This window comes from Fusicatenibacter faecihominis, assembly GCF_020686945.1.
GTDB classification, from domain to species: Bacteria; Bacillota; Clostridia; order Lachnospirales; family Lachnospiraceae; genus Limivivens; species Limivivens faecihominis.
Genome location: NZ_JAJEPR010000015.1, coordinates 1 through 57,671, shown reverse-complemented (window position 1 = coordinate 57,671; position 57,671 = coordinate 1). Strand labels below are relative to the sequence as shown.

The 57,671-nt window shown below is 50.8% G+C and carries 50 protein-coding genes and 1 pseudogene (1 of these 51 running past the window's edge); 8 read left to right on the top strand and 43 right to left on the bottom strand.

All coding sequences use genetic code 11. From position 1 onward, the window contains the following. The 3 genes in view from LKD71_RS10145 to LKD71_RS10135 are tightly spaced (at most 12 nt apart) and all read right to left on the bottom strand, a layout consistent with a single transcriptional unit that may run on beyond the window. Positions 1 to 103: the beginning of a DNA topoisomerase III gene (locus tag LKD71_RS10145; RefSeq protein ID WP_227615310.1), read on the bottom strand. It extends 2,105 nt beyond the left edge of the window; the window shows 103 of its 2,208 coding nt (coding positions 1-103); its start codon is at positions 101 to 103; the stop codon falls past the left edge of the window. A 3-nt stretch (positions 104 to 106) separates the two neighbouring features. Beyond that, the gene (locus tag LKD71_RS10140; protein ID WP_227615309.1) at positions 107 to 1,291 is read right to left on the bottom strand and encodes an HD-GYP domain-containing protein; all 1,185 of its coding nucleotides are present in this window, start codon (positions 1,289 to 1,291) and stop codon (positions 107 to 109) included. Between the two features lie 12 nt (positions 1,292 to 1,303). Beyond that, complete coding sequence (locus LKD71_RS10135; RefSeq protein WP_227615308.1) at positions 1,304 to 1,690, bottom strand: metal-sensing transcriptional repressor; 387 nt, start codon at positions 1,688 to 1,690, stop codon at positions 1,304 to 1,306. Positions 1,691 to 1,931: 241 nt separating this feature from the next. Between LKD71_RS10135 and LKD71_RS10130 the strand changes: the two genes are divergently transcribed. Beyond that, positions 1,932 to 2,300, top strand: coding sequence for a metal-dependent transcriptional regulator (locus LKD71_RS10130; protein ID WP_178045963.1), 369 nt, complete (start codon positions 1,932 to 1,934; stop codon positions 2,298 to 2,300). A gap of 50 nt (positions 2,301 to 2,350) precedes the next feature. Here the strand turns inward: LKD71_RS10130 and LKD71_RS10125 are convergent, their stop codons facing one another. From LKD71_RS10125 to LKD71_RS10090, 8 genes are all read right to left on the bottom strand, one after another. Then, entirely contained in the window at positions 2,351 to 4,237 is a 1,887-nt protein-coding gene (locus tag LKD71_RS10125; RefSeq protein WP_227615307.1) for a DUF5696 domain-containing protein, read from the bottom strand. 13 nt (positions 4,238 to 4,250) lie between these two features. Continuing rightward, the gene (locus tag LKD71_RS10120; RefSeq protein WP_227615306.1) at positions 4,251 to 5,126 is read right to left on the bottom strand and encodes a homocysteine S-methyltransferase family protein; all 876 of its coding nucleotides are present in this window, start codon (positions 5,124 to 5,126) and stop codon (positions 4,251 to 4,253) included. Positions 5,127 to 5,300: 174 nt separating this feature from the next. Then, on the bottom strand, positions 5,301 to 7,391 hold the full coding sequence (locus LKD71_RS10115; protein ID WP_227615326.1) for an efflux RND transporter permease subunit: 2,091 nt from the start codon (positions 7,389 to 7,391) through the stop codon (positions 5,301 to 5,303). Between the two features lie 136 nt (positions 7,392 to 7,527). Next, the gene (locus LKD71_RS10110) at positions 7,528 to 8,511 is read right to left on the bottom strand and encodes an AraC family transcriptional regulator (RefSeq protein WP_227615305.1); all 984 of its coding nucleotides are present in this window, start codon (positions 8,509 to 8,511) and stop codon (positions 7,528 to 7,530) included. Positions 8,512 to 8,651: 140 nt separating this feature from the next. Next, entirely contained in the window at positions 8,652 to 9,908 is a 1,257-nt protein-coding gene (locus tag LKD71_RS10105; RefSeq protein WP_227615304.1) for an L-rhamnose isomerase, read from the bottom strand. A 121-nt stretch (positions 9,909 to 10,029) separates the two neighbouring features. Next, positions 10,030 to 11,016, bottom strand: a complete 987-nt coding sequence (locus LKD71_RS10100; RefSeq protein WP_227615303.1) for a diaminopimelate dehydrogenase — start codon at positions 11,014 to 11,016, stop codon at positions 10,030 to 10,032. Between the two features lie 161 nt (positions 11,017 to 11,177). Next, positions 11,178 to 11,846 (bottom strand): J domain-containing protein, encoded by a 669-nt coding sequence (locus tag LKD71_RS10095; protein ID WP_178045608.1) that lies wholly within the window; start codon positions 11,844 to 11,846, stop codon positions 11,178 to 11,180. Then, on the bottom strand, positions 11,843 to 12,718 hold the full coding sequence (locus tag LKD71_RS10090) for a DUF5685 family protein (RefSeq protein ID WP_227615302.1): 876 nt from the start codon (positions 12,716 to 12,718) through the stop codon (positions 11,843 to 11,845). Before LKD71_RS10090 ends, LKD71_RS10095 begins: the two co-directional genes overlap by 4 nt. Before the next feature lie 340 nt (positions 12,719 to 13,058). On the opposite strand from LKD71_RS10090, the gene LKD71_RS10085 reads away from it, so the two are divergent. From LKD71_RS10085 to aspS, 3 genes are all read left to right on the top strand, one after another. Further along, on the top strand, positions 13,059 to 14,084 hold the full coding sequence (locus LKD71_RS10085) for a M42 family metallopeptidase (protein ID WP_227615301.1): 1,026 nt from the start codon (positions 13,059 to 13,061) through the stop codon (positions 14,082 to 14,084). 71 nt (positions 14,085 to 14,155) lie between these two features. Further along, on the top strand, positions 14,156 to 15,076 hold the full coding sequence (locus LKD71_RS10080) for a mechanosensitive ion channel family protein (RefSeq protein WP_117763924.1): 921 nt from the start codon (positions 14,156 to 14,158) through the stop codon (positions 15,074 to 15,076). A gap of 193 nt (positions 15,077 to 15,269) precedes the next feature. Then, entirely contained in the window at positions 15,270 to 17,042 is a 1,773-nt protein-coding gene (aspS, locus tag LKD71_RS10075) for an aspartate--tRNA ligase (protein WP_227615300.1), read from the top strand. Positions 17,043 to 17,088: 46 nt separating this feature from the next. On the opposite strand, the gene LKD71_RS10070 is transcribed toward aspS, so the two are convergent. The 13 genes from LKD71_RS10070 to LKD71_RS10010 form a co-directional block, all read right to left on the bottom strand. Beyond that, complete coding sequence (locus LKD71_RS10070) at positions 17,089 to 18,594, bottom strand: M56 family metallopeptidase (RefSeq protein ID WP_227615299.1); 1,506 nt, start codon at positions 18,592 to 18,594, stop codon at positions 17,089 to 17,091. Positions 18,595 to 18,596: 2 nt separating this feature from the next. Continuing rightward, the gene (locus tag LKD71_RS10065; RefSeq protein ID WP_178044750.1) at positions 18,597 to 18,989 is read right to left on the bottom strand and encodes a BlaI/MecI/CopY family transcriptional regulator; all 393 of its coding nucleotides are present in this window, start codon (positions 18,987 to 18,989) and stop codon (positions 18,597 to 18,599) included. Between the two features lie 148 nt (positions 18,990 to 19,137). Beyond that, entirely contained in the window at positions 19,138 to 19,989 is an 852-nt protein-coding gene (locus tag LKD71_RS10060) for a hypothetical protein (RefSeq protein ID WP_227615298.1), read from the bottom strand. 157 nt (positions 19,990 to 20,146) lie between these two features. Then, positions 20,147 to 21,382 carry a 3-isopropylmalate dehydratase large subunit gene (locus tag LKD71_RS10055; RefSeq protein WP_178046635.1) on the bottom strand — a complete coding sequence of 412 codons (1,236 nt, stop codon included), beginning with the start codon at positions 21,380 to 21,382 and terminating at the stop codon, positions 20,147 to 20,149. 18 nt (positions 21,383 to 21,400) lie between these two features. Further along, positions 21,401 to 21,895 (bottom strand): LeuD/DmdB family oxidoreductase small subunit, encoded by a 495-nt coding sequence (locus tag LKD71_RS10050; protein WP_227615297.1) that lies wholly within the window; start codon positions 21,893 to 21,895, stop codon positions 21,401 to 21,403. Positions 21,896 to 21,912: 17 nt separating this feature from the next. Then, complete coding sequence (locus LKD71_RS10045) at positions 21,913 to 23,163, bottom strand: 3-isopropylmalate dehydratase large subunit (protein WP_227615296.1); 1,251 nt, start codon at positions 23,161 to 23,163, stop codon at positions 21,913 to 21,915. Beyond that, positions 23,163 to 23,648, bottom strand: a complete 486-nt coding sequence (locus tag LKD71_RS10040) for a LeuD/DmdB family oxidoreductase small subunit (RefSeq protein WP_227615295.1) — start codon at positions 23,646 to 23,648, stop codon at positions 23,163 to 23,165. Before LKD71_RS10040 ends, LKD71_RS10045 begins: the two co-directional genes overlap by 1 nt. A 118-nt stretch (positions 23,649 to 23,766) precedes the next feature. After that, on the bottom strand, positions 23,767 to 24,705 hold the full coding sequence (gene tsf / locus LKD71_RS10035) for a translation elongation factor Ts (protein WP_117763941.1): 939 nt from the start codon (positions 24,703 to 24,705) through the stop codon (positions 23,767 to 23,769). A gap of 27 nt (positions 24,706 to 24,732) precedes the next feature. Beyond that, positions 24,733 to 25,476: a 30S ribosomal protein S2 gene (gene rpsB, locus LKD71_RS10030; RefSeq protein ID WP_178046639.1), complete on the bottom strand. Its 744-nt coding sequence runs from the start codon at positions 25,474 to 25,476 to the stop codon at positions 24,733 to 24,735. 204 nt (positions 25,477 to 25,680) lie between these two features. Next, positions 25,681 to 26,946: an ABC transporter permease gene (locus LKD71_RS10025; protein WP_227615294.1), complete on the bottom strand. Its 1,266-nt coding sequence runs from the start codon at positions 26,944 to 26,946 to the stop codon at positions 25,681 to 25,683. A 51-nt stretch (positions 26,947 to 26,997) separates the two neighbouring features. Further along, positions 26,998 to 30,030 carry an efflux RND transporter periplasmic adaptor subunit gene (locus tag LKD71_RS10020; protein ID WP_227615293.1) on the bottom strand — a complete coding sequence of 1,011 codons (3,033 nt, stop codon included), beginning with the start codon at positions 30,028 to 30,030 and terminating at the stop codon, positions 26,998 to 27,000. Next, positions 30,027 to 30,716, bottom strand: coding sequence for an ABC transporter ATP-binding protein (locus tag LKD71_RS10015; protein WP_305038938.1), 690 nt, complete (start codon positions 30,714 to 30,716; stop codon positions 30,027 to 30,029). Before LKD71_RS10015 ends, LKD71_RS10020 begins: the two co-directional genes overlap by 4 nt. Before the next feature lie 3 nt (positions 30,717 to 30,719). Continuing rightward, the gene (locus tag LKD71_RS10010; protein WP_227615292.1) at positions 30,720 to 32,258 is read right to left on the bottom strand and encodes an efflux RND transporter periplasmic adaptor subunit; all 1,539 of its coding nucleotides are present in this window, start codon (positions 32,256 to 32,258) and stop codon (positions 30,720 to 30,722) included. 233 nt (positions 32,259 to 32,491) lie between these two features. On the opposite strand from LKD71_RS10010, the gene LKD71_RS10005 reads away from it, so the two are divergent. Together LKD71_RS10005 and LKD71_RS10000 are read left to right on the top strand one after the other, a co-directional pair. Beyond that, the gene (locus LKD71_RS10005) at positions 32,492 to 32,767 is read left to right on the top strand and encodes a DUF1294 domain-containing protein (protein WP_178045512.1); all 276 of its coding nucleotides are present in this window, start codon (positions 32,492 to 32,494) and stop codon (positions 32,765 to 32,767) included. Between the two features lie 21 nt (positions 32,768 to 32,788). Then, entirely contained in the window at positions 32,789 to 33,853 is a 1,065-nt protein-coding gene (locus LKD71_RS10000) for a hypothetical protein (RefSeq protein WP_227615291.1), read from the top strand. Between the two features lie 147 nt (positions 33,854 to 34,000). On the opposite strand, the gene hisS is transcribed toward LKD71_RS10000, so the two are convergent. The 19 genes from hisS to tdh all read right to left on the bottom strand — a co-directional run bounded on the left by hisS (position 34,001) and on the right by tdh (position 55,206). Further along, positions 34,001 to 35,254, bottom strand: coding sequence for a histidine--tRNA ligase (gene hisS, locus LKD71_RS09995; protein ID WP_178045510.1), 1,254 nt, complete (start codon positions 35,252 to 35,254; stop codon positions 34,001 to 34,003). Then, the gene (locus tag LKD71_RS09990; protein ID WP_227615290.1) at positions 35,254 to 35,862 is read right to left on the bottom strand and encodes an HD-GYP domain-containing protein; all 609 of its coding nucleotides are present in this window, start codon (positions 35,860 to 35,862) and stop codon (positions 35,254 to 35,256) included. The genes hisS and LKD71_RS09990 overlap by 1 nt, the downstream gene beginning before the upstream one ends. A 365-nt stretch (positions 35,863 to 36,227) precedes the next feature. Beyond that, positions 36,228 to 38,318 carry a polyribonucleotide nucleotidyltransferase gene (locus LKD71_RS09985; RefSeq protein WP_227615289.1) on the bottom strand — a complete coding sequence of 697 codons (2,091 nt, stop codon included), beginning with the start codon at positions 38,316 to 38,318 and terminating at the stop codon, positions 36,228 to 36,230. A 159-nt stretch (positions 38,319 to 38,477) separates the two neighbouring features. After that, positions 38,478 to 38,744: a 30S ribosomal protein S15 gene (gene rpsO, locus LKD71_RS09980; protein ID WP_178045507.1), complete on the bottom strand. Its 267-nt coding sequence runs from the start codon at positions 38,742 to 38,744 to the stop codon at positions 38,478 to 38,480. A 154-nt stretch (positions 38,745 to 38,898) separates the two neighbouring features. Continuing rightward, positions 38,899 to 39,348, bottom strand: a complete 450-nt coding sequence (locus LKD71_RS09975) for a DUF3592 domain-containing protein (RefSeq protein ID WP_178045506.1) — start codon at positions 39,346 to 39,348, stop codon at positions 38,899 to 38,901. Beyond that, positions 39,345 to 40,238, bottom strand: coding sequence for a bifunctional riboflavin kinase/FAD synthetase (locus tag LKD71_RS09970; RefSeq protein ID WP_227615288.1), 894 nt, complete (start codon positions 40,236 to 40,238; stop codon positions 39,345 to 39,347). Before LKD71_RS09970 ends, LKD71_RS09975 begins: the two co-directional genes overlap by 4 nt. Beyond that, entirely contained in the window at positions 40,195 to 41,160 is a 966-nt protein-coding gene (gene truB / locus LKD71_RS09965; RefSeq protein ID WP_227615287.1) for a tRNA pseudouridine(55) synthase TruB, read from the bottom strand. Before truB ends, LKD71_RS09970 begins: the two co-directional genes overlap by 44 nt. Beyond that, the gene (locus LKD71_RS09960; protein ID WP_227615286.1) at positions 41,157 to 42,119 is read right to left on the bottom strand and encodes a DHH family phosphoesterase; all 963 of its coding nucleotides are present in this window, start codon (positions 42,117 to 42,119) and stop codon (positions 41,157 to 41,159) included. The genes truB and LKD71_RS09960 overlap by 4 nt, the downstream gene beginning before the upstream one ends. Further along, complete coding sequence (gene rbfA / locus LKD71_RS09955) at positions 42,112 to 42,480, bottom strand: 30S ribosome-binding factor RbfA (protein ID WP_178045502.1); 369 nt, start codon at positions 42,478 to 42,480, stop codon at positions 42,112 to 42,114. Before rbfA ends, LKD71_RS09960 begins: the two co-directional genes overlap by 8 nt. 1 nt (position 42,481) lies before the next feature. Further along, a complete protein-coding gene (infB, locus tag LKD71_RS09950; protein WP_255632976.1) occupies positions 42,482 to 45,232 on the bottom strand; it encodes a translation initiation factor IF-2 in 2,751 nt (916 codons plus the stop codon). A gap of 75 nt (positions 45,233 to 45,307) precedes the next feature. Beyond that, positions 45,308 to 45,622: a L7Ae/L30e/S12e/Gadd45 family ribosomal protein gene (locus LKD71_RS09945; protein ID WP_227615285.1), complete on the bottom strand. Its 315-nt coding sequence runs from the start codon at positions 45,620 to 45,622 to the stop codon at positions 45,308 to 45,310. After that, positions 45,609 to 45,887 (bottom strand): RNase P modulator RnpM, encoded by a 279-nt coding sequence (gene rnpM / locus LKD71_RS09940; RefSeq protein ID WP_227615284.1) that lies wholly within the window; start codon positions 45,885 to 45,887, stop codon positions 45,609 to 45,611. The genes LKD71_RS09945 and rnpM overlap by 14 nt, the downstream gene beginning before the upstream one ends. A 24-nt stretch (positions 45,888 to 45,911) precedes the next feature. After that, the gene (gene nusA / locus LKD71_RS09935; protein ID WP_178046572.1) at positions 45,912 to 47,096 is read right to left on the bottom strand and encodes a transcription termination factor NusA; all 1,185 of its coding nucleotides are present in this window, start codon (positions 47,094 to 47,096) and stop codon (positions 45,912 to 45,914) included. Positions 47,097 to 47,116: 20 nt separating this feature from the next. Then, positions 47,117 to 47,581 (bottom strand): ribosome maturation factor RimP, encoded by a 465-nt coding sequence (locus LKD71_RS09930; protein ID WP_178046573.1) that lies wholly within the window; start codon positions 47,579 to 47,581, stop codon positions 47,117 to 47,119. A 153-nt stretch (positions 47,582 to 47,734) separates the two neighbouring features. Next, the gene (locus LKD71_RS09925) at positions 47,735 to 49,975 is read right to left on the bottom strand and encodes a DNA gyrase/topoisomerase IV subunit A (RefSeq protein WP_227615283.1); all 2,241 of its coding nucleotides are present in this window, start codon (positions 49,973 to 49,975) and stop codon (positions 47,735 to 47,737) included. A gap of 12 nt (positions 49,976 to 49,987) precedes the next feature. Then, a complete protein-coding gene (locus LKD71_RS09920; protein WP_227615282.1) occupies positions 49,988 to 51,910 on the bottom strand; it encodes a DNA gyrase/topoisomerase IV subunit B in 1,923 nt (640 codons plus the stop codon). A gap of 162 nt (positions 51,911 to 52,072) precedes the next feature. Continuing rightward, positions 52,073 to 52,837 carry an Ig-like domain-containing protein gene (locus LKD71_RS09915; protein ID WP_227615281.1) on the bottom strand — a complete coding sequence of 255 codons (765 nt, stop codon included), beginning with the start codon at positions 52,835 to 52,837 and terminating at the stop codon, positions 52,073 to 52,075. An 87-nt stretch (positions 52,838 to 52,924) separates the two neighbouring features. Further along, positions 52,925 to 54,118, bottom strand: coding sequence for a glycine C-acetyltransferase (locus LKD71_RS09910; RefSeq protein ID WP_227615280.1), 1,194 nt, complete (start codon positions 54,116 to 54,118; stop codon positions 52,925 to 52,927). A 26-nt stretch (positions 54,119 to 54,144) separates the two neighbouring features. Then, positions 54,145 to 55,206 (bottom strand): L-threonine 3-dehydrogenase, encoded by a 1,062-nt coding sequence (gene tdh / locus LKD71_RS09905; RefSeq protein WP_178046514.1) that lies wholly within the window; start codon positions 55,204 to 55,206, stop codon positions 54,145 to 54,147. Between the two features lie 737 nt (positions 55,207 to 55,943). Here tdh and LKD71_RS09900 point away from each other — a divergent pair. Together LKD71_RS09900 and LKD71_RS09895 are read left to right on the top strand one after the other, a co-directional pair. Then, on the top strand, positions 55,944 to 56,153 hold the full coding sequence (locus tag LKD71_RS09900; RefSeq protein ID WP_178046513.1) for a hypothetical protein: 210 nt from the start codon (positions 55,944 to 55,946) through the stop codon (positions 56,151 to 56,153). Between the two features lie 174 nt (positions 56,154 to 56,327). Next, positions 56,328 to 57,432: pseudogene (locus LKD71_RS09895) on the top strand (IS1380 family transposase). Positions 57,433 to 57,671: the final 239 nt, after the last annotated feature.

Here is a 57,671-nt window from a genome sequence, read left to right as displayed (position 1 = left end):
AGTCCCGTCCTTCCATTCCACCGTCCAGTTTCTTTTCACAGTGAAGGACCCGGGCAATATCCCGGGCCACAGAAGGTTTCTCTGCGATTACCAATGCTTTCATAAGTTACCTCCGAAATAATTTTTCCAGATCATCCACGATCATGGGATCAATCTCTCCCGCCTGCGCCATCTCTTTCATGATCTGAACGGCGCTCTCGTGGGATTTTTCCGCCTTATAGGCTCTCGGCTCCCGAAGAGCCTGATAGATATCCACACAGGCTACCATCCGCGCCGGATAGAAAAGTTGCTCTCCCGAAAGGTGGAAGGGATAGCCTTTTCCGTTGAGCTTCTCATGATGCGCGGAAGCCCACATCGTAATTTCCTGAAGACCGGAAATCCGGTTCAGTATGTAATAGGTATAAAGGACATGGTTCCTCATCTCCTTCACTTCCTGCTCAGAAAGAGTTCCGGGTTTATTTAAAACCTCAAGCGGAATCACCAGTTTTCCCAGATCATGAAGCGCTCCGGCAAGGCACAGCTTCTCCCGGATCACTTCCGGATACTGGTAATATTCCGCCAGAAGCTGAATCCTCCGGGTGATCTCTCTGGAATGGACGCAGGAAGGACCGCAGCGCTCGTCCACGATCCGCGCCATGAGTAAGGAGAATCTCCCCACTTCTTCCTCCGTCCACTCCCTGTGATCGTCCGGAAGGATTTTTCTCAAATATTCCTTGATAAAAAGATCCCCTGCTTCCAGCCTCGGCTCCGCCCGGAAAAAGAGCTCCACGGCTCCGGGATCCAGCACTCTGCCTTTCAGTTCCTGCAGTTTTCTTTCTATCTCTTCTTTTCTTAGCGTTTTCTCATCCCAGCCAGCCTCCAGCCGGCTGACCCGCTCTGCCAGATGAAGCCAGCCTGCTTCCCGCGGATATTCCCCGGCTTTTCTTCCGAAAGCGCCGCTGCCGTCCCCTCTTTCCCTGTGAAAAAGGACCAGATGGGGCTTCGGATTTCGAATCGGAAGCTGCATAAAATTCTCTTCTCCCGCCAGAAGCCGGAACTTCAGTTCTTCCTTCGTCCCCTCTTTTTCCCGGCAGAGACCGCCCTGGGAGCGCGTAATTCCGCTGTCATGAAAAAGCCCTGCCAGAGCCAGCTGGTAAAGCTTCTCTTTTTTCAGACCCGCACACTCGCCCATCCGCACCGCAAAATAGGCGGTCTTTTTCGCATGGACTTTCGGCAGCGGATGCCATTCACTCTCCACATGGTCCAGAGCCTCCGAAAGACCGTACAAAAGTTCAAAAAGACTGAGCTTCATATAAGCCGCCTCCTATTTTACAAAGGAATCGATGGCCTTATTCAGCTGCCGCAGGCTTTCTTCATCCCCATTTTCAATGGCTTCCACGATACAGTGGGCAATGTGTTCCTTCAAGACTAGTTTACCCGTATTATTCACCGCGGATTTCACCGCCGCGAGCTGGATCAGCACCTCACTGCAGTCCCGGTCGTTCTCCACCATGGTCTTGATGGACTGGAGATGCCCGATGGCCCGGGAAAGCCGGTTCAGGACCGCCTTTTTCTCCGCGTCCGAATGAACGTGATGATGGCCGCCGGGGCCATGGCAATGACCGTGCCCGTGATCGTGGTCATGGTCTCCTTCTTCATGACTGTGAGCCAGGCCCAGGGCATGAAGTTTTTCGTGTTCTGTATTATTCATTTCTTTATCCTCTTACGCATTTTTAGAATAGTATAAATCACCCTGCTTCTTTTGGCAAGGCAGAGTGCGTTTTTCTTTTTCCTGATAAGTTTTCTCATCTGCTGCGAACCTTCTCCTCACTGAACAAAATTTCTCACTTTTTCATTTGTTTTTTATGGCATTTCATGGTATTCTAATAAAAAGAAGTAAGGGGGGACTGTTTCCTGCTCTATGCTTCCTTTGAATAGGAGAGTGTGAAAGATTGAAAATTCAAGAATCTGCTGAAAACTATCTGGAGTCCGTTCTGATCCTGCAAAAACAGAAAGGCCATGTGCGTTCCATCGACATCGTCAACTACCTGGATTTCTCAAAGCCCAGCGTCAGCGTAGCTATGAAAAATCTTCGGGAAAATGGTTACATTCATATGGATGACGGTTATATCACCCTGACAGAAAAGGGAATGGAGATCGCTCAGACCATGTATGAACGTCATACCGTCCTTTCCCAGTGGCTCATCAGCCTGGGCGTAGATGAAAAAATCGCCGTGGAAGATGCCTGCCGCATGGAACACACTATGAGCACGGAAAGTTTTACCGCTATCAAGAACTTTATCACCCAGAACCAAGCCTGAAAAAAGACAACCCGGATCCGCACGAAGATCCGGGTTGTCTTTTTTTCTTTTTATTTCGCTTCGATCTCGTAGGTGCCTTTGCAAAGATCCACGGTTACTTTCGTGCCGTCTGCAAAGGTCGTTCTCTGCACCTTGTAATCGCCGTTTACAAATTCGTGGCTCACCATCTCTTCTTTTGCCACCTTCTCATGAAGACCGCTGACAATCTTGCAGCGTTTCACAGTCTCCTCGGGAGTCAGATGTATATAGCCGTCAAAAGCGCCGTCGATGTTCGGGTAAGCGCCGTCTCTCACAAGATAGGGAGCGCCGCCGTTCAAGAGGGCATAGAGCATGTAATCGTCCGTATCGTTCAGCTTCTCCATCATCCAGGGCTCGATCACACAGTCATGATAAACCAGGTTAAAGAGTGGCAGGCTCACGCCGATCTGCTCGGTGCCCGGTGTCTGGAGCATAAAGGAATAGGGCGCATAATGGCAGAATACCAGGCTCTTCATGGCCCAGTCGGAGGCCTCCTCGGAGCTCGGGAGAATGTTTCTGGAAATCAGTAAATCAAAGCATTTCTTCCGGTTCTCATAGCACTCTTTCCGGCTCATCCGGTGTCTCGGGTTGTCGCACTCGTCTCCTTCGTTGCAGGTAAAGACATCGAGGTAAGCGCCATCCAGATGAATGCCGTGATTTTTAATCTCGGTGAAGTTTCTTCTCACATAGTAAGGAGCCTGGGTCGCGCAGAGGTAGGACTGGGGACCGCCGGCCCAGCGGGCATGCTCCGGAATGGAACCGTCGGTGAGACGGACAGCGTAATCCTCGTCAAAGGAAGGTGCGTCCTTATAGTAATCCCGGTACTGGTCATGGATGCCGAAAAGGTAGCCCAGACGCTGCATGGTATCGGAGAGAGATTTCATCTTCTCCCAGCCGCCGGCTTCCTCGCAGGCCGGCAGATAATCCGGATGCTTGTTGTCATAGCCCGGCTCTGCCCAGCCGTCCAGATGGAAATAGAGTTTCTCCACTCCGAACTCGTGGAACTCCTCCATCTCCTTTTCCCGTACGGCAAAAGGTGTGAGGGAGTTGTTTTTCTCCGGGGCTGCGGGATCGAAAAACTCGGATTTCGGGTTCACGCTGGTCTTGATGCCCTTATGGACGAAGGAAGCGCCCACGAGACGATCCACGGAAGGAATCCGGGCAGCCTTCTCCTTTAAGGTAGCAGCCAGATCGTTCTCAAACATGTAGTTCCGGTAGATCTTGCACATGGTATTATAGTCGCAGTCCTTCCGGAAGCTGTATCTCATGATCCGGCGGTAATCCATCTTTCCAAGGCTGGGCTCCCAGCTCACAGAAACATGGGTGTAGGGACCTCCTGCCGGATGCTCCAGCTCAGTGAAACCATTCCAAGGCGTGAGGGCGATGGCGATGTAGCCTTTTCCCTCCCGAATCTGGGAAAACCAGGACATGTAACCGCCTGCAGTGCAGAACTGTCCCTTGAAATGCAGCGGGCGGCTCGGAACTTCCCAGGTATTGGGAATCAGATAGCCCTGGCGTTCGTTGACCAGCGTATACCAGTCCTCTCTCTTCTCCTCGAAAGCCATGGGGCCCGGCCAGAAAAGCTTTGTGATCTCGCCGCTCTCTTTGATCGGCACCCACTCGAAGAAAACATCTCCGGTACATTCCTCGATCCAGGCGTAGGTCTCAAAGGCCAGCTCTTTTTTCTCGCCTGCAATGGTAAAACCGGAATAGCTGCTCCGGATGCCCTTGCCAATGCCGTTCTTTACCGCCTCATGACGGATCGAAGCCGCATCGGAAAAGAACACTTTTTCCTCTCCTGCGAGAAAACAGGGCCGGTAGTCTTTTTCCCAGCTCCAGCTCTCTCCCTCCGCCTCTACATTAAAACATAAGGTGGCCTCGTCCAGGGACAGGACTCCTTTTGTGCTTTCGATTTTCATTTTCAATCTCCTTTTATCTTCCCAGTATTTTATGTACGGCCCGGATGTATTCCGGAGTCGTGCCGCAGCAGCCGCCCACAATGCCGGCTCCCGCCTTGATCAGATCACCGATACAGCGGGCAAAACGCTCCGCGTCCATGTCATAGACAGCCTCTCCGGTTTCCGTGATAAAGGGCATGCCTGCGTTGGGTTTTGCCACAACAGGCACCTCTGCCACCTGCTTCATGGAAGCGATGACAGCCGTCAGCTGATCCGGTCCCACCGAACAGTTCACACCCACAGCGGAAGCTCCCATACCCTGAAGGGTCTCCACAGCCTCCACAGCGTTTCCATTATAATAGGCGCTGCCGTCAGCTTCCACGGAGAGCGTGCAGATGATCGGAAGATCGCAGACAGCCTGGATCGCATCCAGAGCCACGCTGGTCTCGTCCACACCCAGCATGGTCTCCACGGTGAAAAGATCCACGCCTGCTTCCACCAGGGCTTTGGCCTGCTCGCTGTAGATCTCATAGAGTTCTTCAAAAGTCATCTCGCCTCTCGGCTCCATCATTTTTCCGGTGGTGGTCATATCTCCCGCCACATAGGCTTTTCCACCCACAGCCGCTTTGCTTAAGGCCACGAGACGGCCGTTGAGCTCATAGACATCTTTTTCCCTGCCGAAATTCTTCATGCTGTAAGGGTTGCAGCAAAAGGTCGGCGCATACACGATCTGGCTTCCCGCCTCCACATAGGCGCGCTGGAGCTCCTGGAGAGGTTCCGGGTGATCCAGGATCCAGAGCTCCGTACTGGTTCCTTTGGGCATCCCCGCTTTGGTCATATTGGAACCTGTCGCTCCATCCAGAAGTACCACTCCCTTATCTGTCAGGGCTTTAAATTCATCTCTTGTCATGTCTTTCGTTCCTTTCTGTCTGTTCTTTTTCAGCGAAGACCATTTCCACTTCCGCCTGTGAGATTTGGGAACCGCCTTAACGTGCCTATTATAAACCCTTTATGGAAAAAAAAGCAATGTTTAAGGTCAAAAAAATACCGCGAAGCTTTTCTCCGCGGTACTTTTTCTCAGTTTTTAGTTGGCTGCTTTCTTTTTCTTGCCCAGGAAACCGATGGAGGTTTTGACAATCAGCTTGTCGAAGAGCATGAACATGGCCGGCAGGACAAAGATTACGACGATCATACTGATGAGGGCTCCTCTGGAAAGCAGGGTACAGATGGAACCGATCATATCTACCTGTGAATAAACGGAGATACCGAAAGTGCAGGCGAAGAAGCTGCAGCCGCTGGTCACGATGGACAGCATGCTGGTCTTATGCGCGATGGCAACGGCTTCTTTCTTATCTTTTCCTCTCTGACGCTCTTTCTGATAACGGCTGGTCATCAGAATTGCGTAGTCTACGGTTGCTCCCAGCTGAATGGTACCGACAACGATACTGGCCACGAAGGGAAGGCTGATACCCTGATAGAAGGGAATGGCCATATTCACAACGATGGCGAACTCGATAACGGCTACCAGGATCACCGGCAGGGAGATGGATTTGAAGATGATCAGGATGATAACAAAGATCGCTGCGATGGAAGCGATGTTTACATTCTGAAGGTCGATATCCGTTACATCCTGCAGGTCTTTCATCAGCGGAGCCTCACCGATAACCATTCCGTTGCTGTCATATTTCTTTACAATGTCACTGATCTGGGCGATCTGGGCATTTACCTCGTCCGTCGCTGACTCGTACTTGGAACTTACGAAGGCCAGCTCGTACTGATCGCCCTGGAGCATGCTCTTTAAGTTATCCGGGATCATGGAATCCGGAACGGAAGCGCCCAGAAGGGTGTTAATACCGATGGTCCATTTCACACCGTCTACATTCTTCACTTCATCAAGCATCTTGGCTTTTTCTGTACCATCCATGTTTTTATCCATCATGATGATGTGCATGACGCTCATATCGAAGTCCTCGCTCAGCTTCTCATTGGCGATGTTGGAATCCAGATCCGCCGGAAGAGACTTCGCGATGTTGTAGTAAATACCGGTATGATTGTTTCCATAGATAGCCGGCAGCAGCATAACACAGAAAATTGCCAGCCAGATCTTGTAATGCTTTGTGATAAAGGCAGATACCTTATCCACCTTCTCTGTCTTAAAGAGAGATTTGTGTCTGGTCTTCTCGATCGGCTTGTCAAAGATCAGGATCATGGCCGGAAGCAGGGTAACACAGCAGAGCACACCGATGATAACGCCCTTTGACATAACGATACCGAGGTTTTTACCAAGGGCGAAGGTCATCATACAGAGAGCTGCGAAACCGGCCACCGTCGTGATAGAACTTCCTGTGATGGACTTGAAGGTGTTTGCAATCGCGTGACCCATGGCCCGGTTATTGTCATCCGGGAACCGCTTTTTGTTCTCCTCGTAGCTGTCCAGAAGGAAGATCGAATAGTCCATGGTAACGCCCAGCTGAAGGACGGCTACCAGAGCCTCCGTGATGTAGGAAATCTCTCCCAGAAAGACGTTGCTTCCCATATTATAAAGGATGGAAATTCCGATACAGAGAAGGAAGATGAAGGGAACCACAATGGAGGTTCCGGTGATCTCCAGAACGATAAGTGCCAGAACAGCTGCGATGGCTACATAGATCGGCAGCTCCTGCATACACAGGTTCTTGATATCGGTAACGATTCCTGTCATACCACTGATGAAGCACTGTTTATCGACCATCTTACGCATCTCGGTCAGTGCCTCCATGGCATCGTCGGAAGATGTGGTATTGTCAAAAAGCACCAGCATCATCGTGGCATCTCCGTTGAAGAAGCTCGTTCGTAAGTTTTCCGGGATCATCTCCACCGGAAGGGTGATGTCCGCCACGTCGTCATACCAGAGGACATCTTTTACATGTTCCACCTCGCTGAACTGTTCTTCCAGCTTCTGTACGTCTTTCATCTCCATATCTTCCACGACGACCATGGAGAAGGCGCCCATTCCAAATTCGTCCACCAGAATATCCTGGCCGCTTACGGTTTCCAGGGTGTCCGGCAGATAACTCAGCAGATCGTAATTGATCCTGGTCTTTATAATTCCAAGCACTGAGGGAATAATAAGCAGAAAACCCAGGATGCAGATCAGTACCTTATGTTTGGCTATCCATTTGCCCATTTTCACCAACATATTTCTATTCCTCCTCGTAGTTAATGACCATCAGTCATTTTGCACAGTTGCTACTCTACTACAGAAATGACCATTAGTCAATAATTATTCGGAAATTTATACTTTTTTAACGGATTTCCCGGAAAGCCCGTATTTACAGGCGTACCTGGCCTCCGGCACTGTTCTTTTTCCGGAATTCCTTGGGGGTCAGCTGGTAGCGCTCCCGGAAAACACGGTGAAAATAGCTGTTGTTCTCATAGCCCACCGCCGCGATGATATCGTTCACGGAAAGGGAGGTGTCACAGAGAAGCTGAACCGCTTTGCTGAGCCTTTTTCTCTGGAGAAGCTCTGTAAAATTGGCCCCGGTGCCCCTTTTGATCATCCGGCTTAAGGTGTGTATGGGCAGCCGTAAGCGGTCGCAGAGTTCCGAGAGGGAGGCGGTCCGGTAGTTCTGCTCAATATATTCCAGCACGGTCATCACCAGCACATCCTCGTACCGGTCCTGCCTCCGCATTTTGGCCAGCTGGACGGACTCACTGAGATAGAGAAACAGAAGTCCCATCGTGATCTGGTTGATCCGGTTCTGGTCTTTTTTCCCGGAAACCACGGAATCGATCATATTTTCCAGGAGATTCTGAATCTGCAGCACCTCCGAGACCCTGAAATGGAGAAATTCTCCCTTCTCCTCGTCCTTCCTCAAAAGATTCACGAGAAAATCCGTCAGCACGCTGTTGTTTCCGATCATCTCATAGGCCACATCAAAAAATTCCGGCAGAATGATAAAATTGATCGCGATATCGTCTCTCCCCGCCGGAAGGATCTCGTGGCGCGTGAACTGGTTGAGAAAGAGAAGCTCGCCTTTTTTCACGGCCACCTCTTTTCCCCCGATGATGTTGGTAATTGTCCCCTCGCAGGTGTAGAGCACCTCCACATAATTGTGCCTGTGCTCTGGAAAATGGACAAAGCGGGTGTGGGTTCTCACATTGATGAGTTCTCCCCGCTCCAGCATCTTCCTGCTGTCCACCGTGAAATCTTTTCCTGATGTATAAAGAGTCCTGTCCACGCCCTCTTCCCCAGCCAGGATTTTCTCCTCCTCTGGCGTAATGGCCCGAAGTTTTTCCAGTAATTCTTCTCGCATAGTCTTTGGTTACGTCCTTTTGTCTTTTTTCATAGGCTACCATAATCCAGCGGAGCATGCAAGAGCGGGAAGCTTTTTCCCTATTTTAAAAAAGCCCCGCGTCCATTTTCAGACACAGGGCTTTGCTTTTCGATCAGATTTTAGTTTCTCCTGGAGAGAACTTCGTCCTCGTAGCGTTTTACCTCTTTAAACCAGTCTTCTCTCTCGGGAACACCGTTGGCCTCGCAGAAGTAGTTCCATACATCACCGAAGGGATAAACCTTCAGCTCTTCCTGCATGGTCATAAGCTCGGTGAAGTTGCTCTCGTTCTGAAGCTCTTTCAAACGGGCATTCGGAGTAAGCAGAGCATACAGAAGGGCTTTCTGCAGATTTCTCATACCGTTTACCCAGGCAGAGATACGGTTGATGCTGGCATCGAAGAAGTCCAAAGCCAGAAGCACGCGGTCGATGGCGTCGTTTCTCACGATCTCTTTTGCGATCTCGCGGGTCTCGTCGTCAAAGAGCACTACATGGTCGCTGTCCCAGCGCACTGGACGGGTCACATGGAGAGCGATCTTGTCGTTGAAGAGCAGCATGGAGGAAATCTTATCGGATACCACTTCGGTCGGATGATAATGACCGTTGTCCATCAGGCTGATGATGCCTTTTCTTGCAGCATAGTTGATGGTAAACTCGCTGGAACCTACGGTGTATGACTCAAGGCCGATACCGAATACCTTGGACTCCAGGCATACATAAACCTTGCTCTTGTCATAAGGAATAGCCAGGATCTGATCCAGAGAATCTTTAAATCTTGCTCTCGGTCCCAGACGGTCTGCCGGGATATCCTTGTAGCCGTCCGGAATCCAGATATTCATAGCGCAGGGAACACCCAGCTCATCAGCAAAATACTCAGAGATGCGGATGCAGGCCTGGCAATGACGAATCCAGAACTGGCGGGTCTCCTCATCGGGGCTTGAGAGGGTCAGGTTGTCTTTTACCTTCGGGTGAGCGAAGCAGGTGGGGTTGAAGTCAAGGCCCAGGCCTCTTTCTTTTGCGAACTCTACCCATTTTGCAAAATGCTTCGGCTCCAGTTTGTCTCTATCTACAAACTCGCCGGGCTCAAAGATGGCGTAGCTTGCATGGAGATTCAGTTTGTGTTTGCCGGGAACGAGCTTTAAGACTTCGTCGATGTCGTCCATGAGTTCCTGGGGATTTCTGGCTTTTCCGGGATAGTTTCCGGTAGCCTGAATACCGCCGGTCAGAGGACCATCGTGGTCAAAACCGGTCACATCGTCGCCTTGCCAGCAATGCAGGGAAATTGGAATCTTTTTCAGGGTCTCAATGGCTTTATCCGTATTCACGCCAATGGATGCGTAAAGCTCCTTCGCGGATTCATATCTTTCTTTTGTTGTCATGATAAAGTTCCTCCTTGTTTCACAGGTTTTCCGAATTTCTTAAGGTATCTTTATCTTACACGATTCCATGGTAAAAAAAAAGAACCCCTTTTGTCTAAAAAAGGGTCCTTTTTTGCACTTCTTATAAGAGATGGGCGCGAAGCTCCTCGCCGCTTAACGGGGAAAGGTAAGACGGAGCCACATCGAAAACGGTCTTGCAGCCGGTCTGTCCCTCGGAAGCCATGCGATGAGCGGCTCTTGCATAAGCCACCAGAACGCTGGAGGTAAATTCCGGGTTGGAACCAAGCTTTAAGGAATACTCGATGAGCTGATCGGTGTTCTCGCCCTTGCCGGTCTTTCCGGTGCGGATCACGAAACCGCCGTGAGGCATTGCTGTGTGGTCTCTGTCGAACTCTTCCTCGCTGATGAAATGAACGGTGGTATCATAATCGGAGAAATAGTTGGGCATGGTCTTGATCTCTTCCTCAATTTTCTGAAGATCTGCGCCTTCCTCAGCCACAATGAAGCACTCTCTGGTGTGTTTCTGTCTGGTGGTCAGCTCCGGATTCTTGCAGGCACGAACCTCTTCCACTGCTTCCGGTACCGGAATCGTGTACTGGATGCCGCGTTTTACTCCGGCTACCCGGCGGATCGCATCGGAATGGCCCTGGCTGACGCCCTTGCCCCAGAAGGTATAGGTCTTACCGTTCGGAAGAATGGACTCTGCGTAGATACGGTTCAGGGAAAACAGTCCCGGATCCCAACCCACGGAAATGATTCCCACAGTGTGTCCTTCTTTGCAGGCCTTGTCCACATCGGCAAAATGCTCCGGGATTCTTGCGTGGGTATCAAAGCTGTCGATAACGTTGAAGTTCTTTGCCAGCTCCGGTGTCTGTACCGGAAGATCAGTTGCGCTTCCGCCGCAGAGAATCAGCACATCGATCTCATCTTTGTGAGAAGCCGCCTCGGCGATCGGATAAACCTTTACGCCCTCTGTCTGAATCTTCACGGTTTCCGGGTTTCTTCTGGTAAATACAGCCACAAGCTCTGTATCCGGATTCTGAGCAACGGCAAATTCTACGCCGCGGCCGAGATTACCATAACCTGCAATACCAATTCTTGTCTTCATTTCCTTCACTCCTTGTAGTTTTTATACGGAGATGCCAGGCTTTCTGCCTGAACACCATTCCCGACTGCCATCATAAACCCTGGCAGTCCAAAAATCAATATTTTTGTTAAATACGCCAAACCGACGAAATGCGTAGCATTTTGGAGGTGGCTCTGAACATTTTAGCAGCAGCAGAAGCCGCCTCCGCAGAGGGCGTTCAGCATGAGGTTCGCGCAGCAGAGCTTCGTACACATATCGCCGCCGTCGAGAGGATTTCCGTAAGAGGACTGTCTCGTCTGGTACCAGCTGCCCCCGTTCTGAAGCATATTCAGGAAATTCCTGTACTCCACGTTGTTGGGCTCCAGATTGACGGCCTGCCTCGCCGCCTCCATGGCCGCCACATTGTTTCCCAGTCCGGAATTGGCCTGGGCGCTGTAATAATACCATCGGGCCGTCCGGTCTTTCATGCCGTTCAGCACATTGTATGCCTGCTGATAGTAGCCGTTCCGAAGGTAATTGGCCGCCGCCTGAAGGTGGACGTCCTCTTCACTCTGGCTCTCCTGAGCTCTGCTGTAACCGCCCCCGAAGAAGTCGTCGAAACCGCCGTAGTAGCCGCCTCTGCTGCTTCCCGGTCCGTAAGAGGAACTGCCGGAATAGCCTTCGGTCCGCTCCTTCATGATCTGCTGGTAGGCCTGCTGGATCTCCTTGAATTTTTCCTCCGCCTGGTCTTTGTTTGGGTTGTTGATATTGGCATCCGGATGGTATTTCCGGCTCAGTTTTTTATATGCTTTCTTGATTTCTTCCTCTGTTGCGTCTCTCGACACACCCAGCACCTGATATGGATCTCTCATAAACTCCTCCGCTTCCGGATCATTTTCTTCTTATTGGTATCGGACTTCTCTTCCGTCCGTTTCTTTCTGGCTTTCTCGTACCGGACCCAGATGCCGGAATACAGGATGTTTCTGAGGATGCCGGTGTATTCGATGATTGGGAGCTTCTCAAACTCTCTGGAACATTCCGCCGCCATCATGGTCAGGATTCCGCGGCAGTTTTCCTCAAAATCCTTTCCCTCACTGAGCTTTGTCAGGGGATTGTAACGGCCTTCCGTCAGATCTTCCTCCAAATCCTCGTAGGCATCACAGAGATAGATAAATTTTCCCAGGAAAAAGCCCATCCTCCGAAGGTTTTCTTTCCATTCATCCTCTCGCCAGGCCAGGATTTCCGCCATGATCTCGCCGAAAATCCCTGCCATATAATCGAGGTCCGACGAATTTTCCGCCTCTCCCGCAGAAAGCTTGTCCAGAAGCTCTTTCACCTTCTCCGCTTTTTCGGAATAGGAAGCCTCCAGACCTCCGAATTTCCGTTTCAGCAGCTCTGCAAAAAGCCGCCGGTCGATCTTCTGCTCGTCAGCCCAGTCATCCATGCATTTATAATAGTTGAGAAGAATGCTCATGTCCGCCGCATAATCTGAGAAGACATCCACCTGGATCGGCTGTTTCTTCAAAGGATGGATGACGCAGTGGGTGGTTCCTTTTTTCACCTTCGGCTCGTAAAGGCCTGTGAGCAGCATCACCACAAAGGTCAGATCGTAGCTTAAGGTCAGCTGGCCGGACAGGCCGTAGCGCTCCTTCAGCTTCTGACAGAGACCGCAGTAAAAAGACTGGTAGGTCTCCAGCTCCCGGACCTTCAAATCGCCTTTGTTTATCATCACATATCCGAACATGTCTCTCCTCCTTTCTCTCATTAGCTTATCTACTAATACATCTTTACAAGATACTATTCTAATAGAAAAAAGTCAATCGCTCTCCCTCACTTTTTTCTGAATTTTCTGTGAACTTCCCTTGCGGGAAAGGTGCAAATATGCTACATTTTACTATAAAAGTCCCGGACGGCAGCCATGAGAATGAACCATGCTTGCATGAGCGAATTCATGGATATCGGACGGGCTAGACCGTATGAGTAAGTAGGGCAATAGCCCAGATTACGAATGCGGTCGGCAGCTGTGGGAGCGCCACAGGCGCGGAACAGCTGACTTTTGACGCATTAAAGGAGGATTTTTGAAAATGAACAACTATGTAGATTACATTCTGGAGCAGGCCAAGAATCTGCTCGCCATCGACAGTCCGTCAGGCTACACCGCCGAAGTGACCGCTTATCTTTTAGAGGAATACAAGCGTCTGGGCTACAAGGCCAGGCTCACCGGGAAGGGCGGCGTCCTGGCTGATCTTGGCGGCGAGGGCGAGGCCATTCTTCTGGCAGCCCATGTGGACACCCTAGGCGGCATGGTTGCCGAGGTAAAAGGCGATGGAAGACTCCGCATCACCAACATCGGCGGCATGAATGCCAACAACGCCGAGACAGAAAACGTCCGCATCCGCACCTATGACGGTGCCTGCTACGACGGTACCCTGCAGCTCATCGACGCTTCCATTCATGTAAACGGAAAATACAGCGACACCGCCCGTTCTTGGGACACCGTGGAGGTAGTCATCGACGAGCCTGTTTCTTCCAAAGAAGATGTGGAAAAACTGGGCATCATGACCGGAAATTTCGTCTGCTTCGATCCGAGAACCACGATCACTTCCTCCGGCTACATCAAGAGCCGTTTCCTGGATGACAAACTGAGCACTGCCATTCTTCTGGGCTACGCCAAATATCTGAAGGACGAGCACATCACTCTCCCGAGAAAAATTTACCAGCACATCACGGTTTTTGAGGAAGTCGGTCACGGCGGCTGCGGTTCCGTTCCTGAAGGCACCGTGGAGTTCCTTTCCGTGGATATGGGCTGCGTCGGAAACGGCCTGGCCTGCACCGAGCGCGAGGTTTCCATCTGTGTGAAAGACAGCGCAGGCCCCTACAGCTATCAGACCGTTACCGGCCTCATCAGGGCTGCAAAGGAAAACGGCATCGGTTTCGCAGCCGACGTTTATCCCTTCTACGGATCTGACGCGGACGCCGCTTTAAGAGCCGGCTATGATCTCCGCCACGGCCTCATCGGCCCCGGCGTCTACGCTTCCCACGGCTATGAGAGAAGCCATAAAGACGGCGTGGAAAACACCCTGAAGCTTCTGGCTGCTTACATCGGCTGATCTTTCCACAGAAGATGTCGGCTGAATTTTTCCAGGCAGGTCTCCGGACCTGCCGATGAAAGGAATCTTCCATGAATTACAATCTCCTCACTTCTTCCGATCTGAACGCGGCGCAAATCACCTCGGAAGTCACGGAGCAGGTAGTGACAAAAACCAACCGCTGGATCTCCTTCTGGAATGAACATGTTCCCGATCTGATCTCCTTCGGTGTGGAGATCGGTTTTTCGCTGTTGATCTTCTTTGTCGGCCGTTTTCTGATCCGCTGGATCCGGCGTATCGTCCGCCGCTCCATTGAACGTTCCAGTGCAGATACAGGCGTAGAGCAATTTATCGATTCTCTGCTGAAATTTCTCCTCTACACCCTGCTCCTGTTTATCATCATTCAGAACCTGGGCGTTCCCTCCACTTCCATCGCTGCAGTCATTGCCTCTGCCGGCGTAGCGGTCAGCCTGGCTCTTCAGGAGAGTCTGTCAAATCTGGCCGGCGGCATCCAGATCCTGCTTTTAAAACCCTTCGTTGTCGGTGACTACATCCGGGAAGACAATAAAGGAAATGAAGGAACTGTAGAAGAAATCCATATCTTCTACACCCGGCTTTCCACCATTGACAAGAAAGTCATCATTCTTCCAAACGGTCTTCTGGCCAACAACAGTCTTACCAATGTGACCTCCAATGACATCCGGCTTCTGGAACTGAAGGTAGGGATCTCCTATTCTGCAGATCTTAAGAAAGCGAAAGCCATTCTGGAGCAGCTTCTCTGCAAGGAGCCGCGGATCCTCACACAGGAGGAGCATGTGGTCTTTGTGGATGACCTCGCTGACAGTGCCGTGATCCTGGGTCTTCGGGCTCAGGTAAAAACAGAAAACTACTGGCCCACTCGCTGGAAGCTTCTGGAGGATATCAAGCTCACCTTCGATGCGAAAGGGATCGAGATCCCCTATCCTCAGCTGGATGTACACATGAAGGAAGGCAGCGGAGCCTCCCGCCCCTGACGCATCTTCATGAATCCCTTGCAAAGAACCATAAAATACAGTATAATGTAATGTCGAGAAAAAGTTTAACTGTTCAGGACGTTCAAAACAAAAAATTCATCCTATCGCAGACAAGTTTGCATAGTCTGATTTTTCATTTTGCTGATGTTCTGAACTGTTACGAAAAAGTTATAAAAAAGGATGGTAAAACACCATGACACAATCCAGAACCCATACCTGCAACGAGCTGCGCCTTTCTGATGCCGGAAAGATAGTCACTCTGGTCGGCTGGTATGAAAACTTAAGAAGAGTCAGCAAGAATCTGGGCTTCCTGATCCTTCGTGATTTTTACGGAACCACCCAGATCGTGATCGAGACTGAGGAAATGATGGAGCAGATCTCCGGTGTCAACACCGAATCTACCATCTCCGTTACCGGTACTGTCCGTGAACGTTCCAGCAAAAATACAAATCTTCCCACCGGTGAGATCGAGGTTGTTCCCGAGAAGATCGAGATCCTCGGCAAATGTATCTACAATGAGCTTCCTTTTGAGATCAACCGTTCCAAGGAAGCTGATGAAAATACCCGTCTGAAATACCGCTACCTGGATCTTCGTAATCCGGCTGTGAAATCCAAGATCGTTCTGCGCTGCAACGTGGTTGCCGAGCTTCGCCGCAGCATGATGGAGCATGGTTTCCTGGAGATCACGACTCCGATCCTGACCTGCTCCTCTCCGGAAGGTGCGAGAGACTATCTCGTTCCCTCCAGAAACCACCCGGGCAAATTTTATGCACTTCCGCAGGCTCCCCAGCAGTTCAAACAGCTGCTCATGACCTCCGGTTTCGACCGCTATTTCCAGATCGCCCCCTGCTTCCGTGATGAGGATGCGCGTGCAGACCGTTCTCCGGGCGAGTTCTATCAGCTGGATATGGAGATGGCTTTCGCCAGCCAGGAAGATGTCTTCGCCGTTCTGGAAGACGTTCTCCCGCCGGTATTTGAGAAATTCGGCACCTACAAGACCGCTTCCAAAGCGCCCTTCTGCCGCATCTCCTACAAAGATGCCATGGAAAAATACGGAACCGACAAACCGGATCTCCGTATCGACCTTCTCGTGCAGGATGCTACCGAGTGCATGGCTGACTGCGGTTTCGGTCCCTTCGAGGGAAATGTCGTAAAAGCAGTCGTTGCTGACGGCTTCAAAGGCACCCGCAAAGTCATCGACAAGCTCTGCGCTGACGTGGAAGTTCAGGCCGGAAACAAAGCTTACTGGTTCAAAGTAGACGAAAACGGCGCTCTGACCGGCGGCATCTCCAAGTTCCTTCAGGAACATGCTGAGGCAGTCAAAGAAGCACTGGGCCTGAAACCCGGCGATTTTGTCGGCGTATGTGCAGGCAAGAAACAGGCCGCTCAGAAAACAGCAGGCGTTCTCCGCCGCTACATCGGCGCTCTGGCTGAAGGCCATATGAAGACCGACTGCTATGAGTTCTGCTGGATCGTAGACTTCCCGATGTACGAAATCGGCGAGGAGTCCGGCGAGCTGGAGTTCTGCCACAACCCGTTCTCCATGCCCCAGGGCGGTATGGATGCACTGAACAATCAGGATCCCCTCTCCATCAACGCTTACCAGTACGATCTGGTCTGCAACGGTGTAGAGCTCTCCTCCGGTGCCGTTCGTAACCACGATCCCGAGATCATGGTAAAAGCCTTCCAGATCGTTGGTCTGGGCGAGGACGACGTGAAAGCCAAATTCCCGGCTATGTACAACGCATTCTGCTACGGAGCTCCGCCTCATGCAGGTATCGCCCCGGGCGTAGACCGTATGGTCATGCTTCTGGCCGGCGAGGACAGCATCCGTGAGATCATCCCGTTCCCGATGAACAAGACCGCACAGGATGTCATGATGGGCGCTCCTTCCGAGGTAGATCCCAAACAGCTCAAAGATGTTCACATCAAACTGGATATCGAAGAAAAGAAAACAGAAGAATAAAAAGAAGCCCCGGTCCGGATCATTTACTGATCCGCCGGGACTTTTTTTATGGGGTCCAGAGAGTGCCATCCGGACCGGTGAAGCTGCCGTCTTCGTTGGCAGTGTAAAGGCCTCCGGCCTGGTTTTGCCAGCTGCCATCCGGCCCCTGATAAAGGACCTGCCGGTTCAGCTGGCCCGAATCATAAACCGTCACAGATGCTACGGCCTGATCTGCGGGGTTCGGAGGTCCTTCCTCCGTCCAGGAACTTCTATCCCGGTCGCTGACCCACTGGCCGTTTCCGTGATAGGTATAGGTTCTTCCGCTGCCGTCCTTCCAGGTGCCGTCGCCGCTTTCATAGATGTAGTTGGCACCGTTGCCTTCGGTGCGGTAGAGGGTGAGTGGCTCGGAGGTATTTGCAGTCAAAGTTGATGTGAGTGGACGGTTTTCGCTCGTTTCAGCAGTTTCCATCCCCGGGCTTTCCTGTCGGGTTTCCGTCTCCGCCTGAGTAAGGTTCTGTTGGAGATTGTTTTCCGCCGCCACGCTGCTCCCGATCAGAAGCTGGGCGAGAAGCATCACTGCACAGAGAAGAACCGCCGGAAAGCGACACCTTTTCATTGCAGAAAGATTTCTCATACAACGTATCCGCTCTTTAAATACCAGAATGCCATCATTGAGTCCCGCCGCCAGATAGGGAACCCGGCTCTGCTTTGCGGCTGTCTTTAAAAGCAGGCGGCTGTAGCTCAGCTGCTCCTGACTGGAAAGCCCTCCTAACACCCGGGCATCACAGAGATTTTCCACGGTTCGCTCCGCATCCCTTCTCATTTTATACAGAAAAGGATTGAACCAGTAGCTGGAAACAACTGCCTGCATAAGAAGCTTATACCAGAGATCCCTTCGCTGGTAATGAGTCAGCTCGTGGCTCAGAATAAAGCAAAGCTCCTGTTTTTCGTACCGTTCATTCGTAAGGTAAACTGCCGGATGAAAAAGGCCTGCCAGCACCGGCGTGGTAAGCCTGTCATTTTTCAGAAGCTTCGGAGGTTTCTTGAGTTCTGCTTCCCTGCTGAGCCGCTGGTAGTCTTTCAGGATATCCTCATCGTCCACCGGCAGGCTCCAGCGATAAAGCCTGTGGAGCGCCAGATAATAGCGGGCCAGGCCCACAAGCCCGAGAAACAGAGCCCCGGCAAGCCAGATCTCGCCAAAAAGACGCAGCAGCTGGTCAAAGGTGAAGCCGAAAGGAGTTTCCTTTAACTGGATTTCATGGCTGTGGAAGGTCTGCTGCACGGTCTGAGCTGAGGTCTGTTGCGAGACTTCTGCCTCTTTCTGTGCTGCTAAAAGATTTGAGTCCGCTGTTTTCACCGGTTGTTCCACTACAAAATTCACGGTCAGCTGCGGGAGCCTCCCGGAAGGAAGCTTCACTGGCACCAGCAGAAAAACAGCCACAGCAAACCAGACCCAGTATTTCCAGCCGGAAGCATATCTCCCTCTGCTAAGTCTGGAAAAAAGCTCCGTCAGAAGCAGGATTACCGCCGCAATGAGATTCATTTTTAAAATATGAAGTACAAATTCAGGCATCTTTACTCCTCCTGGTCTTCCTCCATCTCTTTTAAGAAATCACTTAATTCCTGAATATCTTCTTTTTTCATCTTTTCCCCCTGGTAAAGGGCATTTACAAAGCGCTTCAGAGAATTGCCGTAAAGCTTCTCCAATACGCTTCTGCTCTCCTGCTGCTGGTATTCCTCCTGTGTCACCAGCGGCGTATAGAGGTTCATCTTTCCTTCTTTTTTCGCAGAGACAAAGCCCTTTTTTTCCAGTCTCGTGAGCAGGGAAAGGATCGTCGTGGGGGCCAGTTTCTTTTTCTCATTTACCACCCGCTCGATCTCCAAGCGGCCCATGGGCGGCTCATGGTTCCAGAGCACCAGCATGATATCCAGCTCCGAATCCGGCAGACGGCTGATTGTTTTTTTCATATAATAAACTCCCTTTTTTGTTTCTGAACTTTCGCTGACAGAGCATTCTCCCCTTGAAAATCTCCGAAACAATTTTTCTTTTATGCTCTATCTTACACCCATTCGTTTTTCCTGTAAAGAAAACCGGCCCCATGAAAAATACCTTTATTTATGAATACCACAAATTTCCATCCGGCCCGGTAAAACTTCCGTCACCATTGTCGGTATAGATGCCGCCCGCCTCATTGACCCAGCTGCCGCTGCTGGAATCCTGATAAAGCGTCTGACTGTTCAGGCCATCCTCATCTGTGACCGTCACGGAAGCGCCGCTTTTGTCCGCTGCCGGAGCAGGCGCCGTCTCGCTCCAGGAGCTTCCATCCGCCCCGCTCCAGGTTCCGTTTCCATTGTAGACATAATTTCTGCCGCTGCCATCGTACCAGTTTCCATTAGTGGCCTTGTAGATATAGGTGGCTGCACTTCCATCTGCCGAATAGAGCGTAACGCTCTCATCCGTCAGCGTAAGCCCCAGATTCTCCGCGGAGGTATATTCGGGTGAACTATTGGAAGCTGCAGTGGTTTCCGCCTCCGCACTCGCAGATGAGTTATTTTCCGGCTGCTGTACCTGAACGGTTCCTGAATTTTGATTACCCGCAGTCGAAGCATTTTGTTCCTGAACCTTCTTCGCCGGAGTATTCTGGTTTTGAATGTTCTCTGGATTTATCTGCGTTTCCGTTCCTTCTTTCTTCTGAGCAGTACTCTGACTCTCTGTCTTCGTTCCTGACTGTTCTTTTTTCTGATCCTCCGTCTGATTTTCCGTTTGCTTTTCAGAAGTCTTTTCTTTCTCCTTCTTTTTCACCACCACCGCCGTCTTCCCGGTGTCTTCTGTCATATGCACAACCTCCGGCATCCTTCTTCTCAAAAGAATCCCCACGCCCACAACCAGCAGCAGAACACAAATCACCGCCGCTGCCGTCATAATCATCTTCATTCTTCTCTCTTCCTGTTGTCTACGTCTTCTCATGATCTTTTGCGCTCCTTTTCTTCTACATTTGTAGTTGACGCGTATATTCTACATCTGTAGTAAATACTTGTCAAGCGCAAAAACGCTGCATCTTTCTCCTCCAGAATACAAAATCAGCCCGGCATACAAACCGGGCTGATCCTTTTTATTTAATTCGTTATACAATTTTTCCCGCCACTGCACAGGCAGCTGCGGTTTTCGGAGATGCAAGATAAATCTCCACTTTGGAGGTTCCCATACGGCCAAGGAAGTTCCGGTTATTGGTTGCCACCACGCGCTCCCCGTCTGTGAGAATGCCGCCGGTTCTGCCACAGCAGAGTCCGCAGCCCGGATGGGTGATGATTGCTCCGGCTTCCGCCAGGACATCCATAATACCAAGTTCTATCGCCTGTCTGTAGATCTTCCGGCTGGCCGGAGTCACAATAAGCTTTACATAGTCTGCAACCTTCCTGCCCTTCAGGACCTCGGCAGCTGCCTGAAGATCCTCCAGACGGCCATTGGTACAGGAACCGATAAACACCTGGTCGATGGGGATGCCGGAAAGCTCGCTGACGTTGCGGATCTTGTCCACCTGCGAAGGACACGCCATCACAGGTACAAAGTCCTCTGCCTTGTAAACGACGGTTTTGCAGTAGGAAGCGTCCTCATCTCCCACCAGACTCTTCTGATAATCATTCAGCGTCACATTACAATATTCTGCCGTCTTCTCATCCGGTGTGAAAAGCGCACATTTGGCTCCTGCTTCCACAGCCATGTTTGCCATAGTCATACGGCTGGAAACGGACATCTCCTCCACAGTGCTTCCGGTAAACTCCAGTGCCCGGTAAGTGGCCCCGTCTGCTCCCAGATCACCCAGGAGCCGTAAGATCACATCCTTGGACATGACATTTTCCGGCAATTTTCCATTGATGACGACTTTGATCGTTTCCGGCACACGGATCCACATGCTTCCGGTTCCCAGAATACTTGCCATCTCGGTATAACCGATACCGGAAGAAAAAGCGCCCACGCAGCCGTAGGTCGTGGTATGGCTGTCCGTACCGAAGACCACGTCGCCGGGTTTTACATAACCGGCCTCGGTCATCAGCTGATGGCAGATACCGTCGCTTCTGTGTACATGGATCATGCCATATTTTTCAGCAAAGGCATCACCCGTATGGAAATGTCTCGTGTCATCCAGCTGGCTGGCCGGTACGAGGTGGTCGTAGATCAGCACCACCTTGTCCGGGTCCCAGAGCTTCTGAAAGCCCATCTCCTCAAATTTTTCAGCGACAAAAGGGATAAAGATGTCATGAATCATGACCCGGTCCACAGAAACGGTGGCGATATCGCCCGGCTTTACCTTTTTGCCTGTATTATGATGAATGATCTTTTCAATCACTGTCTCGCCCATAATTTTTCTCCTTCCCGGTCAGTCCAGACCATTCAGCTTCCGCATGGCTTTCACCAGTCCGCCGGCTCTCAGGATATCCATGAGATTCTCCGGCAGGGAAGCGATGGGGTACTGTTTTCCCTGATGATCCACATACTGATTCATGACAACGGTGACTTCGTCGCCCTCCTTCACATGCTCGTGAAGCTCCGGCTGCTCGATGAGCAGAAGGCCGTTGTTGATGGAATTGCGGAAAAAGATCCGCGCGAAGGATTTGGCGATGACACACTGGATTCCCAGTGCTTTGATGATCTCCGGCGCCTGCTCTCTGGAGGAACCGCAGCCGAAGTTCTTACCGGCAACGATGATATCGCCTTTCCGGATCTGGGCGGCCAGCTCCGGCCGAAGGGGGCTGAAGCCGTACTGTTTCATATCGTCAATGGTCTTGAGTGCCAGGTACTCTGTGGGGATGATGATATCCGTATCGATATCGTCCCCCAGGACCCAGACCCGTCCTGTAAATGATGTCTCCATAGTTATGTTCTCCTTCCTCAGATCTCACTTGCCAGGGCGATCTTTCCGGCGATGGCGGAAGCGGTCACTGTTGCGGCGGAGCCTAAGTAAACCTTGGAGCTCGGATGGCCCGCACGTCCCTTGAAGTTTCTGGTTCCGGTGCTGATCAGCACTTCATTTTCACCGATGACACCCTGACAGCTTCCCCAGCAGACGCTGCAGTTGGGGTTCATGACGATGGCTCCGGCCTCCATGAAGATATCGATCAGTCCCTCTTTTAATGCCTGACGGTAAACCGTAAGACTGGCGGGAACCACGAGGAAACGCACCTTGTCAGCCACTTTTTTACCCCTGATGATCTCAGCGCCAACACGGAGATCCTCGATCCGGCCGTTGTTGCAGGAGCCTAAGAAGGCCTCGTCAATGGGGATGCCTGCCACTTCCTCAGCGGGAACCACATTGTCCACGAAATCCGGTTTTGCTGCTACGGGACGGATCTTGGAGAGGTCGAAGGTGTACTCTCCTGCGTAAACGGCGTCGGGATCGCTCTTATAAATGGCCTTCGGCTCTCTTCCGTGCTCTTTTAAATACTCCAGAGCCTTTTCATCGGCCTCAAAGATACCGGTCTTGGCTCCCGCCTCCACAGCCATATTGCAGAGCACCATCCGGTCGCTGATGCTTAAGGTCTTGGCACCTTCTCCGGTGAACTCCATAACCTGATAGTTGCAGCCGTTGGCTCCGATCTCACCGATGATAGTCAGGATCAGGTCTCTGGCATAGACACCCTCCGGCAGTTTACCGATGAGGTTGAATTTTACGGTCTCCGGAACCAGCACCCAGGAGGTACCAGTCACCATGCCGTAGAGGAAATCCGTGCAACCCACGCCCGTACCGAAAGCACCCAGGGCTCCGTAAGAGCAGGTATGGCTGTCTGCGCCGAAGATCAGCTCGCCGGGACGGACATAATTCTCCATCATCACCTGATGACATACGCCTTTGCCCTCCCAGAAATCAATATGATTCTCTTTGGCAAAGTCCCGCATTTTCTTCTGGGAAGCAGCGGTTTTCGGATTATCGGAGGGAACGTTGTGGTCCACAATAAACACGAGCTTCTTTGTGTCCTTGATATGTGGATGTTTTAATTTATTCCGGTACATATCCACCGTCAGATGGGTGGTTCCGTCATTGCTCATAAGACGGTCCAGCTCTACGGTATGGATATCTCCCGGTTTCACAGAGTCCACGCCGGCGGCTGCCGCGATGATTTTTTCAGCGATGGTCATTCCCATTATTCTTCCTCCTCCCGATTCAGAGAAGCGATCAGGCCGCCCTGATTCAGTATGTTCTGCATGTACTCCGGCAGCTTCGTGCAGGAATACGTTTTTCCATTGGCCTCAGCAGTTCCCTCAGACATATGAAGAACCATGGTATCACCGGTCTTCACCTCGTCGGGAAGATCCTTGCAGACGATGGCCGGAAGTCCGATGTTGATGGCATTCCGGAAAAAGATCCGGGCAAAGGATTTGGCAATGACAGCCTGTACGCCCAGAGCCTTCAAGACGCCGGGGGCCTGCTCTCTTGAGGAGCCGCAGCCGAAATTCTCACCGCCGATGACAAAATCGCCCGGTTTTACCTTTTTGGAGAAATCCGGATCCAGAGACTCAAATGTATGGCTCTTCATCTCCTCCAGATTTGGAAGCAAAAGGTACTGGGATGCGATGATCTGGTCCGTATCCAGATCGTTATGAAATTTGAAGATCGTTCCTTTTTCCATAAGACAGTGTCCTCTTTCTTTTGAAAAAAGACCCCTGGAATCCCATGTACACTCCAGAACAGAGTGTTCACAAGACTCCCGGAGTCTTTCCTGATTCAACTTTTCAGTTCAGTGCCAATTAAGCGTTCATCTGTTTTGCAACTTCTGCTGCGAAGTCCTCGTTCTTCTTCTCAAGGCCTTCACCAGTCTCGAAACGAACGAAGCCCTTGATGGTGATGTTAGCGCCTGCAGCTTTTGCTACAGAGTCAACATATGCTTTTACAGACTGTTTTCCGTCCTCAGCTTTTACATAAACCTGGTCAAGCAGGCAGATCTCTTTCAGCTCTTTGTTTACACGGCCGTTGATCATGCCCTCGATAACCTTCTCCGGTTTAGCAGACTCTTTCGGATCGTTTTTGATCTGAGCAAGAAGGATCTCTTTCTCATGTGCGATATAGTCTGCGGAGATCTCGTCTCTGCTGGTGTAGAGCGGTTTCAGAGCAGCTACCTGCATAGCTACGTTCTTAGCCATCTCTTTAACTTCGTCATTTACCACGTCGGTAACAACGTCAACCAGAACACCGATCTTTCCGCCAGCGTGAATGTAGGAAGCAACGAAACCGTTCTCCTCTTTCACCTGCTGGAAACGACGGATCTTCAGGTTCTCGCCGATAACAGCGATCTGAGCTGCCAGCTCCTCAGCTACAGTCTTGCTCTCATCCAGGTGCCATTTCTCAGCCAGGAAAGCGTCGATGTCGGCTGCCTCGGTGGTCAGAGCCTGATCTGCAACTGTCTTTACATAGTTACGGAATTTCTCGTTCTTTGCAACGAAGTCGGTCTCAGAGTTAACCTCTACGGCTACTGCACTCTTGCCGTCCTCAGCTACAACGTCAACTACGATACCCTCAGCTGCGATTCTGTTGGCTTTCTTCTGAGCCTTTGCAAGACCTTTCTCTCTCAGGAACTCAACGGCTTTGTCCATATCGCCGTCGGTCTCAGTCAGAGCCTTTTTGCAGTCCATCATGCCTGCGCCGGTCATTTCTCTCAGTTCTTTTACCATTGCTGCTGTAATAGCCATTTTTACATTCCCTCCGTCGTATGATGATTACTCTTCTACCGGTGCTTCCTCGGTCTCCACATCGGTTCCCTCGTAAACTTCTTCCTCGGCACCCTGATTTGCCTCGATAACAGCGTCTGCCATCTTGGAAACGATCAGTTTTACGGCACGGATTGCATCGTCGTTACCCGGGATTACATAGTCCAGCTCTTCCGGATCGCAGTTGGTATCAGCGATACCGATCAGCGGAATACCCAGGGTATGAGCTTCCTGTACGCAGATTCTCTCTTTTTTCGGATCTACTACGAAGATAGCATCCGGAATCTTCTTCATATCTTTGATTCCGCCCAGGTTCTTCTGCAGTTTGTCCATCTCTTTGCGAAGAGCGATAACCTCTTTCTTCGGCAGTACGTCGAAAGTACCGTCCTGCTCCATGGTCTCGATCTCTTTCAGACGATTGATACGGCTCTGGATAGTCTTGAAGTTGGTCAGCATTCCGCCGAGCCATCTCTCATTTACATAGTACATTCCGCAGCGCTCAGCCTCGGTCTTTACAGCGTCCTGAGCCTGTTTCTTGGTACCAACGAAAAGGATGTTTCCACCCTCAGCAGCGATATCAAATACTGCCTTGTATGCGGTGTCAACCATTCCTACAGATTTCTGAAGGTCGATGATGTAGATGCCGTTTCTCTCGGTGTAGATGTAGGGAGCCATTTTGGGGTTCCATCTTCTGGTCTGATGACCAAAATGTACGCCGGCTTCGAGTAACTGTTTCATTGAAATAACGCTCATGTCTTTTATCTCCTTTGGTTTTGTTCTTCCGCATGTTTTATTCTTCCTTGGAAACCTCTTCGGGCACCGTCCTCGGAATCCGCATGCGTGTTTTATTTTAGACTATGGCAGTATAACACGGATCGGGGCGTTTCGCAAGCCCCTTTTTTCCGTTTTTCTGCAAAAAACAGCTCCCCGGTGAATTTCCGGAGAGCTGAAAAATGCTTACTCGTGACGCAAGGCATCGATGGGATTCAGGTTAGCCGCCTTGATGGAAGGAAGGAGACCGAACAGGATACCGATGAGCATGGAGAATACCACGGAAACCACGATAACGGGAATGCTGATGGCTGTCGGCGTATCCGTCATGTTGGATATAACCTTCGCCAGTATATTTCCCACGACGACACCGATGATGCCTCCCATACTGGTGAGCACGGCCGCCTCGGTGAGGAACTGGGCCAGAATCCTCTTTTTCTTGGCTCCGATAGCCTTCTTAAGACCAATCTCGCTGGTTCTCTCGGTGACGGTCACGAGCATGATGTTCATAACGCCGATGCCACCGACCAGAAGAGAAATACCGGCGATCCAGATGAGCTGCTGGTTAGCAGCGGTGTTCATCTTCTGCTCTTCCTCGATCTTCTCGATCATCTTATCTGCCTTGTATTTGATATCTGAATTATTTCCTACGCTTAAAAGAGCGTTGGCAATGTTCTTCACATCTTTTCCCACGGTTTTCATATAGTCCGTATTGGCCGCCTTGATGACGATATTCATCGGCTCATCATATTGGAAGGAGATTCCCCAATCCGCAGAAGGAATGTAAACTACGCCGCTGCTGTCGGAATCGCCCATCAAGCTATTGTACTCGTCGATGGAATTGATGACGGGCTGGTATTCATCCTTTTTCTGGGCTACGCCGATGACAATGTAGGGAGTGCCGCCAAACTCAATGGTTTTTCCTAAAGGGCTGTCTTCCTGGAAAAGGCTTGTGGCCGCGGTGTCATCCAGAATCGCTACGCGGCGGAAATCCGTGTAATCTTTGTCGAGGAAGGATCTTCCTGTCCGGATCTCATAACCGCAGGTATTGAAATAATGGTTGTCGATACCCATGATGGACGCACCCTGGAGATTCGTGTTCTGATACCAGACGTCGCTGGAATAGCTCCGGCTGGTGTAAAAAGTGATATCTTCCACGCCCTCCACAGCCAGCATTTTTTCCCGGTCGCTCTCGGTAAAGACCGGGACGCCGGCCGGGATGCCGGTATAATCGTCAAATTCATATTCCGAATCGGACCGGCAGAGTTTTACGTTTACCGTATTATTTCCTGCTCCCAGAAGGTTCTGCTTCAGCTGCTCATTAGTTCCCTGAATCGTGGACGCAATGGCGATGATGGATGCGATACCGATGATGATACCGAGCATCGTCAGAAGAGAACGCATCTTGTGGGACCAGACTCCCTGAAAGGATAATCTTATATTTTCTAACACTTTTCTACCTCCGAAAATCGCCTCTGGCGATGGAATTTTGACTTAACCGGATCAATAAACCGCTTCCTCATAGGCGCCTTCCTCGTAGGACCCTTCCTCATAGGATCCTTCGTCGTAATTGCCCTCGTCATAGTTTTCGCCGTCTATATTGTCCATTCCGCTGTCATAATTCTCCATTCCAGAGGAGTTGTCATCCTCATCGTCTGCATACTCGCTCGCTACCTTGGTCTTCGCTCCCTCTTTGACATTTTTTCCATATGGAAAAGCAATCGCATCATCGATACTCAGACCTTCTTTGACCTCAATGGTGCTGCCGTAAAGAGTCTTTCCGGTGCGGACATACTGTTTTTTCAACAGACCGTCTTCTCCTTTGATGTATACATAACTCTGGCCGTTTTCCTTTCGGATATACATTTTATCAATGTAAATACTGTCTGCGGAGGTACTGGCATCTTCTTCAATCTTCAGCTCCGCATATTCATAATCGGAAAGGCCGTCCGCATTCTCAATATATGCCAGGAACGGATAACTGGAGGCATTCGGATTCATATCACTGGACCAGTAGCTCTGGGAAGTGGTAGGATATTTGGAGATCTCCGTGATTTCCGCGGTAAAAGAAGTATAAGATTCATAGGAATAACCGCTGATCCTGCTTCCAACCTTGACTTTTCCGAGATCCGACTCACTCAGGGTTCCCTGAACATAAAGGCCGGAATCGCTGGTGACAAGGATAAAGGCTTTTCCATCCACCTCACCGATGGCGGGGTCTCCCACGCTCTTTACCACTCCATGGATACTGCTGGTGACGGTGGAGTCGTCGATCTCACGCTGAGTTTTTTCGATTTTCAGGGTATTCTCTCTCTGATTCAGCTGCAGATCCTTGATTTCCTTTTCTTTATCCTCGATTGCCTTCTTCAGTTCTGATGCCGTATAGCTGTCACCGTTGTTATCATCCCAGGGCGGGTCATACCAGTCATCACTTTCCGTCTCCGTTTCTTCTGTTTCATCCGGAAGCTCCGGAACTACCTTCTGCAGCCCGGAGGTCGTAAAGATCCAGCTGAGATCCGGGGCAAAGGCTTTTTCGGTAGGAGTGGTGCCGCGGATGAGAAGGGATTTGATAAAACCGCCGGACATCTCGTCGCCTTCGCGGATCTCAAGAACTGCATAGCAGCCTTCCCCGTCTCCCTTCATTCCTCCATTCTTTCTGGAGGTTCCGGCCTCATTAAAGCCCAGGATCCGGTTCATAAAGGATGCCCGGATCACCGCTCCGTCTGCGCAGAAGAACACATAGGGATTCTCCTTGGTACCTTCGCCTCTGTAAGGCTTCGTATTATAGGTCAGGACCTTCTTTGCCTTGATTCGCTCAAGCGGAGAGGGCTCCGGCTCCTCGGTGGCCGGTTCTGTAGCAGGAGTTTCCGTCTCGGTGGCCGGTTCTGTTTCCGTAGTCGGCTCGGTCTCTGTTGTCGGCTCCGTGACAGGCGTTTCCGGTTCTGTCACAGGCTCTTCGGTCTCAGTAGCCGGGGCCTCGGTCGCATTTGTCTCGCTTCCCGGAGTTTCTGTTTCCGTTGCTGACGTTTCTGTAGCGGAAGTCTCAGTCGGCGGCGTTTCTGATTCTGTCACAGGAGTCTCGGTTTCTGTGCCGGGAGTTTCCGTCCCGTTTGTCTCGGAAGCCGCGGTCTCACTGCTGCCGGTCTCACTCGTGTTTCCAGATTCGCTCCCGTCTCCGCCGATCACAATATCCGTAACATCACTGGAACCGGTCTCGCTCTCGGAGGTGGCATTTTTCACCTCATCGGAGATAGTCTCGGTCCAGAAGTCCGCTCCGTCTTTGGCCGTCAGGCGGCTTCCGTCACCCTCTTCCTCGTTTGCCGGAAGCTGTACGCCTTTGGCGGCAAAACGCCATTTGGTGTCTTTAGCAAACGCCTTGTCGGTCTCCTTTGTTCCGTCGATATCAAGGGTGCTTAGGACCTCTCCCTCGGTCTGGTTTCCTTTCCGGATCTCCAGTCTGGCGTAACAGCCCTGGCCATCCTCTGTCATTCCGCCGCCTTCTCTTACAGAACCGTCTTCTACAAAGCCCAGGATCTTATTTAAGAAAGAGCCCTGGATCACCGCTCCGTCTGCACAGAGAAACACATAGGGATTTTCTTTTGTCCCGTCTCCCTCTAAGGGTTTGCTCCGATAAGTCAGCATTTTAAGGATCTTATCCTCCGTCTTGACCGCAGGTGCGGGATCATTTCCGCCCAGTCCGTTTCCTGATGACGGATCCAGTGTGATCATATCAGAACTTTCTGCTTCCTGAGCCTGTACGGCCGCAGCCCCGGCAGATGATGGTTCTGGCGCTGTCGTTTCCGATGCTTTTGTTTCCGGTACCGCTGTCTCTGCTGCCTGTGTTTCCGGTGCTGCCGTCTCTGGCGCCTGTGTTTCCGGTGCTGATGTTTCCGGCACTGTCGTTTCCGGGCTTGCCGGGCTTGTCTCTGGCGCCTGCGTTTCCGGCGCTGCTGTCTCTGCTGCTGCCGTTTCAGGCGTCGGTGTTTCTTCTCCGCCCTCTGCCGCTGCGGTCAGATTCATCGGATTCAGGATTGCTTTCGCCTGATCATCGATCACGCTGTCAGAATCCAAATAGCTTCCGCTGTCATCATTTTCCAAGTTGGAAAGATCCGATGAGGTAGAGGAAGAACTATCCGCCACCGGTGTGATACTCTTCAGCTTCTTCAGATCCTTTTCTGCTCCCTTGATCTCCAGTTCGATGGATTTTCCTTCCAGCTGGTAGGATTCCAGATTCAGCTCCAGAAGGGTCGTGTCGTAGGAGAGAAGCTTGTCTCCCACTTTGACTTTATCGCCTTCTTTTACATAGACCTGATTGATGACATTATTGGAATCCAGATGGACTTCCTGATTGGCTTTGGATGTGATGGTTCCGCTGGAGCTGGTCTCACTTCCCCAGTACCCCTGGTTTAAGTTGGCCACGGAAGTCACCTCCACCGGACTTCCTCCGTTTTTGACCAGGTGGTAGATGCCGTATCCTCCACCGCCTACTGCCGCCAGCGAGAAAATTGTGATTAGTATGATCGTACGCTTTTTCACAGCGTCACCTCCTGAGGCTTATATTCCGATATCTCACCATCGAAGATATCGACTCTCCGTTTCGCGAATCCGGCGACATGGCTGTCATGGGTGATCATGATCACCGTCACGCCTTCCTGATTCAGTGTGGTAAACAGATCCATAACCTGGGCGCTGGACTTGGAATCCAATGCTCCGGTGGGCTCGTCCGCCAGCAGGATCTTTGGCTGGTTTACCATGGCCCGGGCAATGGCAACTCGCTGCTTCTGACCTCCGGACAGCTGGTTCGGAACGAAATTTATTCGGTCAGAAAGCCCTACTTTATCGAGGGCCGCCGCCGCCCGTTTCAGCCGTTCTCTTTTTCCCACCCCTGCATAAATCAGGGGAAGGGCTACATTCTCCACAGCGGTCTGCCGGGGAAGCAGCTGGAAGTTCTGAAAGACGAAGCCGAGTTTTTTCAGGCGGACATCCGCCAGAGCATTTTCGCTCAGGTTCAGGATATCCAGACCGTCCAGCTTGAAATCGCCCTTGGTGGGTTTATCGAGACAGCCAATGATATTCATCAGTGTGGATTTTCCGGAACCGGAAGGTCCCATGATAGCCAGGTACTCGCCCTCTTCCACATTCAGATTCACATCTTTCAGCACCGGCACCACTATGTTTCCGGGATAATAATCTTTATAAATATGATGCATTTCCAAAATCAAGGTTTATTCCTCCCCAGAAGCAGCGGTCTCTTCCTCGCCGTCAAGATTTGTGACACCGTCGTCTGCACTGTCATCCAGAAGCTCTCCGTCATCCGTATAAACGCCGTCGTCGTAATAAGCTTCGTCCCCGCTCAGATCGTCAACATTGCCGTCCCCGGTATCCAGATATTCTTCTCCGGTCTCATCCAGGCTGTAATCACCGCTGTCATAGAGTCCGTCGTCCTCGCTGTAATCGCTGTAGCCACTGTAGTCGCCGCCAATATAGGTTTCTCCGTCACCGATGCCTGTAGCGCTCGCTGCTCCGGTTCCAATTGTGGCATTGTCGATGTTCCGCTCCGCCGTCATGCCTGCCTGAATATCAGAGGATGGGAAGGCGATGTAATCCTCTCTGGTGAGGCCGTCCGTGATCTCATAGAGATCCAGCTCCTCGTCGTATTCGCCCAAAGTCACCTTCCGCTCCTCCATCTTATCCTGAGAATCGGCAGCCCAGACATAACCCGTGCCGTCGCCATTCTGTATAATATAGTAGCTGTTCAGCCATACGCCATCCTGATGCTTATACTGGCCGTTGTCGATCTCCACATAGACGTGCTGTCCAAGAATCAGGTCGCTGGAATCATCCAGCTCCACATAGAAATTGTAATTGCTGCTGGAACTGTCGTTGGAACTGCTTCCATAATTATAGTTGTCGTTGTTGTTCTGGGCCGTCTTCTCTGTGTCCAGACTGCCCATCGTGCCGCTCCAGGTCTCGTCGTCGTTGACTCTGGAATGAACGATGACCGGAAGACCTGCCTGCACTGCGCTCCGGTTCTGTTCATTGGCAGTGGCCTTTACCCGGTAGTTTCCGGCAGAAAGAATCGTCATGAAGGCATTGCTGTCATCATTGCTGCTGTATCCATATGAAGAACTGCCGGCATCCTCGTTGATACTCTTGACAATACCGTCCATCTCGGACTGCACGGTGGCGTTCGCAATCGTATTTTTCAACTGCTCAATAGTGACGTTCTGTTTTTTCAGGTCGTACTGGCTCTTCTTCAGGGAATTTTCCTTGGTCTGGATCAGGTTTGTGTACTCCAGACGCTGATCCTCATCCTTGACATTGGCCAGCTCTTTATTCATCGTGTCGATCTGCTTCTGGGTGGTCTCGATATCGGAATTTAAGCGATCCAGCTCGATCTGAGCGTCCACCAGGTTCTCCTCTGCCTCTGAGGTATCATAGGTGAAAAGATCCTGTCCGGCCTTTACCTGATCTCCCTCCGCCACATAGATCTCCTTGATCTTTTTATCGCTGGAGGCCTCGATCTTCCAGGTTTTCTGAGGCTCAATGACACCGCTAAACCGCTGATTGGTTCCGCTCACGTCAGGATTCAATATCTTCTCGACAGAGTCCACATAGACGCTGCCTTCCGTTTTATCTGATTTTTTCAAAAAGGACAGCTCAAGCGTTCCGTCCTGGACCCTTTTCCAGACAACGACTCCGGAGCCGCCTGCGGCAATGACAGCCACCAGAACTACCCCGGCGATCACTTTCTTTTTTTTCATGGTCTCCTCCTAAAAATTCATGCAACTATTCAGGTGCCTTCCAGTTTGCTCCTGTTTACTGTGCCATTATAGCACGTTCATTCTGGAGTGCCTACTTAAATTTCCCTTAATGTTCCGTATTTTACCTGAATTTTGTGTTGATTTTGTGAAGATTTTGTTTTCCGCCTTCATTTGACACCGAGCCCCTTTTCCGCTACAATGGACTCAACCAAATCAAAGAAAGGAAGTTTCTCATGCAATTTTTGATCGGATGGTGTATTATTTTCAGCCTGATCGGGTTCTGTTCGATGGGGATCGACAAGAGAAAAGCACAGTTGGGGAAATGGCGGATTCCGGAACGGACCCTTTTTCTCATCGCGATTCTGGGCGGCTCCCCGGGGTCCATTGCGGGCATGTTCTTTTTTCGCCACAAAACACGGCACGCGTCTTTCCGCTACGGCCTGCCACTGATCTTCGTTCTGGAGCTGATCGCGGTTCTCTTTCTATACCGCCTGAGATTCACGGCATAAACCACGCATAAGGAGGCTCTTATGAAAAATTTACGGAATATCCTTTTTCTCTTTCTGGTGTTTCTTCTCACCGGCTGCGGGGCGAAGACTCCGGAAAAACTGGTTCGCTCCTCTCTCGAGCAGATCAAAAAACTGGATGAAAAAACCATCCAGAACTTCGTTTCCTATCAGGATCTCGTTCAGAACAAGACCCGGGACACCGACGTCGGAGAAGAAACCAGCGAGGCGGTCCGGCTGTTCTTTCAGAATTTTGACTACTCGATTCTCTCCACGGAAACCAACGAGGATACGGCGACGGTCACAGTGGAAATCAAAAATCTGGATGCTAAGACCCTGGCCCACGATCTCTGCCTGGCTTTGACAAAGATCTCCGCGGACCCGAGAACCGAGGACGCAACCACGATGAACTCCTATTTCACGGTTCTTCGCGATATCCTGAAAACCAATACATACGAGGAAAGCACAACCACCGCCAGTTTTGGTCTGCTTCGTCAGTCTGGAAACTGGAAAATCCAGACCACTGAAGAATTGAAAGACGAGATCGTAAGCGGTCTCATCACTGCTCTTAAGGATCCCTACCTCCTCACACCGGAGGAAGTGGCTGACGCCACTCTAGGAGTCTTTACGGATTTTTCTCCTGAAGACTGGGTTTCTTATCTTGGCATGCACGATGTCTTCGCCATCGGAAGCGAACAGTCCGACCAGGTGGACTTAAGCCTGGCCTCCCAGATCGCCTCCTGCTTCCATTATAATGTGACCCAGCTTCGCGTCAACGGCGACGACGCCACGGCCAGCGCAGATATCACGAGCCTTGACATGGCTTCGGTTCTCAAGGCTTATAAGCAGAAACTTCTCGCCTATGCCGAAACCACCGAATCCTTACGCGCCTCCGATTCCGAGATCGCCGACAAATCGGCGAAGCTTCTGAAGGAAGCCCTGGATGAAAATGAGGCCACGATCCTCCGCTCCGTCCCCCTCACCTTCCATAATAATGGCTCCACCTGGGAAATGACTATCGGCGAGGAGTTCAGCGAGGTGATCCTCGGCGGCTCCGACGATGCCCTGAGCACCTTCCACGACAACTGACAGAAACGAGATACGCTACGCGAATCTCGCCCTGATTAGCGGTCGTCAAATGCACTTGCACAAGTGCGTGCATTTTCCTTGTCGCCATAACAAAAAACCGCTGTCCGGTTTAAGAGAATCCCTCTTCTTCCGACCAGCGGTTCTTTTTTACTTTTCTACATAAAAGCTGCGGATTTCCGTATAGCCCTCTTTTTCGAGCTGCTCTACCTGGAATTTCCGGTTTTTCTTCATCTGTACCACATTGACCTGTACGCCTGTAGCTCTCTCTGCCTTGGCCTCCTCGAAGACTTTGATGAGAGCGTCCCCGGCGATTCCTTTTTCAATCAGGAAGGCTTTCTTCTCTTTTCTGGAGGGGATCTGGTAATCCTTCTCCAGAAGCAGCATGACAATACGCTCAAAGCCGACGGAGAAACCGCAGGCCGGCGTGTTCTGGCCGGTGAAACGTCCGATCATCTCGTCATAACGGCCGCCGCCGCCCACAGAACCGCCGAAGCCGTCGATGCTGATCTCAAAGATCGGGCCGGTGTAATAGGACATGCCGCGCACCAGAGTCGGGTCGAAGACCAGCTTGAAGTCTGCGGTCTTGACTGCTTCCACGCTCGTAATGATGGTCTCGAGGTCCTCGGCACATTTCGGATCCAGGAAACCGGTCAGTTTCTCTTTCAGGTAACGGATGCCGGCAAGATCCGGTGTCACCTCGCGGTAGAGCTCCAGATATTTCTCTGCCTTTTCCTTCTCGTAGCCTGCTTTTACAAGCTCCTCTTCCACGCCTTCAAGGCCGATCTTATCCATCTTGTCCAGGATAATGAAAACCTCGTCGTAAGCCTCCTCCGGGAAACCACTGTAAGCAGCCATAGCTTTCAGGATCTTACGGTCGTTGATGCGGATCGTGAAGCCCTGGAAATCCAGCTTTCCAACCAGAGTGGAAGTAGCCTGGATGAGCTCGATCTCAGCGAGAATCGTTGGCTCGCCGAGGATATCGATATCACACTGCATGAACTGACGGTAACGGCCTCTCTGGGGACGGTCTGCTCTCCACACATTGCCCATCTGCAGAGCCTTGAAAGGGCTCGGAAGCTCGTTGGCATTGTTGGAATAGTAACGGGAAAGCGGCACGGTCAGGTCATAGCGAAGACCGCCATCCACGAGGTCTGCATCGCTCTGGGCTGTCTCCAGTTTGAGCTTCTCTCCCCGTTTCATGATCTTGAAGATCAGTTTCTCGTTCTCTCCGCCCTGTTTGCTGGAAAGGTTCTCGATGTGCTCCACGCAGGGAGTCTCAATATTTACAAAACCGAACATTCCGTAGGTCTCTTTGATGAGATTCATCACATAGTTTCGGATCTCCATCTCTCTGGGCAGAATGTCTTTCATACCGGTGACCGGTTTCTTCTTTAATGGCATTATCTTAATTCCTCCTCATTCAGGTCAAAAACCTGCTTATTTATTTCCATGATCTCCTCTATGTGCGGCCCGTGAACTACTCTCTGAAAAGCCAGAAAAACGCCCACGTCAAAATCCTTGATCTCGTCGATCATCAGCGCCACAGCCTCCTCCATGGAAAAGGCTTTCCGGTAGGGCCGGTCCGAGATCAGGGCCGCAAAGGTATCTGAGACTCTTAAAATCCTCGCCCCTAGAGGGATCTCTTCTCCCGCCAGGTTGGAAGGATATCCGGAACCGTCATAATTTTCATGGTGATGCAGAATGGACTGCAAGACAAATTCCGAATAATGGCGTTCATTCAGGATCGCATATCCCATAGTGGAATGTGTTCTCACATACTTCAGCTCCTCGATGGTCAGCGGATCCGGCTCTCTGCTGTAGAGATATTTGGCGATCTCAAGCTTTCCGATATCATGGACCATTCCCGCCACTGCCATCTCGTGGCAGGTTTCAGGAGGCAGTCCCATTTCGCACGCTACCTGAAAAGCCAAATTGCTCACGCACATGCCATGTGTCAGCTCCGCGGCCAGGTTCAGCCGTAAAATGTGTCCTGTTGTTCTTTTCTCCATTTTAAAAATCCTTTGTATTTTTTGTATAATTGTCCGTGTACCATTATAAGTTTCGCACGAAACCCTGTCAACCTATTTTTCTGCCCCAGCGCGAAATACGCTACGCGCAACAGCTCTACATCATATGCTTTGAAATTGACATTTGCTACATGATCTGCCTGAATCTGTGCATCGTAAGTGTCGTGTACATCTTTTCGCACACGAGAGAGACTTTGAAAAAGGAGAACTGTCCGGACAACGTGGAACTTTTTCTGGAAAGTCACACGGAGAGAGGCGGCCATGCGAAAGCCACCAGAGCTAAGACAAGCCTTGTAAAAAAGAACCGCCCCACAACTCCGGGGCGGCCCTCATTTTCTTTATGAAATTTAGTTCTCTTTTACATCCTTGATGCTGAAGCTCATTCTGCCCATCTTGTCTTTGCCGAGGCAAACGACTTTGACGATGTCGCCCAGGGTCAGAACATCTTCTACATGGTTGATGCGCTCTTTGGCGATCTTGGAGATGTGAACCATTCCCTCTTTGCCAGGAGCAAACTCGATGAAGGCACCGAACTCTTTGATGCTGACTACTTTACCGGTCAGGATCTGGCCAGCCTCGAAGTCGGTTACGATGATCTTGATGAGATCGATGGCTTTCTGGATCATAGCCATATCGGTTCCGCATACAGAAACTGCTCCGTCATCGGTGATATCGATCTTCACGCCGGTCTCGTCGATGATAGCGTTGATGGTTTTACCCTTCTGTCCTACCACATCGCCGATCTTGTCCGGATTGATGCGGATCTGAACGATCTTCGGTGCGTACTGGCCAACTTCTTTTCTAGGCTCGGCGATGGCTTTTGCCATAACCTCATCCATGATATAGAATCTGGCCTCACGGGTTCTGGCGATGGCCTCCTCAATGATCGGGCGGGTCAGACCGTGAATCTTGATATCCATCTGGATAGCGGTGATACCTTTATGGGTACCGGCTACCTTGAAGTCCATATCGCCGAAGAAATCCTCAAGACCCTGGATATCGGTGAGAACGATGTAATCGTCATCAGTGTCACCAGTTACCAGTCCACAGGAGATACCGGCTACCGGGGATTTGATCGGTACACCGGCTGCCATCAGGGACATGCTGGATGCACAGATACTTGCCTGGGAAGTGGAACCGTTGGACTCGAAAGTCTCGGATACGGTACGGATTGCGTAGGGGAACTCCTCCTCACTCGGCAGTACCGGAACCAGGGCACGCTCTGCCAGGGCTCCATGGCCGATCTCACGACGTCCCGGTCCACGGCTGGGTTTGGTCTCTCCGACAGAATAGCTCGGGAAATTATAGTGATGCATATATCTCTTGGTTACTTCTGTCTCGTCCAGTCCATCCAGGCGCTGTGCCTCGGAAAGAGGAGCCAGAGTGCAGACGTTGCAGATCTGAGTCTGTCCACGGGTGAACATAGCAGAACCATGAACTCTCGGGATGATATCCACCTCTGCTGCCAGCGGACGGATCTCGGTGATTGCACGGCCATCCGGACGTTTGTGATCTTTCAGGATCATCTTGCGGACGGTCTTCTTCTGATACTGATAAATAGCCTCGCCAAGAATTGCCAGCCAGTCCTCGTTGTCAGCGAACTCGGCTTCCAGTTTCTCGGTGATCTGACGGATGTTCTCTTCTCTGGTCTGTTTGTCGTCGGTGAATACGGCAACTTCCATCTCTTCGGGAGGAACGATCTTCTTGATGGCCTCGAAGAGCTCCTCGGGAACTGCACAGCTCTCGTAGGAGTGTTTTGCCTTACCGCACTCAGCTACGATGGTATCGATGAATTTGATGATCTCCTGGTTTACTTCGTGAGCCTTGAAAATAGCCTCGATCATTTTTGCTTCCGGAATCTCTTTTGCTCCTGCCTCGATCATGATAACTTTTTCACGGGTGGAAGCAACGGTCAGCTGCAGATCGGAAACATCCTTCTGAGCCAGGGTCGGGTTTACGATGAGTTCGCCGTCAATCATACCGATCTGGGTAGCGGCGCAGGGACCATCGAAAGGAATATCGGAAATGCAGGTAGCGATGGAGGAACCCAGCATAGCGACTACTTCCGGGTTGCACTCGGGATCTACGGACATAACCAGGTTATTGAGGGTTACGTCGTTGCGGTAGTCCTTCGGGAACAGCGGACGCATCGGACGGTCGATGACACGGGAAGTCAGGATTGCATGCTCGCTGGCTTTTCCCTCTCTCTTGTTGAAGCCGCCGGGGATCTTTCCTACGGCGTACATCTTCTCCTCGTACTCTACGCTCAGGGGGAAGAAATCGATACCCTCACGGGGTTTGTCGGATGCGGTGGCGGTGCTCAGAATGGTGGTGTCGCCATAGTGCATGAAAGCTGCACCGTTAGCCTGTTTTGCAACTCTGCCGATATCTACGCTCAGCGTTCTTCCGGCGAGTTCCATGGAAAACGTCTTATACATATGTTTTTCTCCTTTTCCGGCAGCTATCCATCCGAAACAACTGAAAAAAAGATTTTCCCTGAAAAATCCGCTTTTCAGTGGTCTCGGCGGCTCCTGCTGCCTCATTTGTTTACTTTACAAAAGCAGGGACGGAAAAAATCCGTCCCTTTTTGTTGTTGATTATTTTCTGATACCAAGTTTTGCGATCAGTGCACGATAGCCTTCCAGATCTGTTTTCTTCAGATATGCAAGGAGTCCACGTCTCTGACCAACCATTTTCAGAAGACCTCTTCTGGAATGATGATCCTTCGGGTTCTCCTGCAGATGAGCGGTAAGCTCCTGGATACGAGCGGTCAGAATAGCGATCTGAACTTCCGGTGAACCGGTATCTCCTGCTTTTCTTGCATACTCGTTGATGATAGCTGTTTTCTTCTCTTTGGAAATCATGATAAAATCCTCCTAAAATAATTTAATATAATCACCTGTCACTTAAGACGGGGTCGGAGTGTCCGCAACCTTAGTGACGGCTAAACTCATACTGCACAAGTATAACAGATGTTTCTCCTTCCGTCAACTCATTTTCTTGAGATTTTGCGAAGTCTCAGCCCAGAATCCGAAGCCCGAACAGAAGATAACAGACGCCGCCGGCAAGAATGAAAAGAAGCCCTGCAAAATAGAGGAGCAGTTCCACCTTTTCTTCCTTGCCCGGATGGTTCAGCGTGAAGCGTTCGGGCTTTTCCGCATCATAGCGGACAGGCACTTTTTCGCCCACCCGGAAGGCCGGCGGATTGCTGCCCTTACGGTAGCGCTCCCGGATCAGACGGCCGTTGGAGGCATAGAAGGTCATAACCGGATAATAATAGTCATGAACGCCCGCCTCTTTTCCTGCCCGGTCGGGTTTACCCGGAGCAAGCTCCACCACGGTAGCCACAGCCCTTCCTTTATAAGGGTCCTTGGCCCGGCGGATCTCCCGGAAAATCACTCCCGCGACGGTAAAAAGGATTCCTAAGACAAAAAGGACTTCGCTGGCATTTTCCAGCATTGTGCTCATTTCAGGAACTCCTTTCCGCAGGCGATATCTTTTTCCATCTGCTCCCGGAGAGCATCCAGAGATTCAAACTTCCGCTCGGGGCGGATAAAATGAAGCAGTTCCACCCGGATATCCGCTCCGTAAAGATCCTCGTCCACATCGTAGAGATAGGTCTCCACGCCCCGGAACTTTTCTCCCACCGTGGGCTTGTAGCCGATGTTCGTCATGCCGCCTAAGATCCTTCCATCCTCCAGATGGGTTCTGGAAACGTAGACGCCGTTCGGAGGCAGAAGTTTTCTCGTCGTCGGGATGAGATTCGTCGTGGGAAAAAGGAGCCGCCCGCCCATATGTCTTCCGTGAAGCACTTCGCCGGAGACAAAATACGGATAGCCGAGAAGGTCTTTTGCCAGCTCCATCTCGCCTTTTTCCAGGGCTTCCCGGATATAAGTGCTGCTGATCTCCCGGCCGTTGTAAGTTTCCTTCTTTATGATCTCTGCCTCATAGCCGTAGATCTTCTGAAGCTCCATCAGAAGGTGGGCGTCGCCTTTTCTCTCATAGCCAAAGTGGAAATCCGCTCCCACAATGACCTCCCGGGCATGGAGCTTTTCCGCCAGAATACCGCGGATGAACTCCTCCGGCTCCATATGGGCCACCTCGGGAAGAAAAGGACACTCCACCAGGTAATCGACTCCCTGCTTTTCCAACATGGCGCGGCGCTCCTCACGGGTGAGAAGCATGCCCTTTCGGTTGAAATCCAGCGTGAAAACCACGCTTTTCAGGCCCTGCCGGGCAAATCCCCGGGTGCGGCGGATCAGTTTCTGGTGTCCCCGGTGAAGGCCGTCAAATTTTCCCAGGGTGACGGCGGTCTCATCGTTGATATAAAGTCCTTCCAGCCCCTGTATGTATTCCATCTTGTTCCTCCTCCCGGTCATAAAACATTTTTTCCAGCCGGTACTGTTTTTCCGCTGCCTCGTACCGGTAGAGCGCGTAAAATCTGCCCGCCTCATCATAGACACGGACCCGCTCGTTATCTGCTGCCGCTCTTTCCGGGCGAATCTGATTCTCCTTCAGGCTGTTTCCGTTGACCAAAGCTTTCATGCCCTTCTCCGGAACCACCGCCTTCAGAGCATCGGGAAACATGCCGTCGATCGGAAGGATTTTCTCCATGAGACCGTCGAGACCTTTTTCCGCCTTGATGGCCTCCACTTCTCCAAGTTTGATGGCATCCTCAAGAGTAAAACGTTCCACGCGGGTACGGAGAAGGCTCTCCATACAACCGCCGCAGCCCAAGTTTTCTCCGATGTCCTGACAGAGGGTCCGGATATAGGTTCCCTTGGAGCAGGTCACTTCCATCGTCACCCTGGGAAGGTCGATCTTCTCAATCCGGATCTCCCGGATCGTGACTCTTCTCGGCTTTCTCTCCACCTCTTTGCCCGCCCGGGCCAGGTCGCAGAGCTTCTGGCCGTTGACCTTCAGGGCGGAATACATCGGCGGGATCTGATCGTAGTCCCCCACGAAGGAGAGAATGGCCTCCCGGACCTTTTCCTCCTCTGCCGTCACTGGCGCCTCGGAGAGAACTGTTCCTGAGACATCCTGCGTGTCCGTCGTTTTTCCCAGAAGGAGCACAGCCCGGTAAGTCTTCTCCTTGTCCGTCAGAAGATCGCAGAGCTTGGTGGCTTTTCCCAGGCAGACGGGAAGCACGCCCTCCGCGTCCGGGTCCAGCGTTCCTGTGTGGCCGATTTTTTTCTGTCTTAAAATACCGCGGAGCTTACCCACCACATCATGGGAGGTAAAGCCCCGCTCTTTATAAATATTGATTACTCCGTGAATCACAAGTCTGCTCCCTTTAACTGCTTTTCGATGTGGAGCGTCAGATTGTTGAGCACATCATAGACGCTTCCCTGCATGGTGCAGCCTGCCGCCCGGACATGGCCGCCGCCTCCGAAATAGGAAGCCACACGGCTTACATCCACCCTTCCGTTGGACCGAAGACTCACCTTGAACTCCTGAATGGCCGTCTCATAGAGGAAAATGGCCACTTCCACGCCGGTGGTGTTCCGCAGCTGGCTCACGATGCCGTCCAGATCCTCGCTGGTGACACCGTAGAAATCCAGATCTTTTTTCCGAAGGGCGCTGATGATGCATTTTCCATCCATCAGAAGCATGCTCTCCAGAAGGGCACGGCCCAGGATCTGGTTCTGAAGATAGGTCTTCTGGAAAAAGGTCTGATCCAGAAGCTCGTTGAAATCAAAGCCCTTCTCCATGAGCTTTCCGGCAATTTCCATCGTACGCCTGCCCGTGCAGGAATACTGGAACACGCCGGTATCATGGGCAATTCCCATATAAAGTGCTTTTGCTGCACTGACGGAAAGCTCCGCGTCATCCAGCAGAAGATAGATAAGCTCTGATGTGGAACTGGCCGCCGGTTCAATAAACTGCACATCGCCGAAGCCGTGATTGCTGATGTGATGGTCCACGCAGATCACTTTTCCCGCGGTCTTAAGATATTCTGCGGCATTTCCCAGCCGTCCGATATCTCCGCAGTCCAGAGAAAAGAACACATCGTAGGTTTTCTCCGGGTAGGAGGTACAGATGGTCTCTGTTCCCTCCAGCACCCGGAATTTCTCCGGCACGGATTCCAGATGGATATCCACAGCCTCAAGCTCCGGGTAATTTTCCCGAAGATAAAGGCCTAACCCCAAGCAGGAACCCACGCAGTCTCCGTCGGGCCGGATGTGACCGGCGATACCGATGCGCTTTGCCCCCTTTATTTCCTGGTCAAGATCAAACATTTTCCTCATCCTTTGCAGTGACCTCATCGATGATCTTTGACATATGCACACCGTACTCGATGGACTGATCCAGAATAAAGCGGATCTCCGGTGTGTTTCTTAAATTGACGGTGTGGGCCAGCTCCCGGCGAATATAGCCTTCCGCGCTCTTTAAGCCCGCAAGGGTAGCCTTCTGGGCTTCACTGTCGCCCAGAACGCTGATGTATGCCTTACAGGTCTTAAGATCCGGCGCTACTTCCACAGCCACCACGGAGGTCAGCGGGCTGATCCTCGGATCCTTGATCCCGCCGCGGATGATGTTGGCCAGCTCACGCTGGACCTCCCCGTTGATCCTTGTATTTTTGATACTGTTTTTTCTCATATTATCTCGGCACCTCTACCATGATATAAGCTTCTACCTGATCGAACTCCTGGAGGTCGTTGAATTTATCGAATACAAGACCACACTCGTAGCCGGCCTTTACTTCTTTTACATCGTCCTTGAATCTCTTCAGAGAAGCAAGAGCGCCCTCGTAGATCTGTTTACCTTCTCTCGTGATACGAACCTTGCAGTTTCTCTGGAATACGCCGTCCAGAACATAGGAACCTGCGATCGTACCGACTCCGGAAGCCTTGAAGGTCTGACGAACCTCGGCGTGACCGATAACTTTCTCCTCGTAGATCGGATCCAGCATACCCTTCATGGCTGCTTCCACATCAGCGATGGCGTCGTAAATGACGCGGTAGAGACGAAGGTCTACGCCCTCACGCTCTGCGGTAGCCTTGGCTGTGCTGTCCGGACGAACGTTGAAGCCGATGATGATGGCATTTGAAGTAGCTGCCAGAGTAACATCAGACTCGTTGATGGCGCCGACGCCGCCGTGGATGATTTTAACCACAACTTCGTCGTTGGAGAGTTTGAGAAGGCTCTGTTTCACTGCCTCCACAGAACCCTGTACATCAGCTTTGACGATGATATTGAGCTCTTTTAAGTTTCCTGCCTGAATCTGGCTGAAGAGATCGTCCAGAGACATCTTGGACCGGGTCTCCTCCAGGAGTCTTTCCTTATTCTCACTAATGAAGGTATCGGCAAAGCTTCTTGCCTCCTTCTCAGAATCGGTCTGTACAAAGATCTCGCCAGCGTTGGGAACGTCAGAAAGACCGAGAATCTCAACGGGAACGGAGGGGCCTGCCTCTTTGACACGGCGTCCCTTGTCGTCGATCATCGCACGGACTTTACCAAAGCAGGAACCTGCTGCGATGGGATCTCCCACATGGAGAGTACCTTTCTGTACCAGAACGGTGGCAACGGGGCCTTTTCCTTTATCCAGCTGGGCCTCGATGACAAGACCTCTGGCTTTCCGGTTCGGGTTTGCCTTCAGCTCGTTGACCTCTGCAGTCAGAAGGATCATCTCAAGCAGAGTGTCGATGCCTTCTCCGGTGTGTGCGGATACCGGCACGCAGATCGTGCTTCCGCCCCAGTCCTCGGGGATCAGCTCGTACTCGGAGAGTTCCTGTTTTACACGCTCGATGTTGGCGCTGGGTTTATCAATCTTGTTGATGGCAACGATGATCTCGATGCCTGCTGCCTTCGCATGGTTGATGGCCTCAATGGTCTGGGGCATCACGCCGTCGTCTGCTGCGACAACGAGGATAGCAATATCGGTGGAGTTTGCTCCACGCATACGCATGGCGGTGAAGGCCTCATGTCCCGGGGTATCCAGGAAGGTGATCTTCTGGCCGTTGATCGTTACCATGTAAGCACCGATGTGCTGAGTGATTCCGCCTGCCTCTTTTGCGATGACATGGGTGTGACGGATGGCATCCAGAAGGGAGGTTTTACCATGGTCAACGTGACCCATTACGCAGACAACAGGGGGTCTCGGAACCATCTTGCTCTCGTCCTCTTCGTCCTCTTTCAGAAGCTCGGCAATCACATCCACCTTCTCTTCCGGCTCTGCAATGCAGTTGAACTCCAGAGCAATCTCCTCTGCGGTCTCATAATCGATCTCGTGGTTTACAGTCACGATCTTGCCCTGCATGAAGAGTTTCTTCACGATGGCTGCTGCCTGGACCTTCATCTTGTCTGCCAGCTCACGGATGGTCATGGTCTCCGGAAGAACGATGTTTCTGATCTCGTCTTCCTTCTTCTCCGGAGCGGGTGCAGGTTTCGCGGTCTGGGGCTTGTTGTTCTTCTGGTTCTTTACGGTATTGTTTCCTCTGGATACATTCTTCTTCTCCAGCCGGTCAAATTTGTCCTCACCGCTGTTCTTTCTGTTGCGGTCGTTGTTGCGGTCGGTACGGGTTCTGGACTCTTTGGTCAGCGGTTTGCTCTCGATCGGAGCCTTCGGAATGGAAGCGCCGCCTCTCTGGCCGCCTCTTCTGTCTCCGTTCTGCGGACGTCTCTCTCCGTCCTGACCCTGGAAACCGCCTCTTCTCTCGCCATTCTGCGGACGTCCGCCGCCCTGGCCCTGGTAAGATCTTCTCTCACCGTTCTGGCCCTGGCCTCTTCTCTCGCCGCCCTGGCCCTGGAAACTGCCGCTTCTTCTCTCGCCATTCTGGCCCTGGCTTCTTCTTTCGCCGCCCTGACCCTGGCCTCTTCTCTCACCATTCTGGCCCTGGCTTCTTCTCTCGCCGCCCTGGCCCTGGAAACCGCCGTTTCTTCTCTCGCCGTTCTGGCCCTGATTTCTTCTCTCACCATTCTGACCCTGGCTTCTTCTCTCGCCGTTCTGAGGTCTCTGGCTGCCGGTGGTTCCGTTTCCGCCGTTCTGGGAACGTCTCTCGCCGCCCTGGGCTGCGGGGCGGTCGCCTGCCGGCTTTTTATCCTGGGACTGGCCAGCCGGGCGTGCCGGTTTCTGGCTCTTCTGTCCGGCCGGACGGCTGATTCCGCTCCGGCTGTTCTGGGGATGGAACACCTGTGAAATGTTCTTTTTCTTGGGTGCTTCTCCCTCGGTATTCTTCTGATTTTCCATCTTGGATTTCTCGTTTGCTTCCACTGTTTTCCTCACCATTTCTATCTGATTTTCTTCCAGAACGCTCATGTGACTCGTCACTCTGATGCCGTTCCGGGTTAATATCTTCATAATTTCCTGATTGGATCTGCCTAAGCTTCTGCCAAGCTCATACACTCTCATCTTTACGATAGGAACCGCCTCCCGCTTTCATAGTGGCGCAACAGGCGGACCGCATCCGTACCTGTCACGGAAATCTTATGCTCCCAACTCATCCAGGTGTTTCTGGATCGCTGCTGCAAGGCCTCTGTCATTCACCGCCAGGGAAGCGCGAAATTCTTTTCCCATGGCCGCGCCTAATTCATCCTTTGTTCCGTACAGATACATAGGTACCTTGTAAAAAGTACACATATTCGTAAATTTTTTCTTCGTGTTCTCCGAGCTCTCGACAGAAACGATCACCAGGCTTGCTTTTCCTTCCTTGACGGATTTCTCCGTGGAAAACTCTCCGCTGGCAGTCTTGCCCGCCTTTGTGGCCAGGCCTACCAGGGACAGGATCTTATTCTGCTTCAATCGGTTCTATCTCCTTTTCCAGCGCCTCGTAGACTTCTTTGGGAATCGCCATCTTAAGGGAACGCTCGATGCCCTTATTTTTCACCGCTTTCTGAAAGCATTCCCGGCTGGGACAGATATATGCCCCTCTGCCGTTTTTCTTTCCGGTGGCGTCGATGACAATCTCATCCTCGGTGGTCTTGAGGATGCGGATCATTTCTTTCTTGCTTTTCATCTCCCTGCAGCCGATACACTGGCGCATGGGAACCTTGCGGACCTGGCTCATTTTCTCACCTCCGGGACACAGAACTTACTCTGCATCTCCTTCTTCCTGCTCCGGTGCGTCCTCAGAAACTTCCTCGTAATCGCTGGTGTAGTTCTTGTCGGTGTAATCGTCGTCATAATCTGCGGACTCCTCATACTCACCGTTGTCACCAAACAGATCATCGAACTCGCCGGACTCTTTGGCCTGGGTCTCGCTCTTGATGTCGATCTTGAAACCGGTCAGACGAGCTGCCAGACGGGCGTTCTGTCCTTCTTTACCGATAGCCAGAGAAAGCTGATAATCCGGAACGATAACCTTCGCTGTCTTCTCGTCGTCATCTGCGATAACGGAGATGACTTTGGCCGGGCTCAGTGCATTCTCAATGAGAATTGCATTGTTCTCGTTCCAGTTGATGATATCGATCTTCTCGCCGCGAAGCTCATTGACAATCGCATTGACTCTGGCGCCGTTGATACCAACGCAGGCTCCTACGGGATCTACGTCCGGGTTGTTGGAATAAACAGCCATCTTGGTACGGCTGCCTGCCTCACGGGCGATGCATTTGATCTCTACGGTACCGTCGCGTACCTCTGTTACCTCAGACTCAAAGAGACGTTTTACCAGCTCCGGATGAGTACGGGATACCATGATCTTCGGTCCCTTGGAGGTGTCCTTTACCTCAAGGATGTAAACCTTGATTCTCTCGGTGGGGCGGAATACCTCGCCTTTTACCATCTCGTTCTCATTGAGGATCGCATCTACCTTACCTAAGTTTACGCTGACATTTTTTCCGAGATAACGCTGAACGATACCGGTGACAACGTCACGCTCTTTTGCATAATACTCATTGTAGAGCACCTTGCGCTCTTCCTCGCGGATTTTCTGAAGGATCACGTTCTTTGCGTTCTGGGTGGCGATACGGCCGAACTCTTTGGAATGGATCTCCACGTTTACGGTATCTCCAAGCTCGTAGCTGGAACGGATCATTTTTGCCTTGGAAAGGGCAATCTCTGTCACATCATCCGTTACCTCTTCCACAACGGTCTTCTCAGCCCATACATGGAACTCGCAGGTCTCGGGATTGATGCTTACTTTTACGTTGTCAGCTTTGCCGAAATTATTCTTGCAGGCCTGGATCAGAGACTGCTCGATAGCTTCCAGCAGCGTGTCTTTGCTGATGTTTTTCTCTTTTTCCAGCAGGGTCAGCGCCTCCAACAATTCGTTATTCATTTTGAAAATTCCTCCTTAACTCAGAAATCGAAAGCCTGCCGAATCAGCGCGATATCCGTCCTGGCAAATTTCATTTCTGTTTCTTCTAATTCAATGGTCACGGATTCTTTGTCATATGCTTTCAGGACGCCGGTAAATTCCTTCTGTCCGTCTATGGCACGGAAAGTACGCACTTCTACTTCCTCTCCGAGATTTCTCTGGAAATCCTTTTCCTTTTTCAGGGGACGACCAAGTCCCGGAGAGCTAACTTCCAGAATATAGGAATCTTCAATAAAATCCTCTTCATCCAGTTTGTCGCTCAAAGCACGGCTTATTACCTCGCAGTCATTGATGGCAATGCCGCCCGGTTTGTCGATGTAGGCGCGAAGATACCAGCTTCCGCCTTCCTTCACATACTCCACATCCACCAGCTCAAATCCATGCTCCTCCATCATGGGGTTCAGGATTTCCTCCGTCTTTTTCTCATAGGTCTCTCGTTTTGTCATCTGCGCCACCTTTCCTGCCCTGTCATATGGAAAACTCCTTTGACAGTAAAAAGAGAGTGGACGAAACGCCCACTCAACTTCAGTTACAATATTATCACCTGCATTATAACACCCCGAAAAGGAAAAAGCAAGTACAAAAGTGAAAAATCCTTGTTAAACCCTGGTTTTTACTCCTTTGGTATCGCGTTTTCCGATGCGGAGGCGGTTTAAATGCACTTCTTTTTCTTTATAAAGGGCGATCGCGTCGTCACCGGCCGCCAGATAATGGACTTTTTCGATGAAATCGTCATCCGCCATCTTGATTCCCCTAACACCCACGGCGTTTTTCTTTTTCATCGGGATCTCTCCTATGGGGAAACGTAAGAAAAATCCCTGGTGAGTCTGAAGGACGATCTGCTCGTACTCGCCCAGCGTTTCCACTGAGATCAGCTCATCGTCATCCATAAGCTTCGTGGCTGCGATGGCCCTTTTCGCCACATCGAGCTCGGAACCCTCCATCTGCTTGAGCATACCTTTTTTCGTTGTAAAAAGGAGAATCGACATTTTGAGTTTCTGGAGGCTCTCCACAGCCACCGCCTGCTCCTTCGTGCTGTCGTAGTTACAGAGGTTGTCGATTGGCTTTCCTTTGTCACGGAATTTTCCGTAGGGAAGATCCAGCACCTTGATGAGATGCTGCCTGCCGCTGTCGGTCAGGATCGAAATCTTGTCGGTGTTCATGACGGAAAGCACATATTTATTCTCCGCGTCCGCCGCTTCCTTGTTTCGCTCATAAACGGAAGTGTCCACGGTTCTCGCATAACCGAAACGGTCCATGAGGAAGACTACTTCCATCTCTTCCACCTTTTTCTCCTCGAAAACGGCCTCCGCCGCGTTCTCGATACCGGTTTTTCTCGGAACGGCGTACTCTTTTTTCACGGCATCCAGCTCTTTGATGATGACCCGGGCCATGGATTTATAGTTGTTCAGGATATCCTGGTACTTGTCGATATTGGCCAGCGTCGCCTCGTGCTCCTTCATCAGTGCTTCGATCTCCAGACCGATCAGCTTATAGAGACGCATCTCCAGGATGGCTGTGGCCTGATTTTCCGTGAAGCGCAGGGTTTTGGCAGCTTTCTCGGAGACCTTGCTCTTGAATTTGATACCCTCGGTGACGCCGTTTACCAGGCATTCTTTTACCTGTTTCTGGTTTTTACTGCCCCGGAGAATCTCGATGATGAGGTCGATGCAGTCGCAGGCCTTGATGAGACCTTCCTGGATCTCTTTTTTCGCCAGCTCTTTGTTGAGCAGCGTCCGGTACTTTCTTGTAGCCAGCTCAAACTGGAAATCCACATGGTAATCGATGATGGATTTGAGGCTCAGAGTCTCGGGCTTGCCGCCGGCCACCGCCAGCATGTTGACGCCGAAGGTGTCCTCGAGGCGGGTCTTCTTGTAAAGCATGTTAACGAGGTTGTCCACGTCGGCGTTTTTCCGGAGTTCAAGAACGATGCGGATGCCCTCCTTGGAGGACTGGTTGGAAATATCCACGATATCCGTCGTGACCTTGTTCTCCACCAGATTGGCCACGTCGTTCAAGAATTTGCCGATGTTGGCTCCCATCATCGTGTAGGGAATCTCAGTGATGACCAGCCGGTCCTTGCCGCCCTTACCTTTTTCCACTTCGACACGGCCTCTCAAGCGGATCTTGCCGACGCCGGTCTCATAGATTGAGAGGAGGTCGTCCTTATTTACCACAATGCCGCCGGTAGGGAAATCCGGACCTTTGATGTACTCCATGAGTTCCCGGTTCGTGATCTGGTTGTTCCGGATCACAGCCTTCACGGCATCGATGACCTCGCCGAGGTTGTGAGGCGGTATGCTCGTCACCATACCGACGGCGATTCCGTCAGAACCGTTGACCAGAATATTCGGCACACGGACCGGAAGAACGGAAGGCTCTTTCTCCGTCTCATCGAAGTTCGGCACAAAGTCCACGACATCCTTGTCCAGGTCGCCCAGGAACACCTCTTGGGTGATCTTCTGGAGGCGGGCCTCGGTGTATCGCATCGCTGCGGCTCCGTCTCCCTCGATGGAACCGAAGTTTCCGTGGCCGTCCACGAGGGGCAGGCCTTTCTTGAAGTCCTGAGCCATGACTACAAGGGCCTCGTAGATCGAGGAATCACCGTGGGGATGATATTTACCCATGGTATCGCCGACGATACGGGCGCATTTCCGGTAAGGCTTGTCATAGCGGATGCCAAGCTCGTACATATCGTAGAGGGTCCGGCGCTGTACGGGTTTTAATCCGTCCCGCACATCCGGCAGGGCTCTCGCAATGATAACGCTCATGGCGTAATCGATATAAGATTTCTGCATAATATCCGAATATTCAGTTCGGATGATCTGTTCTTTTTCCATGGTTCAGTCTCCTTATACGTCCAGTTCCGCATCCTGGGCATGCTCGTAAATGAACGCCTTGCGGGGCGGAACCTCAGTTCCCATCAGCATTTCCGTCACGTCGGAAGCCATTCTTCCGTCCTCAATCTCCACGCGCTTCAGGATTCGGGTGGCCGGGTCCAGCGTGGTCTCCCAGAGCTGATCCGGGTCCATCTCACCCAGACCTTTGTAACGCTGAAGGATAAAGGAGCCCTTATGGGTCTTCCGGTAACGCTCCAGAGCCTTGTCGTCGTAGAGATACTCTTCCGCTCCCTTGCTCGGGATCGCCTTATAGAGGGGCGGCATGGCGATATAGACATGGCCTTCGTAAATCAGATCCGGCATAAAACGATAAAAGAGGGTCAGCAGCAGCGTGCTGATATGGGCTCCGTCCACGTCCGCATCGGCCATGATGATGATTTTGTCATAGCGAAGCTTCGTGATATCAAAGTCATTTCCGTACCCCTCGGAAAAACCGCAGCCGAAAGCATTGATCATGGTCTTGATCTCCGCGTTGGCCAGAACCTTGTCGATACTGGCTTTTTCCACGTTCAGGATCTTTCCCCGGATCGGGAGGATCGCCTGGAAATTCCGGTTCCGGGCCGTCTTGGCAGAACCGCCGGCGGAATCTCCCTCCACGATGAAGATTTCGCAGATCGAGGGATCGCGACTCTCGCAGTTAGCCAGTTTTCCGTTGGAATCGAAGGAATATTTCTGCCGGGTCAGCATGTTGGTCTTGGCTTTCTCCTCGGTTTTACGGATCTTGGCCGCTTTCTCCGCGCAGGCGAGGACATTTTTCAGAGTCTCAAGATTTCGGTCAAAATAGAGAACCAGCTCCTCGTTGGCAACTTTTCCGGTGGCCTTGGCCGCGTCCTGGTTGTCCAGTTTCGTCTTGGTCTGGCCCTCGAAACGGGGATCCGGATGTTTAATGGAAACCACAGCCGTCATACCGTTTCGGATATCCGTACCGGTGAAATTGTCGTCTTTTTCCTTGAGGACACCCAGCTCTCTCGCGTAGGTGTTCATCAGCGTCGTAAATGTCGTCTTAAAACCGGTGAGGTGGGTTCCGCCTTCAGCATTGTAGATGTTGTTGCAGAAGCCCAGGACCGTCTCGTGAAACTCGTTGACGTATTGGAGGGCGCACTCCACGGTGATACCGTCGGCCTCCCCTTTGAAATAGATGATCTCCGTCACGGTCTCTTTGTTCTTATTCATATCACGGATGAAACCGGAAAGACCGTCGGGCTCGTGAAACTCCTCGATCTCGTTTTTTCCGTCCCGCTTGTCCGTGAAGACAATCGTAAGGTTCGGGTTCAGGTAAGCAGTCTCGTGGAGACGGCTTTTTACCTCGGTAGCGGAGAAACGGGTCTTCTCGAAAATCTCCGGATCCGGAAGAAAATGCACCCAGGTACCGGTCTTTCTCGTCTTGCCGATGACCGGAAGGAGGCCGTTTTCCAGCTCCACAACAGGAATGCCCCGCTCATATTTGTCATAGCTCACCTGGCCGTCGCGGCTGACCTTGATTTCCAGATAAGTAGACAGGGCGTTTACCACGGAAGAACCCACGCCGTGAAGGCCTCCGCTGGTCTTGTAAGCCGCATTGTCGAATTTTCCGCCGGCATGAAGGGTCGTAAATACCAGCCGGGCCGCGGACATGCCTTTCTCATGCATTCCCACCGGAATACCACGGCCATTATCGTTCACTGTGGCAGAGCCGTCCGCCTCCAGCGTTACCTCGATCCGGTCACAGTAACCGGCCAGATGTTCATCCACCGCGTTATCCACGATCTCATAGATCAGGTGATTCAGTCCCTTGGTGGAAACGCTGCCTATATACATACCCGGACGCTTCCGCACCGCCTCCAGGCCTTCCAGGACCGAGATGCTGCTGGCGTCGTAAGTGGTCGTCTTTGCCATAGTTATTTCCTTTCTCTATCAAAAAATAAGTATCAGAACATACTTTCGTATTTTCAAAAAATCGCAATTACTATCTAACTACATTTTTTGAAAAAAAGCAAGCGAAAATTCAGCCGGACCTCCGAAGAGATCCGGCTGTAAGCCTTTTTTATCCATTGTTTTTTATGCCGGGCTTACCGGAGTCAGGCGAACCAGGCGGCAGGGCTGAGGATCCAGTGAACTGCCAAGATCCCTCGCTGCAGCCTTGTACTTGATTCCGTCATAGTAAAAATAAAATACTGCACCGGAAGCGGATGTAATCCGGAACGGCCGGAAGTCTTTCCTTGCAAAATAAGCAGTTTCAATATTCCGGTCATTGTTATTATATGGGGAAATGGTCTTTCCTTTCAGCCAGGAAATCTTATTTCCTCCACTGCTGCTGATCTGGTTTTCATCCAGAAGATAAAGGGTCTGCCATCTCTGCCCCGGCGTCTGAAGAACCAGCTTATTGGTCAGGAGCATGCTTCTCTTTCCGTCAACCAGAAAAGTAATTCCCGCAATATACTCCGATGCTTCACCAGTGACACCAAGAGAAGCAACCACGGTCGGGACCTCCGCCACACGGACACGGCAGGTACGGACAGCCACCCGTCTTCTATTTCTCATAACCGTAACGCTGATGACTGCATTTCCACGTCTTCTTGCTCTCACCGTTCCGCCTGCCACAGTCGCCACAGATGTATTGCTGGAACGCCAGATCAGTGTGCTTCCTGCCGGCCGGCCCTTCACTCGAAGATACTGTTTCTGATTTACTGTCAGGATCATTTTCTTACGACTCAATGTCACCGCAGCTTTCGCATTCAGCGTATTCCACGGCAAAAATGACAGTAAAAACAGCAAACCCATAAAAACCAGCAGACGATTTGTGTGTTTCTTCCTTTCACTCATAAAAACTCTCCCTTCCATATAGAAATTATTTGATAATTTCATTATAAACGAAAGGGAGAGCAGATTTCAATATTTATCTATTCAATTTTATTTCAGCTCGTCGCGAACCTCTTTGAAGCATTTTACGATGTAATCGATATCTTCTTTGGTATGGGTTGCACAAACCTGGGTACGGATTCTTGCTTTTCCCTTCGGAACTACCGGATAGGAGAAAGCTACCACATAAACGCCTTTTTCCATCATACGTTTTGCGTACTCGCCGGCCAGACGCTCGTCATAGAGCATTACCGGAACGATGGGATGTACGCCGGGGATGATGTCAAAACCAGCCTCAGTGAGCTGCTGTCTGTAGTATGCAGTGGTCTCTTCCAGATGATCACGGAGAGTGGTATCTTTCTCGAGGATATCAAACACTGCCATGCTGGCGCCTGCGATGGCCGGAGCCAGGGTGTTGGAGAAGAGGTAAGGACGGCTCCTCTGACGAAGCAGATCTACGATCTCTTTGCGGGCGCTGGTGAATCCGCCGCTGGCTCCGCCGAGGGCTTTACCGAGGGTACCGGTGATGATATCGACTCTGCCCTGTACGCCGCAGTACTCGGCAGTTCCGCGTCCGGTCTTTCCTACAAAACCGGCTGCATGGCTGTCGTCAACCATAACCAGTGCATGGAACTCGTCTGCCAGATCGCAGATGCCTTTCAGATCAGCGATGATGCCGTCCATGGAGAAAACGCCGTCAGTAGCGATGAGTTTGATTCTTGCTCCTGCTGCATCAGCCTCCTCAAGTTTTGCTCTCAGGTCAGCCATATCGTTGTTGTGGTAACGATAACGTTTTGCCTTGCAGAGACGAACGCCGTCAATGATGCTGGCATGGTTCAGTTCATCACTGATGACAGCATCCTCAGCGGTGAGGATGGTCTCAAACAGACCGCCATTGGCATCAAAACAGGAAGAGTAAAGGATCGTGTCATCCATTCCGAGGAAGGATGAAATCCGTTTTTCCAGCTGTTTGTGAATATCCTGGGTTCCGCAGATGAAACGAACGGATGCCAGTCCGTAGCCCTTCTCATCGTAGGTCTTCTTTGCTGCCTCGATCAGGCGCTTGTCATTGCCAAGACCCAAGTAGTTGTTGGCGCACATGTTGATGACTTCTCTTCCGTCCTCAAGCTTTACTCTCGCACCCTGAGGGGAAGCGATAGGAGCCTCGCCTTTGAAAAGGCCAGCCTCTTTGATTCCTTCTACTTCTTTTGCATAAATATCTAAAATATCCTGTTTTACTGCCATTTTACTCTGCCTCCTTAATACTAAACTTAAGCCTCTTCCTCTGCCTCCAGTTTGGTCCAGTCAAGGATTACCTTTCCGGACATACCGCTGTTCATAGCCTCAAAACCTTTTTCATAATCCCGCACATCGAAACGGTGTGTGATGATATCGTCTACATTCAGGCCGCTCTGAAGCATGGTGGACATCTTGTACCAGGTCTCCCATACTTTACGTCCGTAGATACCGCGGATGGTCAGGCCGTTGAAAATAACCTTTTCCCAGTTGATACGGGCATCTGCTTTCTGCAGGCCCAGAAGAGCGATTTTGCCGCCGTTCTTCATATTGTCAACCATGTTGTTGAAGCCCGGCTGGCTTCCGGACATCTCCAGTCCTACATCGAAGCCCTCTTTCATACCGATCTCTTTCATGACATCCGGCAGGTTCTCTTTTGATACATTGACGGTTCTGGTAGCGCCCATTTTCTTTGCGAGATCCAGACGGTAGTCGTTCATATCTGTGATCACAACATGGCGGGCTCCCACATGACGGGAAATTGCTGCTGCCATGATACCGATGGGGCCTGCTCCTGTGATCAGGACATCCTCACCTACCATATCAAAGGAAAGTGCTGTATGAACCGCATTTCCCAGGGGATCAAAGATGGAGTAGAGCTCCTCACGGATGGAGGGATCGCAATGCCATGCATTTGCTGCCGGAATTACCAGATACTCAGCAAACGCACCGTTTCTGTTCACGCCTACACCCTGGGTATTTTTGCAGAGGTGCTTCATTCCTGCCAGACAGTTACGGCATTTTCCACAGACGATATGACCCTCGCCGGATACCAGATCGCCTACCTTGAAGCCTTCTACGTTCTCTCCAACCTCTACAATCTCTCCTACATACTCATGACCTGCAGTCAGACCAACGGGAATCGTGTGCTGTGCCCACTCATTCCAGTTATAAATATGTACGTCTGTTCCACAGATCGCCGTTTTGTGAATTTTAATCTTCACATCATTTTTCCCCACCATCGGTACCGGTACCTTTTTCATCCAGAGACCTACGTCTGCTTTTTCTTTTACCAGTGCCCACATCATTTCACCCATTACCTTTTCCTCCTTAGCTTCCGGAAGGGGTGCTTATCGTACGCGCAGGAAAGGTTTCCGTTTCTTCTTTAAGACAAAATCGCTCTTTTTCCTCCTGCAGTACTTCGTTTTCCACCGTTCTGAAAATCCCCCGAAATTCCCGGTGTCCCTATAACGAAGTCCCCTTACACGTCTTCTTTTCCTTACTGTTTAAGGTAATTTCATCATAACAGATAGAAGAAAAAAAAGCAAGCATTTTTCCGTGTCTTGCGTACATTTTTTCTTGTTTTGTTTTTCTCTCAGATACACGCACAAGTGTCGTTGATTTAAAGACAACGCTGTTTTTGCCATTTCTTTTGAAGGTCTGCGTGCTGCGTTTACGAAGCTTCCAGCGTATCAGATCCTGTCTTCGCTGACTGAGAACAACAGGCCTCAGGTCTACGCACTGCTTCGGTCGGTGCTCACCGAGTCCCACTGGGACTCAGCGCCGTTCCGCCCATTCCGAAACAAAAAATTCATCCTATTGCAAACAAGTTTGCATAGTCTGATTTTTTTGTTTCGCTGATGTTCTGAACCAATGTCACTTAGTTAGGCTTATCGATTCAAGTCAATTTGAACCTCTAACAAAAATATTTTAATATGTAGTTGACAAAGCAGCCAAAATGTGTGGCCGCTCTCGTTGCTGATAAATTCATGAGGTAACGAGAGCGGCCCTTAAATTAGAACTATATTTCATTCTAATTCAAGGAGGTTTAACTATGACATTTCCTGAAACAGTCAAAACTACACTTTGGGACATTATTGATGAGATGTCCCTCTCAATTTCTTCTTTTGCAAATAATCCTGACAAGGATTTTTTACGCAGACGCAAGCTTGATTTCAAAAATATGATTTTTCTGCCCCTACAAGTTCTGCATTTTATCAGCAACGTTCGAAACTGTCAGTTTCTGCTTTCCGTCATCTTTTAAGAGAATTTAACCTGAATTATTCACGACTTTACCGTGAAAGTGGCTGAAAGCCACATAGTTACTGTATTTTAACTGCATTTTGCTTTTCACCTATTAAGTGAATAAAAAAAGAGCATCCATTTGTGGTAAAATTAAGGTGTCGAATCTCAAATAATACCAACAAAGGAGCCCTTTATGAGTATTGTAAACACCTTTTCACTTCAAAGCAATAGGCAAATTAAAATAAATTTTGATGGAGGCGATCTTTCCTCCGATGCAGGACTCCTTTTGATAAAAGAATTCGCTGCAAAGATCGGCTTTACAAAGCTGATCGAAAAAAAGTTTAAAACCAACGATAAGTCTATCCGGTTCCACAAAGACTATGAAAATCTATTACAGATGATCTATCAGGTCATCTCTGCATATTTTCATGATGACTGTGCGGATGAACTGACTCTGGATCCTGTTTTCAATATCATTCTTGATAAAGAAAGTCTAGCATCGCAACCAACATTATCAAGATTTTTCAACCGTATGGATGAAGATACACTGATACAGTTTGATGACATTGATAAAAATCTCAGGGATACCATCTATTCCATAAAACGTCCGGAGCATGTGCTTCTGGATTTGGACAGCACTCTGTTTGACACTTATGGCAGGCAGGAAGGCGAAGGATTCAACTTTCATTACCAGGCACATGGATATCATCCATTCCTATGCTATGACGGACTGACTGGAGATCTGATAAAAGCGAAACTCCGCGATGGAACGCTCCATTGTAGCAATGGGGCAGATAAATTTATGGAATCTATTTTTCAGGAATACCTGGAAAGGGGCATTAAAACTTATCTTCGTGGGGACAGCGGATTCTCTTCCCCAAAACTTTATGAAACCTGTGAGAGTAATGGCTGCTCCTATGCTATCCGTTTAAAACAGAATCCCGCACTCATTGCCCTGGCTTCAGATAAAGAGGAAGATTTGTACCAAGCCACTCAAAAGGATCAGATCAGCTATGCAGTAACTTATGGCGAATTTATGTATCAGGCAGGTTCATGGAAATATCCAAGACGTGTGGTTTTCAAAATTGAGAAACCATACGGACAGCTGACACACATGTACACTTTTATTGTTACAAACATGGATATGGAACCTTATCAGATCATCCAGTTTTATTGTGGCAGGGGCAATCCATTCCGCAAGATCTATCACATTCAAACTGTGTAGCAGCTGTCCTTATAAAAAGGAGTTCTACAGGACATTGGAGAATATCCAGCAGCTGTTCGTACAGTTGGAATAGCAATTATTAACGTACCTTGACAGTTCCAAAGTAACTTAATCAAACTTCACAGGGGGTAGTCTGTACATTTTTGGGGATGATTCGATTGAATTCAAGGAAACTGTTTCAAGGCTTTACAGTATTGAGCATTTTTATATGCTCATGAATAATTCAGGTTAAGTACTAAGACTTCCCATACCTAAAATGGGATTCGTACCTTAAAAATTCAATATTTCAGCTAACAAAATAGTGATTTATGC

Bases quoted from the DNA above. Each gene is read 5' to 3' on its own strand.
- LKD71_RS10135 (WP_227615308.1), bottom strand. From the start codon at position 1,690: ATGAATAATACAGAACACGAAAAACTTCATGCCCTGGGCCTGGCTCAC.
- LKD71_RS10010 (WP_227615292.1), bottom strand. From the start codon at position 32,258: ATGAAAAAAAAGAAAGTGATCGCCGGGGTAGTTCTGGTGGCTGTCATT.
- infB (WP_255632976.1), bottom strand. From the start codon at position 45,232: ATGAGAGTGTATGAGCTTGGCAGAAGCTTAGGCAGATCCAATCAGGAA.
- LKD71_RS10000 (WP_227615291.1), top strand. From the start codon at position 32,789: ATGAAAAATTTACGGAATATCCTTTTTCTCTTTCTGGTGTTTCTTCTC.
- aspS (WP_227615300.1), top strand. From the start codon at position 15,270: ATGACACAATCCAGAACCCATACCTGCAACGAGCTGCGCCTTTCTGAT.
- LKD71_RS09985 (WP_227615289.1), bottom strand. From the start codon at position 38,318: ATGTATAAGACGTTTTCCATGGAACTCGCCGGAAGAACGCTGAGCGTA.
- rnpM (WP_227615284.1), bottom strand. From the start codon at position 45,887: ATGAGCCAGGTCCGCAAGGTTCCCATGCGCCAGTGTATCGGCTGCAGG.
- LKD71_RS10055 (WP_178046635.1), bottom strand. From the start codon at position 21,382: ATGGGCGAGACAGTGATTGAAAAGATCATTCATCATAATACAGGCAAA.
- LKD71_RS10110 (WP_227615305.1), bottom strand. From the start codon at position 8,511: ATGCGAGAAGAATTACTGGAAAAACTTCGGGCCATTACGCCAGAGGAG.
- rpsB (WP_178046639.1), bottom strand. From the start codon at position 25,476: ATGAGCGTTATTTCAATGAAACAGTTACTCGAAGCCGGCGTACATTTT.
- LKD71_RS10100 (WP_227615303.1), bottom strand. From the start codon at position 11,016: ATGAAGACAAGAATTGGTATTGCAGGTTATGGTAATCTCGGCCGCGGC.
- LKD71_RS09900 (WP_178046513.1), top strand. From the start codon at position 55,944: ATGACATTTCCTGAAACAGTCAAAACTACACTTTGGGACATTATTGAT.
- LKD71_RS10005 (WP_178045512.1), top strand. From the start codon at position 32,492: ATGCAATTTTTGATCGGATGGTGTATTATTTTCAGCCTGATCGGGTTC.
- hisS (WP_178045510.1), bottom strand. From the start codon at position 35,254: ATGCCATTAAAGAAGAAACCGGTCACCGGTATGAAAGACATTCTGCCC.
- tsf (WP_117763941.1), bottom strand. From the start codon at position 24,705: ATGGCTATTACAGCAGCAATGGTAAAAGAACTGAGAGAAATGACCGGC.
- LKD71_RS10105 (WP_227615304.1), bottom strand. From the start codon at position 9,908: ATGACAACAAAAGAAAGATATGAATCCGCGAAGGAGCTTTACGCATCC.
- LKD71_RS10095 (WP_178045608.1), bottom strand. From the start codon at position 11,846: ATGAGAGATCCATATCAGGTGCTGGGTGTGTCGAGAGACGCAACAGAG.
- nusA (WP_178046572.1), bottom strand. From the start codon at position 47,096: ATGAATAACGAATTGTTGGAGGCGCTGACCCTGCTGGAAAAAGAGAAA.
- LKD71_RS09960 (WP_227615286.1), bottom strand. From the start codon at position 42,119: ATGTTTGATCTTGACCAGGAAATAAAGGGGGCAAAGCGCATCGGTATC.
- LKD71_RS10125 (WP_227615307.1), bottom strand. From the start codon at position 4,237: ATGAAAATCGAAAGCACAAAAGGAGTCCTGTCCCTGGACGAGGCCACC.
- LKD71_RS10040 (WP_227615295.1), bottom strand. From the start codon at position 23,648: ATGGAAAAAGGAACGATCTTCAAATTTCATAACGATCTGGATACGGAC.
- rbfA (WP_178045502.1), bottom strand. From the start codon at position 42,480: ATGAGAAAAAACAGTATCAAAAATACAAGGATCAACGGGGAGGTCCAG.
- LKD71_RS10120 (WP_227615306.1), bottom strand. From the start codon at position 5,126: ATGACAAGAGATGAATTTAAAGCCCTGACAGATAAGGGAGTGGTACTT.
- LKD71_RS09925 (WP_227615283.1), bottom strand. From the start codon at position 49,975: ATGGAAAAAGAACAGATCATCCGAACTGAATATTCGGATATTATGCAG.
- LKD71_RS10090 (WP_227615302.1), bottom strand. From the start codon at position 12,718: ATGTTCGGATATGTGATGATAAACAAAGGCGATTTGAAGGTCCGGGAG.
- rpsO (WP_178045507.1), bottom strand. From the start codon at position 38,744: ATGATTTCCAAAGAGAAGAAAACAGCTATCATCAACGAGTATGCAAGA.
- LKD71_RS10085 (WP_227615301.1), top strand. From the start codon at position 13,059: ATGAACAACTATGTAGATTACATTCTGGAGCAGGCCAAGAATCTGCTC.
- LKD71_RS09910 (WP_227615280.1), bottom strand. From the start codon at position 54,118: ATGGCAGTAAAACAGGATATTTTAGATATTTATGCAAAAGAAGTAGAA.
- LKD71_RS09990 (WP_227615290.1), bottom strand. From the start codon at position 35,862: ATGGAGAAAAGAACAACAGGACACATTTTACGGCTGAACCTGGCCGCG.
- LKD71_RS09915 (WP_227615281.1), bottom strand. From the start codon at position 52,837: ATGAGTGAAAGGAAGAAACACACAAATCGTCTGCTGGTTTTTATGGGT.
- LKD71_RS09970 (WP_227615288.1), bottom strand. From the start codon at position 40,238: ATGGAATACATACAGGGGCTGGAAGGACTTTATATCAACGATGAGACC.
- LKD71_RS10070 (WP_227615299.1), bottom strand. From the start codon at position 18,594: ATGCCTGAATTTGTACTTCATATTTTAAAAATGAATCTCATTGCGGCG.
- LKD71_RS10065 (WP_178044750.1), bottom strand. From the start codon at position 18,989: ATGAAAAAAACAATCAGCCGTCTGCCGGATTCGGAGCTGGATATCATG.
- LKD71_RS10060 (WP_227615298.1), bottom strand. From the start codon at position 19,989: ATGAGAAGACGTAGACAACAGGAAGAGAGAAGAATGAAGATGATTATG.
- LKD71_RS10140 (WP_227615309.1), bottom strand. From the start codon at position 1,291: ATGAAGCTCAGTCTTTTTGAACTTTTGTACGGTCTTTCGGAGGCTCTG.
- LKD71_RS09930 (WP_178046573.1), bottom strand. From the start codon at position 47,581: ATGACAAAACGAGAGACCTATGAGAAAAAGACGGAGGAAATCCTGAAC.
- tdh (WP_178046514.1), bottom strand. From the start codon at position 55,206: ATGGGTGAAATGATGTGGGCACTGGTAAAAGAAAAAGCAGACGTAGGT.
- LKD71_RS10080 (WP_117763924.1), top strand. From the start codon at position 14,156: ATGAATTACAATCTCCTCACTTCTTCCGATCTGAACGCGGCGCAAATC.
- LKD71_RS10045 (WP_227615296.1), bottom strand. From the start codon at position 23,163: ATGGGAATGACCATCGCTGAAAAAATCATCGCGGCAGCCGCCGGCGTG.
- LKD71_RS10050 (WP_227615297.1), bottom strand. From the start codon at position 21,895: ATGGAGACATCATTTACAGGACGGGTCTGGGTCCTGGGGGACGATATC.
- LKD71_RS09920 (WP_227615282.1), bottom strand. From the start codon at position 51,910: ATGGCAAAGACGACCACTTACGACGCCAGCAGCATCTCGGTCCTGGAA.
- LKD71_RS09975 (WP_178045506.1), bottom strand. From the start codon at position 39,348: ATGAGCACAATGCTGGAAAATGCCAGCGAAGTCCTTTTTGTCTTAGGA.